At 46.0% G+C, this 57671-nt stretch carries 46 protein-coding genes; 19 read left to right on the top strand and 27 right to left on the bottom strand.

Going from position 1 to position 57671, the window contains the following annotated elements:
- Positions 1-203: 203 nt before the first annotated feature.
- Positions 204-1457, bottom strand: a complete 1254-nt coding sequence (locus ACYVRA_RS10335; protein WP_461252620.1) for an ATP-binding protein — start codon at positions 1455-1457, stop codon at positions 204-206.
- A 757-nt stretch (positions 1458-2214) separates the two neighbouring features.
- Here ACYVRA_RS10335 and ACYVRA_RS10330 point away from each other — a divergent pair.
- Positions 2215-3357 (top strand): tetratricopeptide repeat protein, encoded by a 1143-nt coding sequence (locus ACYVRA_RS10330; protein WP_461252619.1) that lies wholly within the window; start codon positions 2215-2217, stop codon positions 3355-3357.
- A 126-nt stretch (positions 3358-3483) separates the two neighbouring features.
- Here the strand turns inward: ACYVRA_RS10330 and ACYVRA_RS10325 are convergent, their stop codons facing one another.
- The gene (locus tag ACYVRA_RS10325; protein WP_461252618.1) at positions 3484-6960 is read right to left on the bottom strand and encodes an SNF2-related protein; all 3477 of its coding nucleotides are present in this window, start codon (positions 6958-6960) and stop codon (positions 3484-3486) included.
- Positions 6961-7040: 80 nt separating this feature from the next.
- Between ACYVRA_RS10325 and ACYVRA_RS10320 the strand changes: the two genes are divergently transcribed.
- The 3 genes from ACYVRA_RS10320 (at position 7041) to ACYVRA_RS10310 (ending at position 8898) form a co-directional block, all read left to right on the top strand.
- On the top strand, positions 7041-7370 hold the full coding sequence (locus ACYVRA_RS10320; RefSeq protein ID WP_461252617.1) for a BrnT family toxin: 330 nt from the start codon (positions 7041-7043) through the stop codon (positions 7368-7370).
- Positions 7324-7659: a BrnA antitoxin family protein gene (locus tag ACYVRA_RS10315; RefSeq protein ID WP_461252616.1), complete on the top strand. Its 336-nt coding sequence runs from the start codon at positions 7324-7326 to the stop codon at positions 7657-7659. The genes ACYVRA_RS10320 and ACYVRA_RS10315 overlap by 47 nt, the downstream gene beginning before the upstream one ends.
- Before the next feature lie 135 nt (positions 7660-7794).
- Entirely contained in the window at positions 7795-8898 is a 1104-nt protein-coding gene (locus ACYVRA_RS10310) for an ABC transporter ATP-binding protein (RefSeq protein WP_461252615.1), read from the top strand.
- Between the two features lie 240 nt (positions 8899-9138).
- Here the strand turns inward: ACYVRA_RS10310 and ACYVRA_RS10305 are convergent, their stop codons facing one another.
- Together ACYVRA_RS10305 and ACYVRA_RS10300 are read right to left on the bottom strand one after the other, a co-directional pair.
- Positions 9139-10521 carry a helix-turn-helix domain-containing protein gene (locus ACYVRA_RS10305; RefSeq protein WP_461252614.1) on the bottom strand — a complete coding sequence of 461 codons (1383 nt, stop codon included), beginning with the start codon at positions 10519-10521 and terminating at the stop codon, positions 9139-9141.
- A gap of 22 nt (positions 10522-10543) precedes the next feature.
- Positions 10544-11728 carry a helix-turn-helix domain-containing protein gene (locus ACYVRA_RS10300; RefSeq protein ID WP_461252613.1) on the bottom strand — a complete coding sequence of 395 codons (1185 nt, stop codon included), beginning with the start codon at positions 11726-11728 and terminating at the stop codon, positions 10544-10546.
- Between the two features lie 236 nt (positions 11729-11964).
- Here ACYVRA_RS10300 and ACYVRA_RS10295 point away from each other — a divergent pair, with 236 nt between their 5' ends.
- Both ACYVRA_RS10295 and ACYVRA_RS10290 read left to right on the top strand, forming a co-directional pair.
- A complete protein-coding gene (locus ACYVRA_RS10295; protein WP_461252612.1) occupies positions 11965-13893 on the top strand; it encodes a phosphatidylglycerol lysyltransferase in 1929 nt (642 codons plus the stop codon).
- A gap of 104 nt (positions 13894-13997) precedes the next feature.
- The gene (locus tag ACYVRA_RS10290; protein ID WP_461252611.1) at positions 13998-14537 is read left to right on the top strand and encodes a DUF3276 family protein; all 540 of its coding nucleotides are present in this window, start codon (positions 13998-14000) and stop codon (positions 14535-14537) included.
- A 47-nt stretch (positions 14538-14584) separates the two neighbouring features.
- On the opposite strand, the gene ACYVRA_RS10285 is transcribed toward ACYVRA_RS10290, so the two are convergent.
- From ACYVRA_RS10285 to ACYVRA_RS10265, 5 genes are read right to left on the bottom strand one after another with little or no spacing between them, the layout of a single operon-like run.
- Complete coding sequence (locus ACYVRA_RS10285; RefSeq protein WP_461252610.1) at positions 14585-15154, bottom strand: ribonuclease HII; 570 nt, start codon at positions 15152-15154, stop codon at positions 14585-14587.
- 2 nt (positions 15155-15156) lie between these two features.
- Positions 15157-15765 carry a phosphoribosyltransferase gene (locus tag ACYVRA_RS10280; RefSeq protein WP_461252609.1) on the bottom strand — a complete coding sequence of 203 codons (609 nt, stop codon included), beginning with the start codon at positions 15763-15765 and terminating at the stop codon, positions 15157-15159.
- The gene (locus tag ACYVRA_RS10275; RefSeq protein WP_461252608.1) at positions 15758-16333 is read right to left on the bottom strand and encodes a rhomboid family intramembrane serine protease; all 576 of its coding nucleotides are present in this window, start codon (positions 16331-16333) and stop codon (positions 15758-15760) included. The genes ACYVRA_RS10280 and ACYVRA_RS10275 overlap by 8 nt, the downstream gene beginning before the upstream one ends.
- Positions 16330-17097 carry an exodeoxyribonuclease III gene (locus ACYVRA_RS10270; protein WP_461252607.1) on the bottom strand — a complete coding sequence of 256 codons (768 nt, stop codon included), beginning with the start codon at positions 17095-17097 and terminating at the stop codon, positions 16330-16332. Before ACYVRA_RS10270 ends, ACYVRA_RS10275 begins: the two co-directional genes overlap by 4 nt.
- Positions 17098-17111: 14 nt before the next feature.
- Positions 17112-18527, bottom strand: coding sequence for an MATE family efflux transporter (locus tag ACYVRA_RS10265; RefSeq protein WP_461252606.1), 1416 nt, complete (start codon positions 18525-18527; stop codon positions 17112-17114).
- A 64-nt stretch (positions 18528-18591) separates the two neighbouring features.
- On the opposite strand from ACYVRA_RS10265, the gene ACYVRA_RS10260 reads away from it, so the two are divergent.
- Positions 18592-19695 carry a DUF2974 domain-containing protein gene (locus ACYVRA_RS10260; RefSeq protein WP_461252605.1) on the top strand — a complete coding sequence of 368 codons (1104 nt, stop codon included), beginning with the start codon at positions 18592-18594 and terminating at the stop codon, positions 19693-19695.
- Between the two features lie 138 nt (positions 19696-19833).
- Here ACYVRA_RS10260 and cls read toward each other — a convergent pair whose 3' ends face one another.
- From cls to ACYVRA_RS10245, 3 genes are all read right to left on the bottom strand, one after another.
- Positions 19834-21408 (bottom strand): cardiolipin synthase, encoded by a 1575-nt coding sequence (gene cls, locus ACYVRA_RS10255; RefSeq protein WP_461252604.1) that lies wholly within the window; start codon positions 21406-21408, stop codon positions 19834-19836.
- Between the two features lie 263 nt (positions 21409-21671).
- Positions 21672-22340 carry an L-threonylcarbamoyladenylate synthase gene (locus ACYVRA_RS10250; protein WP_461252603.1) on the bottom strand — a complete coding sequence of 223 codons (669 nt, stop codon included), beginning with the start codon at positions 22338-22340 and terminating at the stop codon, positions 21672-21674.
- Positions 22341-22343: 3 nt separating this feature from the next.
- Complete coding sequence (locus tag ACYVRA_RS10245; RefSeq protein ID WP_461252602.1) at positions 22344-22790, bottom strand: hypothetical protein; 447 nt, start codon at positions 22788-22790, stop codon at positions 22344-22346.
- Between the two features lie 226 nt (positions 22791-23016).
- On the opposite strand from ACYVRA_RS10245, the gene ACYVRA_RS10240 reads away from it, so the two are divergent.
- Both ACYVRA_RS10240 and ACYVRA_RS10235 read left to right on the top strand, forming a co-directional pair.
- Positions 23017-23868 (top strand): sigma-70 family RNA polymerase sigma factor, encoded by an 852-nt coding sequence (locus ACYVRA_RS10240; RefSeq protein ID WP_461252601.1) that lies wholly within the window; start codon positions 23017-23019, stop codon positions 23866-23868.
- Positions 23869-23882: 14 nt separating this feature from the next.
- Positions 23883-25757, top strand: a complete 1875-nt coding sequence (locus ACYVRA_RS10235; protein WP_461252600.1) for an RNB domain-containing ribonuclease — start codon at positions 23883-23885, stop codon at positions 25755-25757.
- A gap of 169 nt (positions 25758-25926) precedes the next feature.
- Here ACYVRA_RS10235 and ACYVRA_RS10230 read toward each other — a convergent pair whose 3' ends face one another.
- Positions 25927-26910, bottom strand: coding sequence for an oligopeptide/dipeptide ABC transporter ATP-binding protein (locus ACYVRA_RS10230; protein WP_461252599.1), 984 nt, complete (start codon positions 26908-26910; stop codon positions 25927-25929).
- A 62-nt stretch (positions 26911-26972) separates the two neighbouring features.
- Here ACYVRA_RS10230 and ACYVRA_RS10225 point away from each other — a divergent pair, with 62 nt between their 5' ends.
- Positions 26973-27158 (top strand): hypothetical protein, encoded by a 186-nt coding sequence (locus ACYVRA_RS10225; RefSeq protein ID WP_461252598.1) that lies wholly within the window; start codon positions 26973-26975, stop codon positions 27156-27158.
- A 132-nt stretch (positions 27159-27290) separates the two neighbouring features.
- Here the strand turns inward: ACYVRA_RS10225 and ACYVRA_RS10220 are convergent, their stop codons facing one another.
- The 8 genes from ACYVRA_RS10220 to ACYVRA_RS10185 all read right to left on the bottom strand — a co-directional run bounded on the left by ACYVRA_RS10220 (position 27291) and on the right by ACYVRA_RS10185 (position 44879).
- Complete coding sequence (locus ACYVRA_RS10220) at positions 27291-27422, bottom strand: hypothetical protein (RefSeq protein WP_461252597.1); 132 nt, start codon at positions 27420-27422, stop codon at positions 27291-27293.
- 307 nt (positions 27423-27729) lie between these two features.
- Positions 27730-30753, bottom strand: coding sequence for an Ig-like domain-containing protein (locus ACYVRA_RS10215; protein ID WP_461252596.1), 3024 nt, complete (start codon positions 30751-30753; stop codon positions 27730-27732).
- A gap of 32 nt (positions 30754-30785) precedes the next feature.
- On the bottom strand, positions 30786-34301 hold the full coding sequence (locus ACYVRA_RS10210) for an InlB B-repeat-containing protein (RefSeq protein ID WP_461252595.1): 3516 nt from the start codon (positions 34299-34301) through the stop codon (positions 30786-30788).
- Positions 34298-36475: an InlB B-repeat-containing protein gene (locus ACYVRA_RS10205; protein ID WP_461252594.1), complete on the bottom strand. Its 2178-nt coding sequence runs from the start codon at positions 36473-36475 to the stop codon at positions 34298-34300. Before ACYVRA_RS10205 ends, ACYVRA_RS10210 begins: the two co-directional genes overlap by 4 nt.
- A 15-nt stretch (positions 36476-36490) precedes the next feature.
- Complete coding sequence (locus tag ACYVRA_RS10200; protein WP_461252593.1) at positions 36491-40015, bottom strand: SUMF1/EgtB/PvdO family nonheme iron enzyme; 3525 nt, start codon at positions 40013-40015, stop codon at positions 36491-36493.
- A 13-nt stretch (positions 40016-40028) separates the two neighbouring features.
- Positions 40029-41048 (bottom strand): hypothetical protein, encoded by a 1020-nt coding sequence (locus ACYVRA_RS10195; RefSeq protein ID WP_461252592.1) that lies wholly within the window; start codon positions 41046-41048, stop codon positions 40029-40031.
- A complete protein-coding gene (locus ACYVRA_RS10190) occupies positions 41045-42916 on the bottom strand; it encodes a FecR family protein (RefSeq protein ID WP_461252591.1) in 1872 nt (623 codons plus the stop codon). The genes ACYVRA_RS10195 and ACYVRA_RS10190 overlap by 4 nt, the downstream gene beginning before the upstream one ends.
- Positions 42873-44879, bottom strand: a complete 2007-nt coding sequence (locus tag ACYVRA_RS10185; RefSeq protein ID WP_461252590.1) for an adenylate/guanylate cyclase domain-containing protein — start codon at positions 44877-44879, stop codon at positions 42873-42875. The genes ACYVRA_RS10190 and ACYVRA_RS10185 overlap by 44 nt, the downstream gene beginning before the upstream one ends.
- A gap of 415 nt (positions 44880-45294) precedes the next feature.
- On the opposite strand from ACYVRA_RS10185, the gene ACYVRA_RS10180 reads away from it, so the two are divergent.
- Entirely contained in the window at positions 45295-45945 is a 651-nt protein-coding gene (locus ACYVRA_RS10180; RefSeq protein ID WP_461252589.1) for a hypothetical protein, read from the top strand.
- A 157-nt stretch (positions 45946-46102) separates the two neighbouring features.
- Here the strand turns inward: ACYVRA_RS10180 and ACYVRA_RS10175 are convergent, their stop codons facing one another.
- The 3 genes from ACYVRA_RS10175 to ACYVRA_RS10165 form a co-directional block, all read right to left on the bottom strand.
- A complete protein-coding gene (locus tag ACYVRA_RS10175; RefSeq protein ID WP_461252588.1) occupies positions 46103-46306 on the bottom strand; it encodes a hypothetical protein in 204 nt (67 codons plus the stop codon).
- Between the two features lie 313 nt (positions 46307-46619).
- Positions 46620-46877 carry a hypothetical protein gene (locus tag ACYVRA_RS10170; protein WP_461252587.1) on the bottom strand — a complete coding sequence of 86 codons (258 nt, stop codon included), beginning with the start codon at positions 46875-46877 and terminating at the stop codon, positions 46620-46622.
- A gap of 106 nt (positions 46878-46983) precedes the next feature.
- Entirely contained in the window at positions 46984-47613 is a 630-nt protein-coding gene (locus ACYVRA_RS10165; RefSeq protein WP_461252586.1) for a hypothetical protein, read from the bottom strand.
- 61 nt (positions 47614-47674) lie between these two features.
- Between ACYVRA_RS10165 and ACYVRA_RS10160 the strand changes: the two genes are divergently transcribed.
- The 7 genes from ACYVRA_RS10160 to ACYVRA_RS10130 all read left to right on the top strand — a co-directional run bounded on the left by ACYVRA_RS10160 (position 47675) and on the right by ACYVRA_RS10130 (position 54509).
- On the top strand, positions 47675-48442 hold the full coding sequence (locus tag ACYVRA_RS10160; protein ID WP_461252585.1) for a sensor histidine kinase: 768 nt from the start codon (positions 47675-47677) through the stop codon (positions 48440-48442).
- Between the two features lie 11 nt (positions 48443-48453).
- On the top strand, positions 48454-48789 hold the full coding sequence (locus ACYVRA_RS10155; protein ID WP_461252584.1) for an ATP-binding protein: 336 nt from the start codon (positions 48454-48456) through the stop codon (positions 48787-48789).
- Positions 48786-49400 (top strand): response regulator, encoded by a 615-nt coding sequence (locus ACYVRA_RS10150; protein ID WP_461252583.1) that lies wholly within the window; start codon positions 48786-48788, stop codon positions 49398-49400. The genes ACYVRA_RS10155 and ACYVRA_RS10150 overlap by 4 nt, the downstream gene beginning before the upstream one ends.
- Positions 49401-49520: 120 nt before the next feature.
- The gene (locus tag ACYVRA_RS10145) at positions 49521-49883 is read left to right on the top strand and encodes a hypothetical protein (protein ID WP_461252582.1); all 363 of its coding nucleotides are present in this window, start codon (positions 49521-49523) and stop codon (positions 49881-49883) included.
- An 80-nt stretch (positions 49884-49963) separates the two neighbouring features.
- Positions 49964-52732, top strand: a complete 2769-nt coding sequence (gene secA, locus ACYVRA_RS10140; protein WP_461252581.1) for a preprotein translocase subunit SecA — start codon at positions 49964-49966, stop codon at positions 52730-52732.
- A complete protein-coding gene (locus tag ACYVRA_RS10135; protein WP_461252580.1) occupies positions 52722-54146 on the top strand; it encodes a M30 family metallopeptidase in 1425 nt (474 codons plus the stop codon). The genes secA and ACYVRA_RS10135 overlap by 11 nt, the downstream gene beginning before the upstream one ends.
- A 12-nt stretch (positions 54147-54158) precedes the next feature.
- Positions 54159-54509, top strand: a complete 351-nt coding sequence (locus ACYVRA_RS10130; RefSeq protein ID WP_461252579.1) for a hypothetical protein — start codon at positions 54159-54161, stop codon at positions 54507-54509.
- A gap of 194 nt (positions 54510-54703) precedes the next feature.
- Here ACYVRA_RS10130 and rnhA read toward each other — a convergent pair whose 3' ends face one another.
- From rnhA to argF, 3 genes are read right to left on the bottom strand one after another with little or no spacing between them, the layout of a single operon-like run.
- Entirely contained in the window at positions 54704-55204 is a 501-nt protein-coding gene (gene rnhA, locus ACYVRA_RS10125) for a ribonuclease HI (protein ID WP_461252578.1), read from the bottom strand.
- Entirely contained in the window at positions 55180-55608 is a 429-nt protein-coding gene (locus ACYVRA_RS10120) for a J domain-containing protein (protein ID WP_461252577.1), read from the bottom strand. Before ACYVRA_RS10120 ends, rnhA begins: the two co-directional genes overlap by 25 nt.
- A gap of 11 nt (positions 55609-55619) precedes the next feature.
- A complete protein-coding gene (argF, locus tag ACYVRA_RS10115) occupies positions 55620-56561 on the bottom strand; it encodes an ornithine carbamoyltransferase (RefSeq protein ID WP_461252576.1) in 942 nt (313 codons plus the stop codon).
- A gap of 129 nt (positions 56562-56690) precedes the next feature.
- On the opposite strand from argF, the gene ACYVRA_RS10110 reads away from it, so the two are divergent.
- The coding region (locus tag ACYVRA_RS10110) for a phosphohexomutase domain-containing protein (RefSeq protein ID WP_461252575.1) at positions 56691-57671 on the top strand (981 nt) is incomplete at its 3' end.

Here is a 57671-nt window from a genome sequence, read left to right as displayed (position 1 = left end):
GTTAGCAATTAGCAGTGAGCAGTGAGCAATGAGCAGTGAGTTCACGCATAGCCTTCGGACAATAATCCTTGTCCGTTATCTTATCGTGAAACTCACGCATAAATAACGAACAACAACATTGCTCATTTCTCATTGCTAATTGTTTTCCCCCCTTCGTGATCTTTGTACCTTTGTGTTCTTTGTGTGAGGTCTTTTCGAAAAATTTAAGCCGTTAAAACCGAAAGCGGCACCACGTTCACGCCGTCTTTTCTTCGGGCGGCTAAGCCGTTAGCTGTAATTATTGTCAATGCGGCGGGCGGGCCCATTTTTTCCTGATCGATTTTTTTCGCGAAGGCAAGCAGATTTTTCGCCGCTTCGTCTTGGGCGCCGAATCCCATTTTCACTTCAAACGCCGCCCACTTTCCGTCGGGATACTCGATTATCGCGTCTGCTTCCATGTCTCTTGAATCGCGGTAATGGTAAACTTTTCCGTCATGCAAGCCGGCGTAAATTCTCAAGTCGCGGATGACAAGGGATTCAAATAAAAGGCCGAAATAGTTTAAATCAGAAACCAATTTTTTTGGCGAAATGCCAAGAATTCCCGTGGCGAGAGAAGGATCGGTAAAGTGCCGCTTTGGCGCTTTTCGCAACGTGTCGCTTGAACGAATGTGCGCCCTCCACGCGGGAAGGGGTTCAATTACCATGAGCCTTTCAAGCGCTTCAAGGTATTCGGCGACGGTTTCATTGTTTAATTGAGCCTGATTTCCCGCAGTATCTTTTGCCAGCGAAGAAAGCGACGCTTCTGTGGAAATATTTCTGGCAAGTGACTGCATCAGGCGCAAAAGTTTTTGCGGGTCTCTCCTTTTACCGCCGAACCTGTCAATGTCCACCTCCGCGATAAGCGCGATATAATCTTGCACATAACGCAAAGCGGCCTTGCTCCCCGCGCCGATAATTCCCGGCCAGCCGCCGATTATTATTTTTTCAGCAAGGGATTCCAGACTGAATTCAGCCTGTCCCGATGACGGCGCGCTACCATTCATTATTTTGGCAAGGCTTACCTCTCCGCTAGACCAGCCTTTTTCAAACAGCGACATTGGCCGCATTTTAATGATAGAAAATCGCCCTGCGCCGGAATGCAGCCTTGCCCGTTCTTCGGGATTGGCCGACCCGGTAAGGATAAACTGTCCTTTCTTTTTACGGTCGTCAACCTCACGCCTTACAAAGTTCCATATTTGAGGATATTCCTGCCATTCGTCAATTAACCGCGGGACAGGCCCTTTAAGCACAGATTTAGGGTCCAACTCCATTAAAGAGCGGATTTCCATGTCAGTATCAAGTCGTACAAGACTTTTCGCCGCCTGAACGGCAGTTTCTGTTTTTCCGCAGCTTTTTGGCCCCTGTATCAGAATAGCTCCTGATTCTTTCAATCTGCTTTGCAGTTCAATGTCCGCGAATCGTTTTAAATAATTGTCCATATAACCCCTTTAAATATAACACATCAACCCGAAAAATGTAAGCTTTTCAACCCGAAAAATATAACTTTTCTAACCCGAAAAATATAACTTTTCTAACCCGAAAAATATAACTTTTTTTCCCGAAGAATTTCTCACAAAGAACACTAAGGAAGAGAAGAACACAAAGAGGGATCAGGGGTTTTTGTCCGTTATCTTGTCGTGAAACTCACGCCCGGAAAATATAATTTTTTCAGCCTATTTAACTACACCTGTTTTATCCCCAAATACTAAAACTATTGATTAGGCGGGTACGCAAAGCCCTGTCGGAGGCGCACGGTGTGGATCGCAAAAACGGCCACGCCAAAGCGTGCGTCAATTAATGCCACAGCCGTCTAGCCTCCGGCGGGGTTTTGCGTACCCGCCTGAACAATAAATTTATTTAGGGATAAAAAAAAAGACGATGCGCCTGGACGTCAGGGTATAAACCCTATGCACACCGTCTGATATTTGAGAGGCTTTCCCTCCCGGTGATTTAAGTATCGGCTTAGTATTAATTGGACTTTAGCGGTTTGTATAATGAAGAATAATTCAATTTGTTATAATAAAAAACAAGAATTTTCTCTTGCCATTATTACCAAAAATGCTATAATATTACCTATGATTAATACACTCCCGCCCAACAGCGGCTGGAAAACATAAAAGAAATTTATCAATTTCACCAAAGCCTATTTTTTGGAATAGGTTTGTCAGGCGGGCGTATTATTAAAAGGAGTAAAATATGAAACGAATTTACTTGTTGTTTCTGTTGGCAACTCTTCTGTATGGATGTGCCACTACAAAGAAAAAGCCGACAGAGCCAGATGTTACAAGCCAGCCGGAGGAGCCGGCTAAAGTTGAAGAAACGGCAGAAGTTGCCGCACCGGAAGTTGAAGCGCCCCAAGCAGAAGATCCTCTTCCTGCGTTGAATCGCGGAAAAGAACTCTATGCCCAAGGTAAGTTTGATGAGGCAATAAATGAATTTAATAATACCATTACCATCAATAGCGATCTGGAAGAGGCGTATTTTTACCGGGGGCTTTCGTATTATGGCAAACAGGACTATGACCGGGCCATCGCGGATTATAACGAGGTGATACGGATTAATCCCGAGAATACGATTGTCTATAACAACCGTGGTCTTGCGTACTATGGCAAACAGGACTATGACCGTGCCATTTCGGATTATAATCAAGCGATACAGCTTAACGCTAATAACGCGATTGCCTTTAACAACCGTGGAGTCGCGTATAATGAAAAGAAAGACTATGATCGCGCGATCGCGGACTATAATCAGGCGATACAGCTTGACGCTAATTACGCGGATGCTTATTACAACCGCGGCAACGCGTACTATAACAAACAGGACTACGACAGGTCAATCGCGGACTATAACCAGGCGTTAAAGTTTAATTCCAATGACGCGTCCGCTTATTACAACCGCGGCGTCGCGTATAATGACAAGAAAGACTATGATAGGGCAATAGCAGACTTTAATCAGTCGATACAGCTTGCTCCCAATAATACGGATGCATATATCAACCGGGGCATCGCGTACAAAAACAAACAGGACTATGACCGCGCGATCGCGGACTATAATCAGGCGATACAGCTTAAATCCGATGACGCGGTTACCTATAATAACCGAGGCAACGCGTACAGAAACAAACAGGACTATGATCGCGCGATCGCTGACTATAACCAGGCGATAAAGCTTGACCCAAAATACGCGTCTGCCTATGTAAACCGCGGCATTGTATATGAAGACAATAAAAACGACTTAAACCGGGCAATTGCTGACTATGAAGCGGCGTTAAAAATAAATCCAAATGACGCCAATGTCAAACAGTATCTTGACGCGGCCAAGCAAAAACGGGGGAGATAAAAAGCAGTGAATAGTGAGTAGTGAGCAGTGAGCAATGAATAGTGAGTTTGTTGTTAGCAAGCGTAGCGTGTTGGTTCACGCGCAGATAACGAACAAAAATTCTTTTCATTTCTCACTGCTCACTTCTCACTGATCAAATAGCGCTTTTAATTCATCGTGAGTCATGCGGGCAAGCCAGGACTCGCCGGAACTGACTGTCATGTCGGCTAATTCCTGTTTGCTGGAAATCATTGCGTCTATTTTTTCTTCAAAACTGTTTTTAGTAATAAAGCGGTGGACAAAGACGTTGCGTTTCTGCCCGATGCGGAAGGCGCGGTCTGTCGCCTGATTTTCTACGGCGGGGTTGTACCATAAATCATAATGGATAACGCGGCTTGCGGCGGTCAGATTGAGGCCAAGGCCTCCCGCCCTTAAACTGACAAGCATTATCCGCGCCGCCGCGTCATTTTGAAACTTGTCAACAAGGCTCAAGCGGGTGTTCTGTCCAAGAGCGCCGTGGTAGACAAGCGCCGCCTCGCCCAGTTCTTTTTTGATGATTAATCGCAGGCAGTCAAGAGTCTCCACGTATTGGCTGAAAATTAAAACTTTTTCGCGGTTCGCGAGAATTTCTTCAAGCAGGGTGACAAGAAGCTGCGCCTTGCCTGAAAGTTCCGCTACGGCGGGGCTTTCCTTGTCGAAGACTCGCGGATGATCGCATATCTGTTTTAGAGAGGTGAGCATTTCAAGAATTAACGCTGAGCGTTCTTTGGCCTCGGCATTTTCAGATTTTCGTATGGATTCTGAAACAACGCTCTCGTACAGGGCAGCCTGCTCTTTTTCCAGTACGGCGTATTCATTGGTAACAATTTTTTCTGGCAGGTCTTTGATGATTTTTTTGTCTGTTTTAAGGCGCCTAAGAAGAAAAGGAGAGGTGATCTTTTTTAAGTTTTCCGCCTGCTGCCGGTTCCGCATAACTTCAATGGGTATGCGGTACTGTTCTTTAAATTGAGCGGCGTCTCCAAGATAGCCCGGCAGGATAAAGTCAAAAAGGGAACGTAAGTCTTCAAGACGGTTTTCAACGGGAGTTCCCGAAAGCGCAAGCCGGTATTGGGAACGAAGCTGTTTTATAGTGCGTGAAATGCGGGTGTCAGCGTTTTTCATTAAATGGGCTTCGTCAATAATTAACAGGGAAAAGGCTTCGTTCCTCAATTTTTCCGCGTCGCGCACGGCGGTTTGATAAGTGGTTAGAAATATATCGTGCTTTTTGTCAATAATGCGGCTCTTACCGTGATAGCGGGATACGCGAAGAGAGGGGGAAAAACGCCTCAGTTCCCTTTCCCAGTTGGCAAGGAGGGCGGCGGGCGCCACTACAAGGCATTTGTTTTTTAATAGCCCTTCTTCTTTTAGCCGCAGTATGGAGGCGATAGACTGAACGGTTTTTCCAAGACCCATGTCGTCGGCTAGTATGCAGCCGAAACCGGAAAATAATAGGGAGCATATCCAGTTAAAACCGCGCTTCTGGTACGGCCTTAACTGAGCTTTAAGCGCGTCTGGAATTGAAAATTTTTGTTCGCGGAAAATATTGTTGATTGTTTCCCGCGCGTCGAAGGCAAGAACGGAGTCTCCTGAAAAGTGCGCTTTTAAAAAATCGTTAAACCCAGGCGGCCCGTCTTTTGATTTTTTTAGCAGACGTGAAAATTCCTGCGGGTTCATTTTTACAAAACCGTCTTTAAAACGGACAAGGGCGCGTTTTTGTTTTACGAGCTTTTCAAATTCCTTCATGGACATCACTTCGTCGCCGATTGCTATTTGCCATTCAAATTCCTGCAAGGTGTTTAAATCAAGATAGGTTTTAAGCGATTTTTCCGAGGGACTCCCCTTGATCACCAAACGCGGTTTTAATTCTCTTGCGAGGGCTTTGGGAAGGTTGACTTTTATTCCCAACCGTTCAAGAAGCCCGGCGGCGGAATCTAAAAAAGAGACAAGGCGCTCTTCGGACAGCAGCGTTTGGGAACCGCCTGACTTTTTCATCGACGTTAGATCTTTTATCTCCGGCAGATAATTTGACAGGGCGACTGGAGCGCGTAACGCTTCCAAATCCTTGCATTGCCCAATGGGGATTTTTTTTGTTCCGTCTTCCTGTTCGACAATTACGTCCATGGAGAGGGCGAATTGCAATCTTTCGCCGTCCGCGGCGTTACCTGTCTTTTTTGCGCCTGACTCTTTTACGGTAAGCGCGTATTGATAAGCTGAGAAATCAATATGCAGTACCGACAACCAGCGGTCAATCGCGGTGGGCAGTGACCTTTGGGCGGGAGCGGAAACGTCAATGCGGAACCCCTGAAAAAACAAATTTAAAAGTTCGCGGTATTCTTCGTCATATCCATGTTTGTTAAAATTGCCCCGTACAAACAGAAATTTCCGCCTTACCCATTCGTTTAAAAACGAGCAAGATAAAAGATCAACCGCGCTTTGTCCGCTGATAATCCGCTCTTTTTTTCCGACGGTTTTTACCGTGAACATTCCGCGTTCACGGGAAGCTATTGCTTTTAAAATGCCGGAAACGGGAGGGACTGTTTCAAAAGGCCGCCAGACTATTTTTAAAGTTTCCTCTTCAGCTAACACAAAGGGGATGAAAGCGCCGGCTGATAAAACAAGGTTTAAAAATTTAAAAAGATAAAAAAGAAAAGCATAAGACTCAGTTCCGTCCTCGGCGGAAAATTGTACAAAATAATCAAAGGCTTCGTGCAGGCTATAACGATTTTTCCCGCCGTCAATGTCCTGCGCCTGCAAAAATATTTGCGCGCCCGGTTCAGGCGCGGCACAAAGCGCCGTCCAATGAGAGCGGGAAAAATCGTGTTCCATTTGCGCCAATGTTTTGTCGTCCTGTTCCGCCGATTGCCAGCCGTGGAAACTGCCGCAGTAGTGGTAAAATTCCGCCATGACTTGGGCAAAGTCTATGTCGCAGAACGGCGGAGAAGAGGGAAGCAGGGAACTGATAAGTTCGCCGCAGTGGGGAATTTCCTCAAATTCAAGGGGAGCGTCAGATTCGGCGCTGAGGGCTTGAGTATTTTTCTTTTCAGCGAATGTAATTGTAAAAGGCGGCGCGATTTTATGAACAGCGGCATTCCCGAACCTCTGCGCCAAATCCATGCCCCGCAGCCTGAAAAGCACGTGCGGGTCTGAATCAATTTCTCTCGCGATGATGTAGTACAGCGCCGCCATGTGTTTGCATGGGTCCCCGTAATCGGGACACGAGCAGGAACGCCGCATTTCGCTCCAGCGCCGGGGGATAAGGTTAATGCCCTTTTTTTTTAGTTTTTCCAAAAAGACTTGAGGCAATTCTCCGGCGGCAATGGCGGCAAGCAGTGGAGGATCGTTTTCTATTAATTTATAAACCTGTTCCGCTTCCGCCAGCGGAGGAAAAATTATTTCAACCTTGTAGAAAGGGCTGTAATTGCCTTCGACTTTCGCGCTTGCCCTGCCTTCGATTAATTCAAGGGAAAGCACCCTGCCGGCATTAGCGTACCTTCTGCCGCGGTCGAGCCGTTCCCCCATTTTGTAACTGTCAAGAACATCGATGAACCACGCTCCCCAGGGCGTGACGCCGTAGCGGCTTTTCATGGATAAAGTATATTATTTTTAAGTTTTATTGTCATGAAATTATCTTGACAATAGATACGAAAATGTATTACATTATTTGAGTGGAAGAACGCATTATTGTCTGGGATGAAGCAAAAAACGCCGAGAACAAACAAAAGCATAAAATCGGCTTTGAGGTTGCACAGTATGTGTTCTCCGATCAATTGCGAATATGGCGTTTTGACAGAAGCGAAAATAACACATCAGGCGAAGAACGATGGCAAACTATAGGTAAAGTCGGTAGAACCTTCTTTGTGGTTTATACGGAACAGGAAGAAGGGGATGTAAATATTACACGTATTTTATCTGCGCGGGAAGCAGAAAAACATGAGAGGAGGAGTAATAATGGGTACTATCAAATCGATAATAAAGGTTGGACAAAAAATACCTAAGGAAATCCTGAAACTGGCGAAAGAACAGGTCAGGGAAGCGCGAAAAGCGCCTAAAGTTTATGATCCTGAATGTCCGCCTTCCAAACCGGACGCGCTCGCTGAGTTTGCGGCTATGGCGCGGGATTTACGAAAAAAAAATCGGAATCCTTCTCCAGTAGTCGCGCTTAGAATCAAGCCAGATGTCCTGTTAAAATACAAGGCTCTTGGCAGAGGTTATACCGGCATCATGGCTGATGTTTTAAATTACGCTGCTGACAATCCGGAGATACTTAGTAAAGTACACACATGAGAATTTCTTCCGAATACTGTTATTTTACCTTGACAAAATGGCAATTTGAAGGTATATTGGTTTCAGGCGTTTGGCGGGAATGTTATTTTTGTTGAATGTCTGTAATAAAATAACCCAAAATAGGGAGGCCAGCGTATGGCAAAAGTAGAGTTGAAAAACATTTCTAAAGTGTATGATGGAGGCGTTCGTGCGGTTGATAACGCCAATATCACAGTCGAAGACAAGGAATTTGTCGTTCTTGTAGGACCGTCCGGTTGCGGTAAATCTACCACACTCCGTATGGTCGCCGGTCTTGAGGATATTACCGAAGGGGAACTCCTTATTGACAGCGAAAAAATGAACGATGTTCCGCCCAAGGACAGGAATATCGCGATGGTATTCCAGAATTACGCCCTTTATCCCCATATGTCAGTCTATGAAAACATGGCGTTTGGTTTGAGAATTAAAAAAGTTCCAAAAGCCGAAATTGACAGGCGCGTGCATGAAGCCGCGGTTACCCTTGACATCGAAAAATTCCTTGATCGCAAGCCAAAAGCTCTCTCAGGCGGTCAGAGACAGCGTGTCGCTGTAGGTCGCGCTATTGTCCGTAACCCCAAGGTATTCCTCTTTGACGAGCCTCTTTCCAACCTTGACGCGAAATTGCGCGTACAGATGAGGGCGGAACTTTCTGACCTGCACTTGCGCCTGAACGCGACTATGATCTATGTTACGCACGACCAGGTTGAAGCCATGACGATGGCGAACAAAATCGTTGTAATGAAAGACGGAAAAGTCCAGCAGATTGGCTCTCCTTTATTCCTGTATAATTATCCAATTAACAAGTTTGTAGCCGGATTTATCGGCTCTCCTCCGATGAACTTCCTCAATGTAAAGGTGAAAGAAGACGGCAGTTCCATTGTTTTGGACGAAGGTTCATTCAAAATTAAAGCCGATCCGTCTCATATTGAACATCTTAGAAAATATGTTGGAAAAGAAGTATTTTTTGGCATTCGCCCGGAAGACATGACTTATGTTGAAAAAGAAAGCAGCAACACTATGACCCTAAAAGTAACGGTAGTTGAGCCGTTGGGCGCCGATATCCACTTATGGCTTACGACTGAGACCCAACCGCTTGTAGCCCGTACCGAGCCTAACCACGTTTTCAAAGTAGGAGACACCGCGATATTTACCCCCAGAATGGAAAAAGCCCGTTATTTCGATAAAGAAACCGAGTTGGCGATTATCCCATCTCTAGAGTGAAAATCCCTCTAAGTTAATTAAAACTGTAGATGGCAACATCTACAGTTTTTTTTTGATTTATATCGCCAAAAACTCACACTAAGATCACAAAGAGACAAAGATCACGAAGAAAAGAGAAGAGGGGGTTTTTGTCCGTTATCTTATCGTGAAATCCACGCTTAGCCTTCGGACAAGAACCCCTGATTCCTCTTTGTGATCTTTGTTCCTTCATGCTCTTTGTGAGAGCCTTGGCGAATAAACCTATCTATGCGCTCTACGGAAACTTTCGGAAAAGTTGTTTGCGCTGATGCTTCTGATTATTCCGCCGCCCTGGTTGCGGTATTTTCCGGGGCTTATGCCGGTGTAGGCTTTGAATTTCTTGGAAAACCAACTTTGATCTTCAAAACAGCAACAGGCGGCAATTTCGCTGAGCGACATGTCCGTATCCAACAGCAAATGGCTTGCCTTTTCTACCCTTAACCTGTTCAGGTATTTGGACAGGTTTTCGCCCATTTCTTCCTTGAAAATGGTGCTGAAATAGGGGGGAGAAAGACCGGCTACTGTGGAAATCTCCTTTAGGCTTATCTTTCTGGTGAAATTTTCCAGAATGAAATTTTCCGCTTTTCTGAGAGCCGCGGCGTGCGGGATTCCACGGTAGGAAGAGATAGTCTCCGATACGCGGTCGACTATGTTGTGTAAAATGTCGGTCAGCTCTTCAACGTTTTTCGCTTCCTGTACCATTCTTAGGTTTAGATTGTTAATTTCCATGGAAAGCGCCCCGCTTTTTTCAGGGTTTATTTCCACTCTGGAAATGAGGACTACAAGCTCAATTACCCTTAATTGAACATACTTAAATTGTCCCGGATTGGAAAAAAATAACATCGCGAGCAGTTCATTAAGCATCTTTTTCGCCTCTACGGGATCGCCCTTGCGTAAGGTTGCCATGAACAATTTTTCCTTTTCAATAGGATAACCCGGTTTTTCGGCATTTGCCGGGTATTGCAGTTTTAATGTTTCAATAATCCTGGAAATCGCTTCCTGCTGCTGGGCTCTTCGTTTTATTGTTTCGTGGTAATCTTCGCTTCCGGAAGACAGGGACTCCGTACATAGCTGCATCATCTCCGCCAAAGACTGGACTTTATCCCCGTCCGCTGCCGGAAACGAATTGACGCGCCCCTTAAATTCATCTTTCGATACTTCGTCATTGCACATAACAAAAGTATCATTGGAATTCGAAAAAAAGTCAATGGTTTTTTTGTTTTCCGTAAAAAAACCTGATCCCCTGATAGCCCCTGATAACACTCCCTCGGTATATATAGGGCTTATCCAGAAAAGAACGCCCAGTCCGCATTGATAAATGTGGCATTTACCCTTCCTGCTTGCCTCATTTAGCGCCTCAACATGCATTTCATGGCATGGATATTCGTCTTTTTTGTCTTTATTGGAGCAAAATTTCGAGCAAAATTGGCAAATTTTCGTTTCTGGACAGCGATCAGTCCCAAAAGAAGCCGGAAAATACGGCTTACATTCCTTGTTGTAAATACATATGCTGCTTCCCGTAGCCTGATTGTAATCAAACATGATTTTTTCGGCTTTTTCCGTCAAATTATCGTTATTGATCTGTAAATTTTTATTCTCTTTCATAAAATCACCTATTTTTCCCCGCCTAACCCATGATATTTCCGTCCGCGATTATGCCGCGTTCCCGGTATTTCCCAGGGGTTAATCCTGTAAAATTCTTGAATATTTTTGAGAACCAGCTTTGATCCTCAAAACCGCACGCAAAAGTTATCTCATTTATTGGCAAATTTGTCGTCACCAGCATTCCGGCGGCTTTTTCCACCCTAAGCCGGTTAAGGTAATTTGAGAGGTTTTCCCCCATTTCTTCCTTAAAAATCATGCTTAAATACGGGGCGGAAAGCCCTGACGCGTTTGCTATTTCCTTTAAACTGAGCTTTCTTGTGTAATGTTTCCAAATATAACTTTCAGCCTTTTTTAGCGCCGAAAAATGACGCACCCCGTGAAATGAAAAGATCATGCCAGACATTTTGTCCGTTATAGTGGAAAGGATTTCCTTAATTCCGTCAAACGTCGTACATTCTTCTATTTTTTTCATGCAGCGGTTTGTATTTTCTAAAGATGTATTATCCGTTATATCCTTTGGATCGGACACCGCCCTTGAAAGCAAAACCGCCAATTCCAGGGCTTTAAGGCGGAAAGCTTGAAAATTTCCCCTTACTTCCTGATAAATAATATTTAGCAGTTTGACTAGAATTTTCTGCCCTTCTTCCTTATCTCCTCGGCGAAGACAGGCTAAAAGCATCCGCTCGGTGTCCAACTGACAGGCGTATTTTTCGATATTTTGTTTTTGCTGCGTTGTTGACGAAGTCTCTATATTGTCAGTATTTATTGACACTATGTTCTTTTGGATTGGATTAAAGCGCGACAGGTGATTAGCGCATAAAAGCATGATCTGGGCGAGCGCCTGCACTTTGTCGTTATTTTTTTCCGATTCTTCGATCCCGCCTGAAAAAAGCGCTCCGGCAAGCCTTTCGCCGGAATAAAAAGGGCTGGTCCAAAAAACCAGTTTTTTAAGGCATATATAAATATATGAACCGCCGAACTGCCTTGCCTTATTTACCGCTTCAGTATGAAGATACGCGCATTTTTCTTTTATATCGGCGCGGGCTCTTTGGCTGCAATGGCTGCAAATTAAGTTGTGATCGATTGATTCAGGCTCCATAACGCATGCCCGGCAATTAGAGGCTTTTTCATAATGTTTAACAATCCTGTTTGCTTTTATCAGCAATGGATCTAATTCCCTTCTTTGAATTAAATTCAGTCCTGACATATTTTGTTCTCCTAATAAAACAGATAATCGGTATTAAATACCGCTTATCAATAAATCTAAGATAATGAGTGGAACAAAATACACCCTATATGTAAAAAAGTATCAAAGAAAATTGTCCAGATATTGTCTTTTTTTTTAGTATGTAGAATTATTAACGGGAAATGTTTATACTATTTAGCGTATAGTTAATATTTGGTAAGTATACTGTTTGTATATGGTTAGCGTAAGGTTAGCGTATGATTTATAAAGAAATAAAAGAAACTCTTGATAAAATGATTCTTTCCGCATCAGGGTGGAGGGGCGTATTTGCCGACGGGGAAGAAAGCCGCTCGGATAAAATTTCTAAAGCGCATAATATTATTTGCGCCTGCGCGGCTTTTGTTTTTGCCGAATATTTAAAATGCGGAGGTGATGACCGCTCTCCTATTATTCTTTTCGGTACTGATACCCGCCCCACCGGAAAAGCTATTGCTGACGCGATGCTCCCCGTCCTTTTGGCCTGCGGCTGTGACGCGCAATACGCCGGAATAACCGCAGCGCCTGAAATTATGGCGTGGGCAAAAAGCCTTGACGTTCCGGAGAGTGAAGAGAAGGCAACGCAAGCAAATAACGTAAACGCCGGTTTTATTTACATTTCCGCAAGCCACAATCCAATCGGCCATAACGGGATTAAATTCGGTCTTACGGACGGCGGAGTGCTGGCGGCTGAAGAATCGGCCAAACTTATCGCCGCTTTTCGCGCCTTTCTGGAAAAAGAAGATTGCGTTAAAAAAATTGAAAAACTTTTTTCAGCCGCCGATACCGGACAAATTAAAAAAGTTTTTGCCTGTGAAAAAAACGCGAAAGCGCGGGCTCTAAAAGCGTACTATGACTTTTGCGGCGATGTAGCGTGGGGCGCAAACTTAGGCGCTTGCGACATGGGCGTTTCCGCCGCGATGAAAGACGGTCTTTTAAAAAAGCCACTTGGGATAGTTTGTGATTTTAATGGCAGCGCAAGGACGGTTTCTGTCGATAAAGATTTCTTTACTGCTCTTGGCGTCAAGTTTGAATGTATCAATGACAAACCGGGACAGATTGCACACCGCATTGTGCCTGAGGGGGAGTCTCTTATTCCCTGTTGCAAGTTGCTGGAAGATGCCCATAAGCGCGACAGCTCATTTATTCTTGGATATGTTCCCGACTGCGACGGCGACAGGGGGAACCTTGTTATATGGGACGATACTGAAAATAAGGCGCGCCCTCTTGAAGCGCAGGAAGTATTCGCCCTTGCCTGTACCGCTGAATTTTCCCAACTTGTTTGGACGCGGGAGTTTATTCCCAAAGAACTGTCCTGCTGTTTTACCGGCAGTTATGCGAAAGCTGCCGTAGCTGTTAATGATCCTACTTCCATGCGAATAGACAAAATCGCCAAAGCCTTTGGTATTTCCGTCTTCCGCGCCGAAGTAGGCGAGGCTAACGTAGTCTCTCTTGCCCGTAATCTTAGAGAAGAAGGCTACCTAGTGCGTATTTTAGGCGAAGGTTCGGCAGGCGGTAATATAACCCATCCGTCTGCAGTCCGCGATCCTGTCAGCACCGTCCTTGCCGTCGCTAAAATGCTTTCCATAAGTTCCACGGTTGACAGGAGCGGTCTTTTTGAAATATGGTTGCGTCTTTCCAATCAGACGGAAAAATACCGCGAAGATTTTACGCTTGCGGATATTATCGCGAGTTTGCCGCCGTTTGTGACCACTCCCGTATATAACAAGGACGCGGTTTTGCAGATAAAAACAAAAGATCACGGTGAATTGAAAAACAGGTATCAAGAAGTGTTTTTACGGGAGTGGGATAAGCGAAAAGAACAATTAAAACAGCGTTTTGGTATTTGTAGTTGGGAAGCTATCGCGTACAATGGAACGGCGGAGAAGCGAAATTTGACCCGCTTTGGAGAAGCCGGTAGGGGAGGGTTGAAAATTCTTTTTTTTAACGGAGATGGAACAGGGACGGCGTATATTTGGATGAGAGGTTCCGCCACGGAGCCTGTTTTTCGCGTCATGGCGGACGCTGAGGGAGCCGATGTAGGGGTTGAGAGGTTCTTGCTTGATTGGCAAAGAAAGATGATAATGGAAGCGGCGCCCAATGAAGCACCGCGTGAAGCGGTGTGGATGAATAAAATCAGCACGGCGTAGCGCTAAATAAAAGTTGAAAGGATGAATAATGCGCGACAGCTTTAGCTGGAGCAGTGCGCTCGGGATACAACTAATAAATAGAGATTTTTAATAAGGAGTAAATTATGGGCGTAAGAGGTGAGATTTTTTCTAATAGAGTGATATTGCCTAACAGGACATATTTTTTCAATGTTAAGGAAAATCGCATGGGCGACTTATATCTCAACATTGTGGAGAGCAAGAATCGCGATAACGGAGGCTTTGACAGGCAGTCGGTTATTCTGTTTGCCGATGATTTACAGGCGTTTCTTGGCGGATTTGAAGAATCTTTAAAAGTACTGGAAAAAGCGGTACGTGAGAAAAAACATTCAGGGGTCGCTAAACGCGAAAATAAAACGCAAGATTTCACACAAAGAACACAAAGAGACAAAGATCACAAAGGGGGGAAGAATGGTTATCGTCCGAAAGTTGTACGTGAGTTTCACGATAAGACGGCGGACAAGAATCTTCGTCCGAAGGTTGCGCGTGAGTTTCACGATAAGACGGCGGACAAGAATCTTCGTCCGAGGGCTGCGCGTGAGTTTCACGACAAGACATCGGACAAGCATCTTCGTCCGAGGGCTGTACGTGAGTTTCACGATAAGTCAACGGACAAAAACCCCTGATTCTTCTTTGTGATCTTCTCTTCCTTTGTGGTCTTTGTGAGAAAATTTTACCTAACTTTAAAACTCATACGCTGTATCGGTGATGGACCATGTTTTAATATAGCCTCTTTATGCGCTTTGGTCGGGTAGCCCTTGTGTTTCTCGTAACCGTATTGGGGGTAGAGTAAAGCCATTTCGTCCATGTAACTGTCACGGGCTGTTTTTGCTAGGATTGAGGCGGCCATTACTTCGCGGATTTTCGCGTCGGCTTTTACCATTGGAGTGCATACAATGCCGATGTCGGGGGCGTAGAGGCCGTCTATTATAACGGATAGATTTTCGCTTGAAATATCGCGCTTTTTACGCATTTCTTCAAAGGCGCGCTTCATCGCAAGAAGGCTTGCCTGTAAAATGTTGATGTCGTCAATCTCCGTGTGACTCGCCCAGCCGATTCCCCATGCAAGCGCGCCTTCTAAAATTTGCCGCCGCAGGTCTTCACGTTTGGCGGCGGAGAGTTTTTTTGAATCGTTCAATAAATCGCGCGTTTCGCGCGGAAAGCCTTCGCCCAGTATTACGGCGGCGGCGCAGACTGGGCCGGCAAGAGGGCCGCGCCCCGCCTCGTCAATTCCGCAAACCATTATTAACTCTCTGTAATTATATGAAGAGCGTCCTTTAAACTTGGGTCGCGTGAATAATAATTTTCTTCCAGTTCTTTTTCTTTAAGCCCCATTAATTCATGGCTCATGTAATGAATCCAGTAAATGTCGTCTGTTACCGATACGTCGTGTTTTCTGCACCAATAATCGGGTTGAATCGGAAGCTGTTGCGCTTTATCGTGAAAATATTTGTAATCGTGTACCGCGATTTTAAGATCATTACGCGGGATTCCTTTATCAAGAATGATTTGTGCAAGATGGTTTATTGTTTTGCCCGAATCGAATATATCGTCTATCAAAAGCACTTTGTCCCCAACGCGAAGATAATCGGGCGAATATGTCCAGCCGTCAACTTTTACCTGACCCGATTTAGCCACGTCCGAATAAGAGCGGGCGACCACCGCGGCGTAGTAAACAGGGTGCGCTCCCTTGTGTACGATTTTAAAATACTCGCTGATGATGTTTCCAAGATACGCGCCGCCGCGGAGAGAAACATAGATTACGTCGGGAATGAATCCATCCTTGTAAATATGGTGCGCGAGTTTAATAGCGTTGTCGCGTACCGTGTCAAACTGCATGAATTCTTTATTCATTATACCTCCTTGGAACGCGGAAGAACCCAAAGAAACTTCCGCATAAGCCGCCTATAATATGCGCGAAATGGGAAATATTATCCTTATCCGCGCCTGACCTGTTAAATATTTGCACGCCCAAATATAATATTAGCACAAAAATAAACGTAAGGGGAATTTCCCCTTTTGAAAAATTTGTAAACGAAGACAAAAGAATCATCATAAAAACAACGCCAGACGCGCCCAAAAGATAAGTGTTAAAAAAGAGCGCGTTTAAAATTCCAGTGACGAGCGCGGTAATGAGTATCATAACTAAGAGCGTTTCCGAGCCGTAACGTTCTTCCAGCATTGGTCCGATTAAAAGTATTAAGGTAAAATTGCTTATCAAGTGAGCCCAGTTGGCGTGGCCAATCACATGGGTAAGAAGAGTGACCCAGTTTCTAAAACTGCCGGCGTGAAAATTATTTCTTCCGGGAACCATAAACCAGTTTTCAATAAGATGAGGCATAAACGTGCTTGATAGGAATAAGATGAAAGCGCAAACAAGAGAGAATGACAGTACCGTAGGCGCGTTATATTTAATTCTCATGCAATTTCAATCTCCACAGGACAGTGATCGGAGCCTTCAACTTCCGGCCTTATTATTGATGATTTTACCTTAGGCAGAAAGCCTTTGTCTACACAGTGATAATCAATTCTCCACCCGACGTTTTTCGCGCGCGCCTGCCCCATGTACGACCACCATGTGTAATGATCTTTTTCTCCCGGATGAAAATGGCGGAAAGTGTCGATGTGTCCCGCCGCCAAAAATTTATCCATCCATGCGCGTTCCTCAGGCAGGTAGCCGGCATTTTTTTCATTGGCCTTGGGGCGCGCAAGATCGATGGGAGTGTGCGCGACGTTGAAATCGCCGCAAAGTAAAAAATGGCGCTCTTTTTTTACGATAGAATTGCACAGTTTTAAAATAGCGTCATTAAATTTAAGTTTGTAATCTAGCCGCCTGCCCTCATCCTGCGAATTGGGAAAATACGCCGCTATCAGGGTAAAATCTTTGTAATCGGCGATTAAAACGCGGCCTTCTTCGTCAAATTCCGCTTTTCCTAAAAAACGCACGTCGTCAGGTTTTGTCTTTGTGTAAATCGCCACGCCGGAATAACCTTTCTTTTTCGCGCTTGCCCAATAGGAAGTATAAGTCGTACCGACTGGATTTATAAATATTGGCGAAAGCTGCCCTGGTTCGGCTTTTGTTTCGTTAATGCACACTATGTCGGCGTTTTCTTTTTTTAGCCAATCAAAAAAACCGCGTTTTTCTACGGCGCGGATGCCGTTTACATTCCACGAAATTATTTTCATGCGTTATTGTACTCTTAAATTACTTTTTTTTCTATCCATTTGTTGCTTAGCCACCGTTTGGTGTAGAATATCCCCCGGAAAAGGAAGTCCGCGCCCATAGCCAAATAAACTCCTACGGGTCCAAAACCTAACTTATACGATAAAATATAAGCTGAGCATACCCTTACAAACCACATTGTGCAAATGGCGACAATCATCACATAACGCGCGTCCCCCGCGGCTTTTAGCGCGTTTGGAAGCACGAATGACGGACACCAGAAAAGCGTGGAAGTTACGCAATGAACCCTTAAAAACAATACGCACAGATGGTGCGCTTCTTGTGATAAGTTAAAAATGTTGATTATAGGATTCATAAAGATAAATATAAAAATGTTTATTATTAAATATGTTAAATAAGAGAGTATTACGATTTTTTTTGTATGCCGTTTTACCGCGAGATAGTCCCCGGCCCCGATGCATTGGCCTGTAACGATTAATAGCCCCATGCCAAAGCCGCTTCCCGGCATAAAAGCGAGAGAATTTATCGTTCCCCCGACGGCGTTAGCGGCGATGGCGGCCGTTCCGAATACCGTAAAAATTCTTGTAATCAGTATTTTTCCCACCTGAAACATTGACGATTCAAAGCCGCTTGGTATCCCGATATTGAGAATGCGCTTTATCATGCCGCCTTCAAGTTTTATCTTTGTCAAGCCGCTTAAATTGATAATTTTTGTTCTGTCTTTTACTAAAAGATAAATAAGCACGGCCGCCGCTGCAATGCGCCCTATAAGGGTAGATAATGCCGCGCCCGCCACGCCCCATTTAAACACATAGATAAATAAGGCGTTTCCGCCGACGTTTAAGATATTCATCAGTACTACTATTTTCATCGGGACTTTTGAATCTCCCATGCTTCGAAACATCGCGGCGGCGGCGGTGTACAGCGCGAGGAACGGATATGAAATCGCTATAAACAAAAAATAAATATCCGCCGAGCGCATTACGTCGTCGGCGATGTTTCCAAAAATAGTTTTAAGCATTATCTGGCGCGTGAAAATGGTAAAGAACATTAGAGTTACAGAAATAATTAAACTGATATATATCAATTGCTTTGCGGAATCGCAGGCGTTACCCTCTTCTTTGCGTCCCAGATACTGGCTTGCGACAACTGAGCCGCCCGTTGCTATAGCGTTAAACGCGGTAATAATAAGAAAATTTATGGTTTCAACCAGTGAAATCCCGCCTACCGCGTGTTCGCCGACATAGCTTACCATTACCATGTCGATAATTCCCATCATTACGACAAGGAGCTGTTCGATAATAAGCGGCCAAAAAAGGGTAAAAAGGCGTTTGTTGTTCCAATCCGCGACAGGCAAAACTACAGGCGTATCCATAGGAGAGCTTCTCGCCGCAGGTTCGACGGACGCGGTGGGAAATAGCTTGTCTTCCAATTATTACTCCTTTAAAATTCACTTTTTCTTAACAGTTTATGTTTTTTATGTTATATTAACAAGTATGGCGTGTTTATTTGATTATATTAAATGGCGGGGAGATTTAGATTTTAATGTGTCTCCTTTTAATCCGGTGGATAATATTATTTTTTCCCAACTTTCATATCTTACTCTCGACGGAATTGTTCCGGGGCCTGAAGACAACGAAGGGATTAGCATCGCTCTTGCGGTAAGGGTTTATAATGAAAAATCCAGCCAACCAGGTTTTAAATTGTCTTCGATATTCAAAGAAGATAATGATTTAATCAGGGCTCTTGGCGCGTCAAGACGGTTTGGAAATTGCCAGTTGTTCGGTTTTGTAAATAATGTAAACGAGGATCGTGAAATTCAATTTTCAGCCGTTTGCGTTTACACAAGCGACGATCATTGTTTTGTAGCGTACCGTGGGACTGATTCGTCCATTTTGGGGTGGAAGGAAGATTTTAACATGTGCTTTAAGGACGTTATTCCGTCCCAGCTTGCCGCCGTGGATTATCTTGAAAAAATGGCTCCCAAGATAAACGGCTCCCTGCGCGTCGGCGGACATTCAAAGGGTGGAAATCTGGCGATTTACGCTACTTCCAAATGCGACAGCAAAATTCAAAAGCGCATAACAACAATTTACAGTAACGATTCGCCGGGTTTTAGCAAAGAATTTATTAACAGTAGCGGTTTTAACGCGATTAAAGACAAAATTTGTTTTTATGTTCCGCAGTCGTCAATTATCGGAATGTTTATGGAACACGGCACTGATTACACCGTAATAAAAAGCAATGAAAGCGGCCTTATGCAGCATAATCTTTATTCATGGGACGTGGCATATAACGATCTGGTACCCGCCGAGAAAACAACCGTCGGCAGTAAATTTGTAAATGACACTTTGCGCGAATGGCTCGCCAATCTTGACAACGAAGAGCGTGAAAATTTTATAGAAGCCGTATACCATATCCTGACCGCCGCTGACATTAAATCGCTTTCCGAGCTTGACACCTCATGGTTTTCATTATTAGGCCGCGTATATAAGTCGCAAAGCAACATGGAAGACTCCAAGAAAAAAATTATTTGGCAGACATTAAAAGAACTAGTCCATTCCGCGGGTCGCAATTTAGATACTCTTTTGAAAAAGTGAGCAGTGAGCAATGAGCAGGGAGCAATGAGTAGTGAGAAGTGAGCAGTGAGTGTGGGGAGTAGGGTTATTGTTCGTTATCTGCGCGTGAGGAAACACGCTAAGCTTGCTTGTCACTACTCATTGCTCACTGCTCACTGTTTATAGTAAAGGCGCGAAGATGCGTAATATGTCGGAAATAACGCTCTTAAATTTTTTGTCGGCGCAGTCTTTTAGAGTTATTTCTTGTGAAGAGGGCAGGGTGTTTAAGAAGTCTTCTTTGACAGCGGCTACTGTTTCGCTTGCGTAAATTAATACGCCGCATTCAAAGTGAAGGTATAGGCTTCTGAAATCTAAATTTGTCGTGCCTACGGTCGCCATTCTGTCGTCGCAGACAAACGTTTTTCCGTGGTTAAAACCGCTAGTGTACTCGTAAACTTTAACTCCAGCTTGAATTAGCCTTCGGTAATATGAGCGGGAAGTGATCGCTACAATCCATTTGTCCCAGCGGTGGGGCGTTATTATGCGGATGTCAACGCCGCTTTTTGCGGCAAGTATTAAGGCGGAAAGAAGGTTGTCGTCTACAATCAGGTACGGGGTGTTGATGTAAACGTATTTTTTAGCCTGATTAATTATTTGAATGTATACGTGTTCCCCTACGTTTTCCTTGTCAATGGGACTGTCGGCATAGGGTTGCACATAACCCCACGCTTCAAAACCTTCGGACACTCCTGTTTCCGTGTGTTCGATGATATTGTCTTTCCACGGAAAAAACGACGGATAATCGTCTTTTTCCTTAAACCCTAAATTCCACATCTGCAAGAAAATTAACGTTAAAGACCACGCCCCGTCCCCCTCAATTTTTATCGCGGCGTCTTTCCAGTGGCCAAAACGTTCAACAGCGTTGATGTATTCGTCCGCCAAATTAAGTCCGCCGGTGAAGGCTATTTTACCGTCTATCGAAATAATTTTTCTGTGGTCGCGGTTATTCTGCAATGAAGAAACAATCGGCCTGAAACGGTTAAAAACAAAACATTTAATCCCCTTTTGTTTTAGAGTTTTTGGAAAATCGGGCGGCAGGGTAAAAAAGCAGCCCATGTCATCGTACATTATCCGCACGTCAAGGCCCGCGGCGGCTTTTTTTTCCAGAATATTCAATATTGAATTGAACATTTGCCCTTCTTTTAAAATAAAGAATTCCATAAAAATATATTTTTGCGCTTTTTCAAGGTCTTCAAGCACTCTGTTAAAAAAAGATTCGCCTGAGGGGAAATATTCCTGCCTTGTATTTCCATACACGGGAAAACCGGCGTATTCCTGCAAATAATGGGCCTGAGTTTTAAAATCGGGATAAATGTCGATAAGTTCGTTAAGCCGGTTCCCCGTAAGGTAAAAAGCCTCGTGGCTTTTCGCGATGTTTCCAAAAAGGGATCTTCTGATTTTTCGGGGGTTTGACCAGATATTTAAAACTATATAAAGGATTCCGCCAAAAAGGGGAAGCAGCAAAAATATAAATATCCATGTAAGTTTAAAACCGGCTTTTTCATATTTATTAATTATATTAATACTGACAATAATGCTAAGAATAGAAAGAACCCAATAAGAAAATTTTACATATAAGCCGGTTCCGGCTACAAGGAAAATAAACAGGAGAATCTGCGCGAGAAGGGACAGAATAACAAGAACCCTTCTTCTAAAGACAAATTTTACCGTATACTTTAATTTCTTTTTTATCATCAATATCACTATATATTTTTTTTAAGGAATTCTCAAGAAAAAACTAGTACTCTGTAACAGCTAGATATTTACAAAGAAGACCTCACGCAAAAGCGCAAAGACGCAAAGAACGCAAAGATTGTTGTTTGCAGGATTATTGTTTTTCCATAAAAATTTGTAGTTAAACTAATATATCTTGATCAATAATGGGCTCTCGTACAGGAACTTTGCGCCTTCGCGCCTTTGCGAGAGAAAATTTGAAAATAATGTTTTGTTACAGACTACTAGATTGGCCAATGGCCCGCTCCGTGACGCAGTACTTTTACTTCGTCGGCGCATAAATCAAGAATTGTGGAAAAAATCCGCTCCCGTTCTTCGCCGCCGTCAAGGATAAGATCCAAACCGTCAATTTCGTCAAGTTCCCATCCGCTTTCAAAAAGGTCTTCTTCGGGGATAGGCGGCAGTTCCGTGACAGCTTCTTCGACATGGCGGGCGTTAAAATCTTCACCTCCCGTCATGCTCTTTTTTGCCGTTATTGAATAAAGCGGGGATTTAAGAGTTTCGATCAGGCGGATTGGAACAGGGTAATCGGGAATGCGCACGCCAAGCTCGTGACGGCGGATATCAAGAAATTTTTCCGTTCCCGACAGTGTTTTTAAAATAAATACATAAGGCCCTGGAGAGAGCCTGTTGATCAGCCTGAAGCGGGTATTGTCCAAGCTGACAACTTCCACAAATTGGGAGATGCTTGAGCAAAGGAGCGTGAAGTGCCGTTCGTCTCTTTCACCTGAAAGTTTTCTTAATTTTTTAATAGCGGCGGGAGATTTAATCGAGCAAACAATGCTCCAGCTTGTGTCGGTAGGAAGCGCGACAAGCCCTCCGTTTTCCAGCGTTCTCGCGGCGCGGTTTAGTATTCTGTCGTCAATATTGGAGGGGATAATATATTCAGTCATTTTTTACGGGACCCACATTAACTTGTCGGGGGCTGATTCTTTTAGAAAAATATTGTTATAACGCCCTGAATGTTTAAAAGAAGTTGTTTCTGGAAAATAAGTTTGCATAAAAAACCAGAGCACGTCGGCCATTACATTTGAAGAATCGGTTAAAGCGTAACGGTACCAGATTTCTTTTTCTTCAAGTATTTTTCGCGTTTTTTCATTATCTTTGCATAATTCGGGGTCGGTAAGCCGCCTCAGTTCGCTTCTAAGCCCGCCGTAGTCTGTTTTTCCCACGAAAAATAACCTTAGGCGGTTGTTTTCATCCATCCAGTATATTTCAAAAACTCCGGCAAGGGCCGGAACTTTGGTGATAATTTCATAACGATCGGCCTTGGAAAGAGGTGACCATTCAACGGAATAATAAGCGTCCCCGTTCTTTTCAATTGCCGTAATGCCGTATTTCATAACTCACTTTAACATATTGAGATAACATTTTCTATACATGAATATTTATAATTGTATGAAAAACGATACACTTTGATAAATATTAAGCTCATTAAGAGCCGTCTCTTTCACGTAATTCCTTATCTGGTAAAGAATTACAGCAAAATAATCAAATATTAACCTACTTGGCATGAATCTTGCTATATAGTAAGTGTGTATTTTGTCATTGAATAGACAGGAGGAAAATATGGTTAAAAAGACACAAAAAGCGAATGATAATTTACTTGATACTTATTATAAGCAAATAAAGGTTTTTCCCCTTTTATCGTTTGAAGAAGAATTGGAATTATCAAAACAGATACAGAACGGTAATACCGCCGCGCTTCACGCTCTTGTCAATTCAAACTTGCGTTTAGTTGTAAAGATAGCGGGAATGTACAATATTCCCGGCATTTCAAAAATGGATATGATTCAGGAGGGGAATATCGGGCTTTTAAACGCGGCTAAGAAATACGATTTCCGCAAGAACGTGCGTTTTTCAACATATTCAAGCTGGTGGATAAAACAATTTATCAGCCGTTATATTTCCAGCAGGCGGTATTTTGTCCGTCTGCCACAGCGTAAGGAAGAAACTTTACGAAGGATTCAAACCACATACAGCGTTCTCTGCCAAAGTTTGATGCATCAGCCTAAAAATTCCGAGATTGCGAAAGAGCTTGGCATTTCCGTTCATGTTGTTGATTCTTTCGCGGGTTTCACCGCCGATTCAATGTCTTTTGATCAGGTCATAAGCGATGATGATTCCATCAGCGCGGTTGATGTTCACGAAGATTATACTTATAATCCCGAGCGGGACCTGATGAAAAAAGCGTCAAGAGACGGCGCTCTGCGTATTTTAAGCAAATTAAAAGATAAAGAAAAACACATTATCAGCCACCGCTATCAGCTGAACGGTTGTGAGCGTTGCACATTAAGGGAAATAGGGGATAAACTTGATATTTCTCCCGAAACTGTCCGTCAGATTGAGCAGAAGGCGCTTAGGAAAATAAAAAGCCACGCGAAAGAATTAAGAGACTGCCTATACGTTGAGGCAATTTAATATATAATGATTCAATGATCACTTGCGGCGCGTTGGTTATTTATAAAAACAAACCCGCGATTGTTAAAGACCAAACGGATGGGAAATTTTCCATTTCCCTTCAAAACGGCGAACAGGTAAAGGTTCGCGACAAAGATATTGAATTGATCCATTTGGGGCCTGTAAATAATTTTAATGAAATTGACCGCGGCAGTCAGTCCGTCTCTTCTGTTCGTGAAGCGTGGGAATTGTTATCAGGCGAAGGCGCGTCATTATCATTAAAAGATTTAGCCGGTTTTATTTGCAACGAGTATACTCCGTCTTCCGCCTACGCCGCGTATTGCGCGTTAAAAGACGGTTTGTATTTTAGCGGCACTATTGACGCTGTTACTCCGCGAAGCAAGGGCGAAGTAATTTCCGAAGAATCAAAGAGGGCCGCCGCGCGGCTTGAGTCTGGCGAGCGGACGCAATTTCTGGAGCGGTTAAAAGCGTGCATGAAAAATCCCGCCAACAATAAACTCTTGCCTGAAGACGCGCGTTATCTTCAGGATGTTGAAGCTCTCGCGTTTGGCAAATCAATAAAGAGCAGGACAATGAGGGATTTAAATCTAAGTGAAACGCCTGAAGACGCTCATTTATTGCTCCTCAAAACTGGCTTCTGGACTGGAATGGTGAACCCTCACCCCAGCCGCTTCGGTGTTTCGCTCTGTGGCGCGTCCGTCTGCCCCGCCTCTCCCCCAGAAGAAAGCCGGCGCGACTTATGCCGCCTTGCCGCATTCGCCATTGACAGCCCGTGGAGCAACGACCCAGACGACGCGGTTTCTATCGAAGCCGAAGACGGCAATAGCGTTTTATATGTCCATGTCGCCGACCCCGCCGCCTCAATTTCTTTTGACAGCCCCGAGGAGAAAGAAGCCCGCGACAGGGGCGCTACCCTATACCTTCCCGAAGGCGCCGTCCGCATGTTAGCGCAGGACGCGATTCCCATATTCGCGCTAGGTCTTTCTGAAAAGTCTTTCGCGCTGACATTTAAATTGACAATTGATAAAGACGGCGCTGTTTTAGATACGGAAATATTTCCCTCTGTCGTAAATGTGCGGCGTATGACTTATGAAGAGGCGGACAGGGTAATGGATACGGAGCAGGCCGATTCTGCGGCGTTACGGGAACTTTTTTCCCTGTCGCGGAAGATTTATAACCGCCGCACCGCATATGGCGCGGTTAATATTGATCTTCCCGACGTTCACATAACGGTTGAAAATGAGAAAATTGAAGTTACGCCGATAATCGACTACCGCAGTTCTTTTTTGGTTAAGGAGTGCATGATAGCGGCGGGTGAGGGCGCGGGAAACTGGGCGGCTGGAAAAGGGCTTCCCTTTCCGTATATTAGCCAGGAAGTGGAAATACAGGGAAAAATTTTTGGCGGTTTAGCCGGTTCCATTCAGTTACGCAAGTGCATGAGGCCGCGAACTCTTTCCGTAAAACCGGGACGGCATCAGGGGCTGGGACTGGACACCTACACGCAAGTGACAAGCCCTCTGCGCCGTTACACCGATTTACTTGCCCACATTCAGATAAGGGCATTCCTGCGCGGAAACAAACCACTTTCCTCCGACGACGTTTCGGCGCGACTAGGTTTCAACGAAGCGGCTGTAACCGCGGCCGTTCACGCGGAAAGGGCGTCCGACAATCACTGGAAAATGGTTTATTTATCTGACAAAAAAGATTCAGTCTGGGACGCGGTCGCCACAGAAAACAAAGGCAGCCGCTGGGCTGTAATTATTCCCAAGTTAGCGTTAGAAGCGCAAGTTTCGTTACAGAGGGATGTTGCGCCTAACGACAGGGTAAAGCTAATTTTAAAATCAGCCAATATCGCCAAAGGCGAAGCCGTCTTCACGCAGGCAATTTAAGTTAGCAGTTAGCAGTGAGCAGTTAGCAGTGAGCAATGAGCAATGAGCAATGAGAAGTGTTCTTGTTTGCTATCGGTGCGTAAAGTACCACGCCACGCTTGCTAATAACAACCCTACTCCCCATTCCCTACTCTCTACTCACTGCTCACTGCTCACTGCTCATTGCTCCCTAAGTATAGTTAAAACAACGGATAGAGTGTCCGGCGCTTGCTTGGGTTAATTCGGGGTGTTCGCGTAAGCATCTTTCGCTTGCCTTTGGGCATCTGGGAGCGAAAGAACAGGATGCGCCGGTAATTTGCGACGTGACTGAAGGAGTGGCTTTATTTGCGTTCTCCGTCTCGGTGGCAATAGGGATTCCGGCGGCGGAGGAGAATAAAAGTTTTGTGTAGGGATTTAAAGCGTCACGGTACAGGTTCGCGGCGGGGGCTTCTTCCATCAACTCGCCTTTGTACATTACGCCGATTCTATCGCAGAAATAACACGCTACTTTTAAATCGTGGGCTATGAATAAAAAGGACATGTTTCTCTTTTTTCTGATGTCGAGTAACAGATTGAGAATCTGCCCCTGGATTGACACGTCAAGGGCGGAAACTACTTCATCGCAGATTAAAACTTCAGGCTCCATTAAAAGCGCGCGGGCGATGGAAATTCTTTGCCGCTGGCCGCCCGAAAACTCCGACGGGCGTTTTTCTAAGTCGGCTGCCTGTAGGCCTACCTCTTCCAAAATGGCGGCGGCTTTTTCTCGGAGTTCCTTCTCGCTGACGCCTCTCTTTTTTAGCGGTCTGCGGCAACCGGAAACTAAAACTTCATAAACGCTCATCCTCGGGTTAAGCGATCTTGCCGGGTCTTGAAAAACATAGCGTACTTTTTCTCTGTATTGCCTTAACGCCTCTTTTTTTAAACTGGCTATTGAAACTGGGTCGTCTCCTTCATAATGCAGAATCTCCCCTGAATCGGCTTCGTACATCCGCACTAACATTCGCGCCGTAGTCGTCTTTCCGCAACCGGATTCGCCGACAAGCCCGTAAGATTCGTTTTTATCGATATAAAACGAGATGTCATTTACGGCGTTTACAAAACGTCCGTAACGGGCAAAGAATCCCGCTTCAAGATTAAAGCGTTTGTGTAAATGTGAAACTTTTAATATTGGCATGGGCTGTCTCTATCTCCTTGTAAGTTAGTGAATAGTATATAGTATATAGCGGGTAGTGGATAGTGAGCACGCGCGATAGTGCCAATCAGCCTCCAATCTGTATAAACATCTACGGTTTTACCGTTAGCGGTTACGCCGATAAAGGTAACAGGGTTATCAGTTACACCGCTTCCGCTTTTGCAGCCGCCATCATCGCCGCCAATGCTAAAGTGCGGAGCGATAAGCCGTTCATAAGTGCCTTTTTATAAGGAAGTTGTTCAGAAACTGAAGTTTCCGAACAACTTTAATGATGATTTTAAATTCACTGTTGCCACTGTCATCGTTAGCTATAACCCCCTTGAATAGTTGGAACAAGTCCAGCACTATAGCTTTTTTTTCTCCTATGGCGTTTCCGCCGGAGCCGCGGGCGCGGGTGCCGGAGCAGGTTGTGCCGGAGTAGCGGGTTTTTGTTGGGCAAAAGCCGCCCCCATAATTACGCAAGTCAATACCATTATGCAAAAAATCTTTTTCATATAAAACTCCTTTTTGTTTTATTATTGGAATTTTAAAGTTTTTGTCATGAGTGTTTTACGCACAAGTTTTTATGGAAGAAAAAATCTCTGCGCCTCCGCGAGAGACTTTTCTTAATTCTTCTCAGAGCCGCCGCTTGACAAGCTGTCAGGTTATTCTCTAATAAATCTCCGCTTTCTCTACCCGCTATCCCCATACACCGCTCGGTAGCGTATATATGTCGCATAACGACACTACCGGAATTAGGTAACAGTTACCTTTGCGCGACCAGATGATTAGTGTGCCGAACGTGGTGTCCGATACGGCTGTCTATTTTCCGTCTGCGGGCTTCACCGTAACAGCACACTCTGCCGTCTTATTGCCGTCCTCTGTGGTAACTGTAATTGTCGCGGTTCCGGCGGCTACGGCGGTAACAGTGCCGTTGTTTATGGTTGCCACACCTCCATTGCTGGTACTCCATGTTACATTTTTATTTGTAGCGTTATCAGGCGTTATGGCGGGAGTAAGAATAGCCGTGTCATCTACGGTCAAAGTAAGAGCGGTTTGGGAAAGTGTTACGTCAGTAACGGCGCTATAGTAAAAAATATCCGCCGTTTTCTGCGATCCGCTTATGACAAAGCCCGGTCTTGCCACTGCCACGTTTAAGGTTCCGCTTGATGTAAAGCCGCTGATTTGCAATGTGTACGGGTTGGAACCTGAGAGCGTCCCCTTGATCACGCCGGACACGCCGCTTAATGTGATGTTGTCTGCGGTAAGACCGCTAATCGGCTTGTCAAAAGTAAGCGTCAACTGCGTAGTGGACTGAGTTGTCGAGCCGTCGGCGGTAACGCTGTCTAAGGCGAGCGACGGTAAAGTATCGTTTGTCGTATTAATTGCATCTGTTCCATAAGCGCCACCGTAGTTGGCTGTACCGCCGGCTTTATAGAGAGACGCGCCGCTGGAAGCCGTGTTTGCAAGCCCTGTCCCTGCGGATGAACCGTAAATAGTACCGCCTGACATGGTGAATGTTCCGCCGGCTAAATACACGCCGCCGCCGTTACCGCTGTTATTTCTAAAACCGGTAATGGTAACATTGTTATTCATGGCAAAAGTTCCGCCGTTAACAAACACGCCCTGGCGATTTGACGCGGCGGAGCCGTTCCCATTAAGGGTAAGGCTTCCGCCCGTTCCGTCCAAATTCAATGAAGCGCCTGAATTAACGGTAAACATGCGGTAAGCCCCGGCGGAAGCGGTAATAGTGACGGCCGATTCAACAGCCAGCGTTATGTGTTTGTTGTTTATGATATAGCCGGTATTGGCCGTCATTCCCGGTTCGGGTACGGTAATATTCCGCATAATGGTTATTTCTGTGGGGTTGCTCGCGTTCCCCGCCGAAGCGGCTTCTATTGCCGCATTAAGTGTTAGGAACTCTGTCAAACCGATCATCGCTACTGGTACGTTATTCACAACCAGTTTCCCGATATCTGTTCCGGAGTCTTCGATTAAATATCCGACCGGCGCGCTGTTGACAGAGTCGGGGGCGTTGATTGCCTGAGTTGCGCCGCTTGTAATAAAATTCCCCGTCTTGAATTTTCCCACGTCCGCCGTTGTCAGGGCGTAACCTGAACCTGCTACGGCTTGCAGTACATGTTTGTTTAACCATTTTTGGGGGACATCGGTTATGGAAGCGACATCCGCATATAGGTTAATGCTGTTTACGCCGCCGGTCAACGCGGGACCAATGCCGATAACGGCGTTCTTTGTATCGGTTGCCTTTAAGGTGACAACGCCAATTTGAGCGCCGCCCGACAAGGTAAGGGAGCCTTCCTCTGTTATAAAAACATCGCCTTGTCCAGATGAAACGGTGTTTCCGCTGACATTGCCGCCGTTTGCGGTAAAGGTTCCGTCCACATACACCACCCCGTTAGGTGAACTTGTGGTATGCCCGGTGATTTTGGAACCGTTCTCCATGATCAAGGCTCCTGCTGTTACAGAAACCAGCGAAGTCGTGCCGTTTGAAATACCGAACAGGGTAATGTTATTCCCGAGAGTAAGACTTGCCCCGTTTATTGTAAAGAGAGGCGAATTTGCGGACGCGCCCATTATCATTCGTTCTCCCGTTCCAATGCTTTTAATTGTTAAATGGCAATTGGCCGGCAGGGTCCAACTGCCGATGTTTACGCTTGTTTTAGTAGAATCATACGCGCCTATAAGCAGAGTGTAATCTTCAGGAGTTTCAATAACATGGTTAATGGCTTTGATAATGTCGTTGGCCCCTTCCTTATCGGAAACGTCAACGAGTTTATCAGCAATCCAATGGGCGGTAAGGGTCATATCTCCGGCTACCTTATCATTGCCGAAGTCCCATTTTTTACCCATAAAATACCAGTCGATAAATGTACAATTTGCTGGCGGTGTCGGCTGGTACAGGCCAGCCGGAATGGGTTTGAGGTAATTCGGCGCACCAGGGTCGTTTATTGTTTGATCAAAAAATCCAACACCAGTCAAAGGCTGCGTTTTCCCGTCATTGTAATCAAAGGTAACCGCATATTTCATTTTGCTAAAATGCTCGTCTTTGAATTCAAACTCAAAAGAACTTTCCAGATATTGATATACGTGCAGTATCTCACTATAGGTGAGCTTCTGCGCGTTTTCACGCTCCAGTTCAAAAACAACAGTGTAATAACCGGAGTTAAGGTCAGCGGAACCGGTAAATGCCAACGCTTCTGTAAGGTCAAATTCCACAGGAGCAGGCGCCGTCCCGGTTAAAGGGTCTGCCGGAACAATGGTCATAGATGCGGAACTAAGACCGGCGGGGAATGTAATCTTCCACTTGAACGTACCTTTTTTATTTTCGGTAATGAGCGTTATTAGAGTTACGGTATATGCTTTTATATCACCATCGGCAATAGTGATCCCCCCGACAGTACCGTCGCCTTCAAGCCGCCCCTGTGCCGCGAGTTTAGTTTTATCCGCGTCCTCCCATGCGTTTACCAGCAGATCATATTCTCCCGCAGGTACCGTAATTGTATAGGACGAACCGGTATTGTCAGATGAAACTACTAAGGCGAGCCCCACCGCAGGATCGGTATCAATGGTTCCGGGTTCATAGAAATAAAACGTAAACGCTTTAAATTGGTCCAAGTCCGAACCGGGAAGAATAGTCCTGCCGTTTACCCCGCCGATAACAAGCGTTACTTGACCTGTTCCGTCCGGCGTTTGTGGCGACAATGAATTAAAAGGATCATGGCAAGCGAAGAAAATTACAAAAGTGAATAGAACCATGATCATACGGAAGAATACCGCGCTCAAGCCGGTTGTGTTTTTCTTCATAACTAATTTTTCGTTTCTCATATTTCTTTCCTCGTTTCTCATAACGCCATTTCTCATAACGGCGGCCTTGTGTTGACGGTACTGAATACAATTCCGAAAGTACCCAAATAATAAGTATCCTTATCATAAGGCTCTACATAGATATAAAACGTACCGGTCGAACTGGCGGTAAATGATTGGGGACTATTCCAATTACCATCAATTTCTGTAAAAATTCTTGAACCACTATCATAATAGCCGCTAATCTGAACATCCCCTTTTTTACTGCCGTTGCCGTCCCAATCGTCATTACACCAGATATAGTATCTTGTTCCGGAAATAACATCAAAAGAATACCACTTGTTGGGATTTGCATTGGTAAGGTTGCCATTCTCCCATGTACCTTCGGTAAGCGGAGTAGCGTTGGGAGGGGAATTATGAGCGCCGCTTGGCCTTGTGTTACCGGCACTATACACAATTTCAAAAGTTCCGTAATTAGAACTTGACGCGCTTTGCGGGCGTACCAGAATGGTAACTGTGCCGGTCATTTCGGCGTTAAATGATTTTGGCGTACTCCATGCGGTATCGGTATTAGGTATGGCTTCCTTTTTATTACTGTTGTACCAGACGGTCACATCGACATCCGCCGGCGTATTGCCATTAATGGAATTAAAAAATGAATTTGAATTATTTTTATCATTCCACCAGAGGTAATAGTTAGTCCCGCCTGTAACTTCAAACGAATACCAATACCGGGGGGTAGTACTGCTTAATGTATCCAGTTCCCATACATCTGGGGAAAGATGCTTTGGCGTGATATTGGTTAAAGGAAGAGTATTGTTGACAGGTCTTGTGTTTCCGGTACTACTGTACACGATTCCATAAGTACCCAAGCTTGAAGAAGAATAAGGCTTCACCTGAATATAAATTTTTCCGCTCGATGAAGCGGGAATTGACAGGGGAGAACCCCATGAGTAATCTTTCTCAAGAGCAATTATTTTACCGTTATCGTAAATAATGCTAACGTAAACATCTGCCGTTTTAGTACCGTCGCCATAACCATAATCACGTTCATTCCACCAAACGTAGTAAGTTGTTCCTGAAACAACGTTAAATGAATACCAATCCTGTTGGCTTGTTGCGGTAAGCTCACCGTCAGACCAGTTGTTATCAGTTAAACCGATAACAGTAGTATTTGTTATAAACGCCACAGTATCGCCGGTACTGCTGGCCTTGTCGTCGTATCCGGCTGCGCTTAGGGATAAAGAATATATTCCGGTGCTTGTGGGCGTATATATTGAAGTAGTTGCGCCGGAAATAGCTTCTGAATCTTTTTCCCATGAATATTTAATGGCTACATTATTGGTGTCAGGCTCGGTTCCCGTATAACCGGCAGTGAGCGTAGTACCCGATTCTACCTTACCGGAAGGATTAATGTTTATTTTCCCTGTCAGGGTACTAGAAGAAACAGAACGTCTATCGCTGGTTTTACTGGGGTAACCTGGGGCGCTTACGGTTACGGAGTAGTATCCTGAACTAAGCGGCGTATATGTCGCGGAAGTCGCTCCGGTAATTGTGGTGCTTGAACCTGTAGAAGTTGAAGAAGATAACCATTGGTAGCTGACCATCTGGTTTCCGCTGTAAACGGCGTAAAGTTTATTATATGTAGTAGCACCGCTGGTGGGGTTTACGGTTATGTTTCCCAACTGCGGCAGGGTGCCGCTGGTACTGGAAATATTCTCGGTGCCATAACGCCCGCCGTATTTGGCCGTTCCGCTGGAGGCTACATAAATAGCAGCAGTATTAGTAGACGCTTCATTTCTCAACGATTGTGGCACGTCATTGCCATTGCCGTAGATAGTCCCGCCGCTCATTGTAAAACTTGAAGTGGCACCGATTACGCACACGCCGCCGCCGGGATAACCGGAATTAGTGGTATTCCTGAAACCGGCAATAGTAACATTATCTTTAACGGCGACTGTTCCGTTGTTAACATGAATACCCCGCCGGTTCGCGATGGAAGCCAAGTAGCCGCCGCTAAGGGTAAGGCTTCCGTTTGAGCCGTCCAATGCAAGGGACCCGCCTGGATAAACCTCAAACAGGGCAAAGCCTCCGGCGGAGGCGTTAATACTCAATTTGCAGTCGGTTTCAACGGTAAGCGTTATGTTCTTGCCGTTATCTATGTTATAACCGTTTGTTTTTATTCCCGTTTCGGGCGTGGTAACGTCGGATAAAAGGGTTATTACCGTTTCAGTGCCGTCATCGGCGGCGGCTTCTATGGCAGCGTAAAGGGTGGCGTATAACGTTGGTCCGATCCTCGCCGCCGGCAGCCGTACCCAGATGATAACGAGCGTGCTGTACAAGACGCCGTCTTTTTTCGCTTGCGCGGTAATAAATTTAGGGCCGCTTACATTTTCAAAAATCGATGGTACCAGAGGAACAGTATCGCCGGTTCCCTGATATTCGTTATTGTAATACCAATTAATCTCATCAAAAGCGTCGGCATTGGTTACCTCAAGATTTGCCGTAGTAAGCTTATCCGTGTTATTAGTAATAATTATACCGGAATCAATTACCGTGTTATTGTCGGTGATTGCAAATTGAAAAGTAAACTTCCCGGCCGTCTGCCAGTTGGCATAGAGGGTAATATTTTCGATAACAGTATCGTTAAAGTCCCATTTTTTGGAATCGTCCCAAGTTCCGCCTGTTGGTACGTCAGTTGTGTACCAGCCGCCAAAGACATAGCCGGGGTAGGTTGGGTCAGTTGGTTTGTTTATCTTTGCGTCGATGTCGCAAGTTTGAAGTCCGTTGTCCAATCCGTTATTGTAAACAAATGTAACGAGATAATTTTTAATATTAAAATCCGCATCAGAGAACGTAAAGGTAAAATTACTTTCCAGATTTTGATATATATGCAGTACGTCCCTGCGTTCAATTTTCTGCGTCGTATCGTCCTTGATCAAAGTTGTCAACACATTGTAGTAGCCTGAAATTAACGCACGTGAATCACTTTTTTGAATAACGGGCGTACCACCGATGAAGTACAAGGTCTGCACAGGGGTTCCGTTTGGACCAAGGGGCGTTATGGTCATGAAGGCTTTGGTTATGTTTGCGGAGAATGAAATATTCCAACTGAACGTTCCCGTGTTTGCGGTAATCACCTTCAGGCTTACGGCGCCGATATTGTTTTTACCTTCTTCAATTTCAATGTTGTTGAGTTCCCCATACGCCACAGGCAGAACTCCTCCCGCGTTCATATAGGCGGTTACGTGCAAATTATATTTTCCGGCATTAAGAAGGATAGGGACCGTGCCAAGAGTGTCGTTGGTACGCGTTTCTGTAACGGACGCGCCTCCTTCGGGGATAAATTCAAGCGCATATTCCGCAAAATTATTTTTAGTAACAGAAGGAAGAATAGTACGCCCGTTTATGTCGGAGATGACCAGCGTAAATAAACCTTTTCCCGCCGGGATTTCAGGCGTCTTCTGCTCCGGTGAATTAACTGTGTCCTGACAGGAGGACAAAATTAAAAAAGAAAAGAGAAACAAGAAAAGGGAAAAAAGAACCGGGAGAAATTTTATTTTCTTCATTTTACCACCTCAAATGTAATAGTTCTGCCGTACGGCACGTCGTTTTTCCTTACTTCAAGCGTTATATAGTGCTTCCCTACCATGAAATCCTTCGAATTCAGTTCAATTGACGAACCGGTTTCGGAAATGCCGTATGTCTGTATAAACCAAGTTATGCTGTCGTATTGGGACGGGTTTTCCACGGAAACGGTAGTTGTTCTGTTAGCACCCGTACGGGAAATTACCGGTATGGAAATAGTCGGCGCCTGTTCGATCTCTTCAAATGTCAATGTAAGACCGTATGTGAACAACCGTTTCGCGTACAGTGTGATGCTTCCGGTAACGGTATCGGAATTAAAATTCCATTTGTTGACATACGCTTCTTTATACCAGCCGTCGTAAATATAGCCGGTTGGGTCAGGAGGTTCAGTCGCCTTGCCGCCTGATAGCACGTTCTGTACAAGTACCGTCCTGCCGTCGTCAATCTTGAAGGTAACGTTGTGGAATGTAATTGAGGTGGCGCTGATTTTTGCCGTACCGGCGTTATAGTTAACATTTGCCTTTGAGCGGGCAAAAAAGTAATACGTTGTATCAAGAGAAAGGCCGCTAAATGTCGTTCCGTCCTGCCAGCCGCTTTCCGGGGTTGCGGTTGTCGTGTTTTTGGCGTACTCAACGGTTTGACCGCTGGCTGGCTGGCTTAAAGGAGTAACAATAACACTGAGCGAAGAAGCGTCCGGGGCAACAATGGGCGTACCAACATCCGCGCCGTGGGCTTTATAGACGGTAACATAAACAGACCGTATCACTTTCTCGCCGTTCCAGCCGTTTATGCTGGTATAATCGTAATTAGACGCGTCATACGGGGTAAAATCCACAAGATACCCGATGTTGTTTACCGGGGGAACGGTTGCGCCGTCTTGCCATGCGAAATAACCGTAAAGAGTACTGCCGCCTTTCAATTCTGATTGTGAGAGCTTATCGCCGTAGGTTATTGCCTCCGCCGTCGGGAAGCTAATGGCCGGCGTCGCCTTGTTGACGGTCAGATCGGCGGTATTTACATGATGACCGCCTATCGACACCGTAACAGGTTTATTGTCGTGCGCCGTGTGGGAAAGCGTATCGCCGTCCGCCGGATCAGAGGAAATAGTCTTACTTTCAAAATCGGCAAGATCGACAATTTCGGTTGTATCGTCTTCTAAAGTCAATTTCACGGAAAGACCTGACAGATCAAGCGTATCGCCGTGGGTGTATGCCAATGTTGAAGGTTGCGTCTCGAGCGATATTGCTTTAATCGCCTTTGCGAGCGTTTGCGCGAATGTGTATGAGATTGTGACGGATGTATCTGTTCTTCCCGATATTGCGGCGGTATAACCGTTAATTTCAGCCGTAAGCGACTCCGCAAATTTACTGTCTGTTTTTGCCGTAACCGTAACCGCCGCCATGTAACGCGTGCCGCCTAAGAACGGATTGTGAGCAGGCGACCATGAGACCGCGCTTAATGTGTAACTGTCGCCGCTTTCGGCGCTTGCGCTTATAGCGGCGGTCGTATCCGGCGTTTCGCCTTTACCGGGGCCGGTTACCTCAATGGCGATGTTGTAGATAAGTTTTACCCATTTCGCATACAGGGTGATATTTCCCGTAACGGGAGTGTTAAAGTCATAGACTTTCGTTAAGTCGGAATCCGAATACCAATCGTCAAAACTAAAACCGGTTTTTTCCGGATCGTCCGGACGTGTCGCGCAGGCGCCTCCTTCCACTCTCTGGCTTGCCGGCGTATTGCCGCCGTTACTTTCAAAGATTACGTCATAATAGGCGGGAATTACCGGCGGGCCGTTGTAAACTATGTTTACCAAAAAATCCTGAGTATAATCTTTTCCTTCCGCTTTGCCTTCCGTTATTACCGCCGTTATTGTAACCGTTCCGACCGCCGCAGCGTTTAATATGTTTCCGCTTAAGCTCGCCTCTGTTGTTCCGGCATCTTTAACAGACCAAACAATATCTTTGTAACTCGCAAAAGCGGGTCTGACTGTTCCTGTAAGGACAAGGGGAGTCTCCACTTCGCCGGTTTCCGGCACGCCTTCAATAGACACTACCCGGTAATAATACGGATCGTGCCCGCAGTTTGCCATTATCAACAGCACGGCAAATAAGAGGTATGGTCGCCAGCGGATTTTTTTCATTGGATTTTTATTCATTCTTTCTTCCTTCCCCTACGGAACTACCACCGGATTTTGCGTACCCGCTGGGAAGCCCTTCAGTATAGGCAGCCTGCCGTCCGCTATATCCCATATAGCCGGGTCAAAGAGCGCCGTATCGATCCACCATGAGGCGCTGTGCCATTCGGTCTGGGTGATGTCCAGACCGTTACTGTTGGTTTTTGTACCGTCTGAGACCACGCTGCCGTTTACCAGCATGTCGGCGCGGGCGTAGTTGTTCTGCATCCCGCCAGCTCCCCCAACCACCCGTCCGGCACCAGCGCCTGGGACTGTAATTATATTACTCAGAGCTACACAGTTCTTCGTAGTACTGCTGCCGTTCCTTCCTGATATGCCGCCGGAATAAGCTCCGGCAATAAAATTTGTTGTATTGAAATTCATTTCGCCTGTTGAATAGCAATTCTCCACCGTAGCGTTATTAAAGTTATATCCCACCACACCGCCGGCATGATATATCCTACTGGTAACATTCCCCGTGGAATAACAGTTACGTACTATGGCTCCGGCACCTTGGTTCCCCCCCGCAATTCCGCCGACCACCTCACTACCGGAAACGTTAGCTGATGAAAAACAGTATTGTACTATGCCGCCATTGCCACTTGTTATGCCGCCATTTCCATTAACACTGCCTGAAACGGAGCAGTATTGTATTGTACCGCCTTTGTTCTGGTTCACTATACCGGCACCATTAACTGAAATATTAACCATCCTGACATTTGTAATGAGCGCGCTATTGTTGATATATTCAAATAAACCGGCGTTGGCCGTCGTGGTTAGATTTTCGATTTTCTTACCGCCGCCGTCGTATGTGCCGCTGAAGGGGTCGGTTTCGCTGGTTGGAACCGGCGTCCATTTTGCGATGGAGGAGAGGTCGATGTCGGCGGTCTGTCGGTAGTACGCGCTCAAAGTCCAGCCGTCTGTTCCGGTGCCGACCTTCTGTAAATCCGCAATTGTTGCAACTTGGAAGGGGCTGCTTGACGTGCCCATTGCTACTATAGCAATAGAAAACACCTTTGTTCTGTTTCCCTCTATGTTAGTTGCCTTAACGGTGAAATTAATTGTTCCCGCAGTTGTCGGCGTTCCTGAAATTACCCCTTCTGCAGAAAGCGTCAAGCCGTCGGGCAGCGTGCCTGTTTCAACGATCCACGTGATCGGCTCGGTTCCCGTTGCCGTTAAGGTTTGGCTGTAATCCGTTCCCGTCGTACCGTCCGGCAATGAAGTTGTGGTTATTGCGGGGGCTGTGCCGTTGCCGCCGCCGTCTTTGTTGGGGCGGACAAGCCGGAAGCCGATACCGTCAGATCCGAAGTTAGGGGTAAATAAGATGAAGACACGGAACGCGGAACGCAGGTGCTTGGCCTCACCGCTCCAGACTCCGCCGCGCATTACGCGGAGATTCCCCGATGACGCGCCCGTTGGGTCGGTCTGCGCGTCGCTTGAGTAACTTCCGTACCAGTCCCAACACCAATCATATACGTTCCCATGCATATCATACAAACCCCAATCATTGACAGGCTTCAATCCCACCTTATGCGTCTTATCCCCGCTGTTAACTTCATACCATCCTGTATTGTCGGTAATAGTATCCCCAGTGTTATACGCCGTCGTCGTCCCCGCCCGGCACGCGTATTCCCACTGCGCTTCGGTCGGTAAACGATACCCGGTAGAATTGGGAACAATTACTACGGCGTTCCATGTCGCGTTATTGCCCGTTGGCACCGTCCCCCATACCACAGGATCGGTACTTCCGATAATACTGTATGCGGGAGTTAATCCTTCCATAACGCTCAATTTGTTGCAGAATACCAACGCGTTATACCAACTTACCGTCTCAACAGGCAATTTGCCTGGCGTTCCGCTTTCCCCCGGTACGGCAGACGTGAAATTGCTCGGATTGTTCCCAATCACCGCCTGATACTGGTCCTGCGTTACCTGATATTTGCTCATGGAAAACCCGCTCAATGTTACCGTATGTTGCGGGCGTTCGGCTTCTCCTGATTCCGGTTCGGTATCAGGACTGCCCATGATAAATGTTCCGGCGGGTATCGTTAACATGTTATTTGCAATTTCTTGAATTACGGCCGTAGAAACCCATCTGGCATAAACGGTGATATTTGCGGTTACAGGGGTGTTAAAATTGTAAGGAATAACCAGAGCGGAATCCTGATACCAGTAATCAAAAGCATAACCGCTTCTTGCGGGACTCGCCGGAAGGCTCGCGGTACTCCCTGCTCCAATTGTCTGGCTGGAAACACTGCCGCCGCCATTGCTGTTAAATGTTACCGTAACGGCGACTGGAGTTCTTATACCAGCGCTCACGTTTGCCGTTCCCGCTTCGTAGCTGGTATTGGACGCCGATCGGGCGTAGACATAGTACGTCGTGTCGGAATCCAGTCCGTTAAATGTCATACTGCTCTGATATGGTGATAAACCCGTTCCGTCATCCGCCTTGCTGATTGCGTATTCTATGCTTTGTCCGGTATTCGATTGCAAAGTTGCAGTATTAACGGTAATACTGTCGATTATGGGCGAACCGCTTACGATAGGCTGGGTAACGCCTGAGCCTTCTGCTTTGTCAACTGTCAAATTATTGGTATTTACATAATGACTTCCTATCGAAACCTTAACAGGTTGGTTGTTATACGTTGCGCGGGAAAGCGTACTGCCGTTTGCGGGACTTTCTGAAATAAAGTCGCCAAAATCTTTAAGGGCAAAAATATCTGTTGAATCGTCATCGTAGGTCAGTATTGCTGAAAGCCCGGACAGATCCAGCTTTTCGCCGTGAATATATGTCGTTTTCGTCGGCTGTGAATAGATCGCTATATTTTTAACCGCTCTTGCAAGCGTTGGCGCGAACGTGTACGACAGGGTAACCGTCGTTCCAGTGTTGTTACTGATACTTGCGTCGTTACTGTTGATAGTCGCGGCGGTCAATCCGGTGAACGTATATCCTTCATTCGCCGTCAGCGTAACCATCGCCGTATATTCGGTAAGTCCCTTGAACGGGTTGTCATCAGGAGACCAAGAAACTTCTCCGATTGCGTACTTATCGCCTTCTTCGGGTCTGGGGCTTGCGGCAGTATCAGGCACGTCGCTTTTGGCGGGACCTGTTACGATAATGCCAACCTCGGTGACAGGTTCTGCCTTTTCCGTATCGTCTTCAACTATGTTAATTAAAAAATCCTGAGTATAGTCTTTTCCTTCCGCTATGCCGTCTTTTATTACCGCCCTAATTATAACTTTTCCGACTGCCTCGGCGTTTAAAATATTTCCGCTTATGCTAGCTTCCGTGGTTCCTGCGTCTGTGACGGACCAAGTAATATTTTTATTACTAGCGAAAGCGGGTCTGATTGTTCCCGTAAGGGCAAGAGGAGTTCCCGCCGTACCGGTTTCCGGCACGCCTTCAATAAACACTACTTCTATATGAAACGGATCCGTACCGCAGCCCGCCATCGCTAAAAATAACACCGCAAATAACAGCCATAAACGCCCAGTAATTTTGGATAAGGATTTAATACTCATTTTCTCCCCCATACTAAAATTTCCATCCTGCTCCGATCTGCGGGCGCAGAAAGCCCGAATTGCCGTATCCGTCTATTAAATGGGCAAACCCAATGCCCGCTTCTACGTACAGCCGTTTCCAAGCAAACCAAAGAAAAGACGCCTCAATATTTATTTGGGGTATTAATCCTCCGGTTGTGTAAGAATAATCTTCGACGTTTATTTCGCCCACTTGAAAGGCAAGAGCGAATCCCGCCCTTAGAGTAACAGCCATCTTAGGGTTGGGAAGCTTCTTTTGCGCGACAATATTAAAACCTATTACCCCTGTTTGTATGCTGATTTCATCGCCGCCCATAGAATTGTTAAGTGCGTACCATGACATTGAAAGTTCAATGCCGGGGCTGAACCATCGCAGTTTATTGTAGAGAGCGCCGAAACGGACAGACGCGCCGGCGGCGTAAAATTCACTTCCGAAAATTTCCCGTAGTCTTCCGTAGAGGGGGATTAACGGCAACCATGCGGCGCCCGCGTACAAATTAATAAGTTTTGCGGTTTCGCCTCCCACTGTTATTTTTGAATCATCAGGATTATTAATAACAATCTCATTAACTCCCGGCACTATCTGTTCATTATCATAAGGATGAAGGACGTAACTTCCGTCATCCGCTTTTTGCACTTCGACCGAAACGATTGGGATGGCTTTTATTTCGACGTTTACCCATTCCGACGCAGTGCCGGGCTGTTCAAGGTAATCGTAGGGGATTATGCGGTAACGGTATTTTCCCACAGGAAGGGAAACCTGAAGACCTGGCTTTTCGGTAAATTCCCGTATGTGCGTTTTGTATTTGTCGCCTTCGTTTTTTTCTATAACAACTTCATATTTAAGGGCATATTCGTCCCCTATCCACTCAATCTTTTGCACATAACGCTGTTCGACGACATAACGTCCGTCATCGCCGCTGCCGCTTTGCGATTGCTGCGCTTGCGCCCGCAGGGGTTGGTTAAATAAAAACAACGCTATTAAAAAAACAAAAAGTAAAATTCTGTTTGTCATTGTTTTACCTCTTGCCCTTTAATTATCTTTACGGGTCCCACTTCGGGAATGTCCACGACAAAACGGCTTTCCGCCGGATCGCCGCGCCTATCAATCACATTGTCCTTCCCCACATTGACGGCTTCCACTCTCCAGATAAAATTCCCGCGCCCCAGCGTTTTTATTTCCGTTGCCCATGAAGTGCGATTCTCCGGCCCCATCTGCGTAACCTGCCGCCGTCCAGTTGCGGTCTCCTGATAAATAGTGAACAGGTAGGCGTTAGCCCCCGGCACCGACGACCATTTAAAATTGATGTCCCCCTTTTTTGCCTCATCTATGCCGATATGGTATCCTTCCGTCGGCTGGCGGTCTTGCGGAGATGGCAGACGGGAAACTTGTTCCGGCGCGGGAGCCGGCACATACACTATTTGCGGTTCCGGCGCGGGAGCCGGCATGTACACTATTTGCGGTTCAGGCGCTGGAGCAGGAACATATACAATCTTTGGTTCCGGCGCGGGAGCCGGCACATATACAATCTTTATCTCCGGCGCGGGAGTTGGCACAGCCCCCGGCTGTGAAGCAGACGCAGGCTGCAGTTCTTCTATTTGAGCTAAAACTTGGGGCGTTTGCGGTTCCTCGCTTTTAACAATACGAAAAGCTGACGGGCGCGGGGCGGTAACGCCGTCGGAATTTTCGCCGGTTTGAGAAAACACCGGCGTTACCCGCCAGTACCAGATTCCTTCTCCAAGACTTGAATCAGAAAAAGATACGGCAGTCGTCTGCTTCCTTATAATGGGATTTCTGAATTCGGGAGAAACGTCCACTTCCAAAATGTAATGCGAAACGTCTTCAATCTGCGACCACTGGAAATATAGTTTTGGCAGTTCGGCCTCGTAAAAAAACTGCCTGTTTCTCGCGGGGCTTAACAGCTCAATGCCTTTTGCGTCCGTTATGGTAAAACGACCAGAATCCAAAACTGCGTCGTTAAAAGTCAGCCGCCAGTTCCAAAGGCCCGCGTTCAGAGCCGCCCGCGCCGCATCGTTAAGCCCGTTAAACGCGCGGACGTTACGGCTGAAAGACTGATCTTCCGCTATTTCAAGGCGCAACGTTTCATCAGGTTGAAGATTTATTCTGTTCCATGAAAAACCGACGTTAAGCGGCTCAGTTGTACTTTTGCGGTAAAGCGCGTTTGGTTTGGGTTGAATGACAAAGACCGAAGGCGCGGAGCGGATCGCGCCGCCCGAGTCCATCGCTATCGCCGCTCCCGAGTCAAGCTCGCGCTCGGCAAGTTCGCCGTCTTGGTTTTCTTCCGCGATTACCGCGGAGCCTTCGCTGATTTGCAGGGCCATGCCGTTATCCGTGGCGGCGGCGTTAAGGGCGGTTCCCGGTTTGGCTTTTACCTGCCGTCCCATAATATTTAAAGCGACGTCATTCCCTTCGGAAGCGGTAACAAGCCCGATGCTGCCCGACGTAAGCTCAATTTGAAACTGCCCTGTTTCTTTGTCGTAACGCAGGCGCAAAAGAGTATTTTCATTCAAAGCGATATCATTTCCGCCCACGTGAAGGCCGGCTTCGGAATTGTCCCCCACCCGGATCACGTCATTGGAATACACGGGCGATTCTTTAATCAATCTGTCCCATATTACCCTGTCCGACATCCGGCGCTGGACGGTATTTCTTTTTATCGTGACGCTCCCTATGGGAGTTTTGTTCTTGTCGTTGAGCGTTTGAAACAAATCCTCCCAAAACAGGTTAACGCTGAAGACCGCCCCCGAAAGGCAGAGCAGGGTGACAAGAAAATCCGAGGGCCGAAATTTGCCGTCTGGCTTTTTATTGGCGCTCATTTCATTTGCCGCCGATCTTGTATTTAAGCTCTTCGGCGTTGACATCCGCCTTTGAAATATCCGGCGCTTTAATTCCCAAACATTTCCGCGCTTCGGCAAGGGTCATTGGGTCACAAGCGTCGGGGGTTTTATTCAACGCGGTAAAATTAAAATTTACGACGGCGAAGAGCCGCACCGGTTTTTCTTTTCCTTTAACCGTTACGGGCGGCATTTCCTCGGTGATAAAATATTTTTTTACCAGATTCCACGTGTTCTCGGTGATAAGGATGTCGGTGCCGAGCGGCTTGTTAAGCGCCTCGACGCGGGACGCAAGATTGACGGGATCGCCTATAACGGTGTATTCCATGCGAAGGTCGGAGCCTATCTGCCCCGCTGTAACAATGCCCGTGTTAATGCCGCAGCCTATGCGGATAGGCGGCGCCCCCATGTTTTCCTCTTTTCGGTTTTTGTTCATTTTAATAAGCATTTCCCTCATCATCAGCGCCGCCTTAACGCAGTTAAACGCGTCTTCCTGCGGACTACCCGCCGTAGTGGCGGTTCCCCAATGCGCCATTACCGCGTCGCCGATAAATTTGTCGATAATGCCGTTTGTTTTTTCAACGCAGTAGACCATGCTTGATAAATATTCGTTAAGCCAAAAAACGATGCGGTCGGAAGCTTCGCTGCCGAAAGCCTTTACAAAGTTTTCAGATTTTTCTGTAAAGCCCCGTATATCCGAAAAAAAGATCGTTGCGTGCTTGGACAAGCCGCCCGGTTTAATCTGACCGCGCATGGCCTGGACCGCGATGTCGCGGTTTGTGAACTTGCCGAAAATATTTAACGCCGAACACATCTTTCCAAAACTGGCAGTTAACAATCCTATTTCATCGCCGCTTGCAGGCGTAAGTTCGACATTAAAAATGCCGCCTTCGATGGAACGCGCCGCTCCGGCAAGAGTTTTCAGCGGCACGGAAATGCTCTTGGCGAAAAACCAGACGCACAATATCGAGAGGCACAATATCGCGGCTGTCAGATAGAGGTTGCGCCGCGTGGTCGCGTTTATGCCTTCAAAAACTTTGTCGTATTCGATTGTAGTGATTACGACGCTTCCCGCCGTATTCAGCCGGGTATACGCGAGATAGTGGCGTACTTTTTTGCCTGCGCTTCGCGTATTGTTTTTTCTGATTTTTTCCCGCAGGCGGGAAAATAGCGAAGAAGGCGAATCATTTTGCGTTAGCTGAACATCAAGTTCGACTAACATCTGTTTGTTACCGTCGGGGCTGTTAAATATTTGCTTGATAATTTCCTGTTTGGACAGGTTAACTTGAGTTTTTACCCTTTCTATATCGGCGTCCGCGATAACGTCGCCGTCCTCGTTTATGAGGAAAGACGCGTTAACGCCCATGCCGAAACTTTCGTTAAGGTTTTCGGTTGAGAACAGGACGCACCCGCTTCCTATCCGTATTGGGAAAAACATCGCGGTAAGATACGTCGAACCTTGCGCTTTGTTAAACAGCGGCGAGGCGTTGATAAGAACCGTCTGCCCCAGCGCGGCGTTTTCAAGCATTTTAACGCTGCTGGCGCGGAAATCGTCCGCCAGCTTTGTATCAATTCCCCGTGAAAGAAAAAATTGCCCGTTGGCGAATACCCTGTTTGTCCACGCCGCCGGTTCGGCTGAAGCGTAAAAAATAGCGGCGATCTGCGGGTTCTGCGCGAAGAAATAATCCGCTTCTTCCTGTAACGCCTCTCCCCGCTTCGCTAGAGCCGCCGCGCGGTAGAACGCCAGGGAGAGCAGGCGCATTTTTTCCAGCGTCTGTTCAGTTTCTGCTGCCGCGCGCCGGTTCACCTCGAAGTTATTTTCTTCCGCTGATACTTTAAGGTCTTCCCGCACCAGCCACGACACCAGCGCGGTTATTGAACCTAAGGAGACCAACACGATTATCGAGATAATGGTTATCAGTTTTGCCCCGATGGGAAAACGTACCCTAAAACCTTTGCGCCTTTCTATGATTTTTTTGTCCTTGTTCATTCTATAAAATCCGCCCTTTTATGGTAAATTTTCCATTTTCTCTATTAATTTTAAGAATTGTTAGATAATTTTTCATGCGTGGTTCCACTTAGTTTTGAGGAAAAAATGCAAAAAAAGTGAGAAAAGGGGTGGAAAGGGAGATTTTACATCAAATGCGTGGGATGTCCAAAAAGAATTTTAAACCACGGAGTACACGGAGTTTTTGTACGAAAATCTTTTCTTCCTCCATGTAACTCCGTGCCCTCCGTGGTTATATTCTTACTTAATTGGACAGCCCCGCGGTTAATTTATTTTTTTATCCCCAGCGCGATCCCGTATCCGGCGAAAGCCGTTATAAAATGAAATCATAGGAGGTACTGTTACGTTTACCTTGCCAACAGTCAAACTTTCGTATATATTTAAAACAGAGAGAAAAATGCCGACTAAAACACCAGTAAAAAAGCCGCTTAAAAAACCCATAAAAAAAGTACCCAAAAAGGTTACATGGGACGAAATACAGGAAGGTTTCAAAGAACTTCATGAACTTCAAAAAAAGACCCAGAAAACCCAAGACGAAGCATGGGCGGCAATACGAGAAACCCAACAATCCCTTAAAGAATCCGATTTAAGAACCGAAAAGGCCATAAAAGAAACCCAAAAAAACATAGGCGGTCTTAACAACACATTAGGCTCAATGGTAGAACGCATAATGACCCCCGCCCTTCCCCAAAAATTCAAATCTCTCGGCTTTTCGTTTGATAAAATCACAACTGTACAATGGGCGGCACAAGGCAATATCTACGCCGAATTAGACGGACTACTGGAAAACGGCACACAGGCAATGGTGGTAGAAGTAAAAACCACCCTCGAAATAGAGGACGTAAACGACCATATAAAACGCATGGAAAAAGTACGCAAGTATGCCGATGGCCACGGCGATAAGAGGGAATTTTTAGGGGCGATAGCCGCAATGGTAATGAAGCCCAAGCCAAGAGATTACGCCTTAAATCAAGGTTTTTTTCTTATTGAGCCGTCAGGCGATGATGTCAAGGTTATCAAGCCGGAAGGAAAACCAAAAGTTTGGTAATTACAAAAGATACGTTATCGGTAGCGTATAAATGTCACATAACGGCACTACCAAAAAGTGGTGTCAGTTGCAATTGCGCCTACCCAGGTAGTGCCGCCAATTTCTTGACGACACTACTGAAAAGCGGGGTCACAGTTGCGTTCGCAATTATTCTTACTTAACTAACATTACTACAACCGTAATTACCACAATTGCCGTTGCACCTGTTCGAGCAATTTTTTGTACCAGTGTCGCACTCATTACCCATAAACATATCAAAATTACAGCCGCCATTGCATTTTTGCGAGCAGCTTGCCAGCACGAGTCCGCCGGCCAACATCAGGGCTAGCAAGCCCAAAATCAATAATTTGCTTTTCTTCATGGAAAAGCCTCCTTAACTGTTACCCTTGCCTGCCAAAGTGTAATGCCGTTGGCGGCGGGTAAGGATTCTTATTAACCGTATTTAACAAATGCGTATAATAATTTTAAGAATAGTTAGATAGATTTGTCATGCGTGGTTCCACTTAGTTTTGAGGAAAATTTGTAAAAAAAGGGGGGGGAAAGGGCTGTTTTAGCCTGTTCGTGCCGCAAATTGTTGCCAAATCAGGAGAATTCGAGTATCTGCTACTGGTGCGCCGCCTATGATTGAAGAAGACCTCTCGCAGAGGCGTTGGATCTCAACCGAGCCGCATCCTCTATTCTTTAGCGGCTGATCCTTCTCGTTGTTTTTTTCCTTCGATCAGCCAAAATTTGACTACTGTGCCGTTGCCTTTTTTGGCGATATACTCGTCATAAAACGGCTGTCTTGACTCTCTGTCTATTGTTGTATCGAATATGACATTTGAAAGAAAATTAAGCCTATCATTTCTGTTTTGCCTGACTGTAACGAACACAGCCAGAGCCAATCCCAAAACACCGGTTATCGCCCCAACTGTTGCTAATATACCTTCCATTTCGCCCTCCTGTCCCGTAAAAGTGAATTTAATTATAGCATACCTAGGAGCGGCTTGCAAGGAATAAAAAACCTACGCTCACTCCGTTCGCTACGGTGCAGTGCGGTCAAATTATTCTTTTTATCCCCAGCGCAATCCCATACCCTGCGAAAGCCGTTATAAGGCGGTCGATTATGTTGACGGGAATCCGTGACAGTATTTCCGCCAGAACCGCAGGAATATTTTTGCCGAACATGGTGGCGGTTAAATCCGCCGTAGACCACTGTTTTACCGAAAGGTTGGGGTCTATGCTTTGAATAAAAGAGGCAATGACGCCGCCTAAAACGCTTATGACAAGGCAGAGGCAAAATGAAAGAAGGATAAGGACGATCATCAGATTTATCGCTTCCGCCAAACGGCGGCTTGAGGGTTTTTGGCTTGTTTCAGGCGGTCTATTGGACAGGCTTAACTCGCGTGGGAAAAAGCGGATAAAGAGCCACGTTACCAGAGCGGTAGCCATGTTGCAGATAGCAAACAGATAGCCTTCCCAACCTGAAAAATAGATCGTAGACTCGATTATGTTGGTTAGCGCCCCGGTCAATAAACCCCAAAAAAGCCCGCCCGCCAGAGTGAGGCTTACTGTCAGAATGGTGTCCAGATAGAGGGGAAGCCCGGCCCGTCTTGCGAGTGCGTGAATGGCGATATTCAAAAATGCCCCCGCAAGACAAAGAACCGACAATGTAACCGTTTTACGCATGCCTCATTGTATCATAATTTTACAAATTGAAAAATAGCATAAAATACTTTACAGTAAAGACATGCCGTTAGAATTCGCTGAAAGCGCCGCAGCCTTACCGGGCGAACTTGGAATGTATATCCGTCTGGTGTGGCTCTTTGTGTTTATCATTACCGTCCTCATGCTCTGCCTTTGTTATCTTTTTATTTCCATGCGCCGCGCCGACGAGCGAGAAGCCCAAAGCCGCGCCTTTTCACATTTGGCGGTTGAAGGTCTGGAAGCGGAACGGCGGCGGGTTTCCCGCGAACTCCACGATACGGTCCTTCCGCTGGTCAGGGACGATGAAGTGTCCGCCCTTATCCGATCCATCTGCATGGAATTGATGCCGCCCGATTTTACCCGTCTTTCCCTTAACGATTCACTTTCGGAACTTTGCCTGCAATTTATCAAGCGCACCGGAATTGAGTGCGCCTGTTCGATAGAGGACGGTCTTTCTTTTTCTGCTTACAGGCCGGAAGACCAACTGCACATATACCGCATGGTTCAGGAATCTTTTACAAATATAGAAAAACATTCCAAGGCGGGGAGGGCGGTACTGGTCGTCCGGCGTACAGCGGAACATATTTTGATTTGCGTTTCCGATGACGGTATCGGTATACGCAATGTCCCCGGTATTTTTACTGCGGGCGGCGGTTTGGGCATAAGGAGTATTCGCCAACGGGCGGCTATTATGGGAGCAAAGATTGATTTTATCAGCGAAAGCGGCAACGGCCTTATGGTAAGAATTGAATTATACCCCCCCCCCCCCCCCCCCGTCACCCCGCCCCCCATCCCACCTCCTATCTCATGAAAAACCGCCGCATGCAACTGCAGAAGCCCGACGGTGGACGATCGCACGGCGGGGGCGGCAGTGGCACGACGCAATCGAGGGGGGCGGGGAGGGCGGTACTGGTCGTCCGGCGTACAGCGGAACATATTTTGATTTGCGTTTCCGATGACGGTATCGGTATACGCAATGTCCCCGGTATTTTTACTGCGGGCGGCGGTTTGGGCATAAGGAGTATTCGCCAACGGGCGGCTATTATGGGAGCAAAGATTGATTTTATCAGCGAAAGCGGCAACGGCCTTATGGTAAGAATTGAATTATCCCCCCCCCCCCCCCCCGTGCACCCCGCAATTTATGGAGGCTATAATTGACTGAAAAACCGCGCATTGTTATTGTAGAAGACCATCCGGTTATGCGAGAGGGACTTGCGTCTTATTTTAACGGAACAGGCCGCTGGCATGTAATGGGTACCGCATCTACTCTTGCGGGGGCCAAAGAATTACTGTCCGGCGTTCAAGCGGATATCGCATTACTCGACATTCAACTTGAAGACGGCTGGGGTCTTGACGTTATCCCCTGGTATGCTCAGCATACCAAGCTTAAAGATAAATCATCTCCCGTTATGGCGGTATATTCCAGTTTTGACGATTACGCCCATGTAAGCGCCGCCCTTGGCATGGGCGTGAAGGCTTATGTCTGCAAACGCCGCAGCGAGCGTGAATTGGAAGAAGCCCTGCAAAAAGCCCTAAGCGGCGCCGTCTACGTTGACGAAGCGGCGCAGGCGAAACTGCACAATGTAACCGATCTTATAAGCCTGCTTACAAGGCGCGAAATAGAAATAGTGAACCTTGTAAAAGACGGCCTTTCCAACAAACAGATAGCCGCCCGTCTCGGCATAAGCTACCGCACGGTAGAAAGCATCCTCCACTGCGTGTACGAAAAAACCGGCATTAACGCACGATTGGAATTGCAGAAACTGTAATATAAATCGCGAAGACCTCATGCAGGGGCGCAGAGGATAGAGAAAGCGAAATGCTATCCACTAAAATAAATTGACGAAACTCTTTAAAACAGTTATATTATAAAAATAGGAGGTACAAATATGAGTAAATTCATGGTAAACCTGACAGCTATCAACCCAAAGGAAGAACACCGTTGTACGCCGCCTATTGAGGTAATGGTCGATACGGGGTCAGAATTGTCATGGTTGCCAAAGCGGTCGTTATTGGATGTAGGAATAACCCCTCGTGGAAAAAAACATTTCTCAACTGCCACTAATCAAATTGTCGAACGTGACATTGGCTACGCCATACTCACCGCCGAAGGATATTCCACGATTGACGCGGTAGTATTCGCGGAAGACAGTGATATGATGCTTTTAGGCGTGCGGACGCTTGAAGGCTTTAGCGTAATGGTAGACAACATCGGCCACCGTTTTGTCGCCACCACTTCTCTTGCGTGTTAATTAGTGAATAGTATATACTACCCACTAACAACTAATACAAACATCTAGTCAAACACGCGTTTTTAAGATAAAATATACTTATGTTCGATAAATTCATTAAGGCGCTTTTTGGTTCTCAAAATGAGCGGGACTTAAAGGCCCTTATGCCGATACTTCAAAGCGTAAACGCGAAAGAAAGCTGGGCGAAGTCACTCAGTGCGGAGGATTTTCCGCTTCAAACTGACATTTTCCGCGAGCGCTATAAAAAAGGCGAATCCCTAGACAGCATTTTGCCCGAAGCTTTCGCGCTGGCAAGGGAAGCGGGACTGCGTACTTTGGGGGAACGCGCCTATGATACGCAGATTCTCGGCTCCATTGTCCTGCATCTGGGAAAAATCGCCGAGTTAAAAACAGGAGAAGGCAAAACTTTGATGGTCGTCGCCGCGGCGTATCTTAACGCGATACCCGGCGACGGGATTCATGTCGTTACCGTAAACGATTATCTCGCAAGCCGCGACGCGGAGTGGATGATGCCTATTTTTAGTTATCTCGGCATCAGCGTCGGCACGATTCTTTCACACATGGACAATGAGCAGCGCAAGGAAAATTACAGGCGCGACGTTACTTACGGCACAAACAATGAATTTGGTTTTGATTACTTGCGCGACAATATGCACCGCGATATGGAAAGCAGAGTCCAGCGGGGGCATAATTTTTGCATAGTTGACGAAATCGATTCAATCTTAATTGACGAGGCGCGCACGCCGTTGATTATTTCTGGCGCGGCGGAAGACGACACCTATAAATTTGCCGAAGTTGATAAAATGGTAGGCAGTCTTCGTGAAGTTGAAAAAAAAGAAAATGGCGAGTATCCCGATGAGACTCAAGGCGAGACGGTTAAAGGCGATTATAAGTTAAACGAAAAAAATAAAAGCGTTTCTTTTTCCAATCAGGGGCAGGCTACTATCGAGGAATTGCTGAAAAAACGCGGCCTTATTCAAGGGGCGATAGTAGACGAAGAAAATTTTGAGTACATTCACTATTTTACGCAGAGTTTAAAAGCGCATAAACTTTTTCATATCGACGTTGATTATGTCGTGCAAGACGGGCAGGTTCAGATAGTCGATGAATTCACGGGGCGCATATTGCACGGCAGGCGTTATTCTGACGGGCTTCATCAGGCTATTGAAGCTAAGGAACGGATTAAAATCGCCCAGCGCAACAGGACTCTGGCTACTATCACTTTTCAGAATTATTTCAGGCTGTACAAAAAAATCTCCGGCATGACGGGAACGGCGGATACTGAGGCTGTGGAGTTTGACAAAATTTACAAGCTTTCCGTCGTTGTCGTTCCCACCAACAAGCCTGTCGTCCGTAATGACGAGAACGATTTAGTCTACCTTGCCGAATCCGATAAATACAAAGCGTTATGCGATGAAATAGCCGAGGCTAATAAAAAAGGCCAGCCCATGCTTGTAGGAACGGTCTCCATAGAAAAGTCCGAGAAAATTTCTTCCCTGCTGACCCGCAGGGGGGTGCGGCATGAAGTGTTAAACGCAAAAAATCACGCGCGGGAAGCTCTTATCATTTCGGAAGCGGGAGCGAAAGGTTCCGTTACTATAGCGACTAACATGGCGGGGCGCGGGACTGACATTAAATTGGGGGGGAATCCCGAACATCGCGCGAGAAGACGCGCCGGAACAAACGCTACGGAAGAACAGTACGCGGCGATTTACAAAGACGAATTGGAAAAATGGAAAAAAGATTATGAAGAAGTGAAATCCCTCGGCGGGCTTTATGTAATTGGAACCGAACGACATGAAAGCAGGCGTATCGATAACCAGCTTCGAGGTCGTTCGGGGCGGCAGGGGGATCCAGGGAAGAGCAAATTCTTCATTTCTATGGACGACGAGCTAATGCGCTTATTCGGCGGGGAGCGCATGAAAAACATCATGTCAAAAATCGGGATGTCGGGCGGAGACGCCATTAACCACCCGATGTTGAATAAAAGCATAGAAAACGCCCAGAAAAAAGTAGAGGAGCGCAACTTTGAAATCCGCAAGCACCTTTTGGATTATGACGATGTAATGAACCAACAGCGTAAATTTATTTATGAGCAGCGCGACGAGATACTTGTTGACAATGATTTAAAGAAACGCGTAAACGACGCGACGGCGGATATTATCGGCGACTATATTGACGAGTTTAACCAATCCGCGAGAAACGATCAAAACGAAGCGTATAAAGATTTAATCGAAAAGCTTCGCGCGAAATTCGGCTATACGCTTGTTCTTGATTCCGCGAGCAAAGAATATAAAAATCCCGAAATATTGGAAAAGCGGATAATTGCCGATCTTGAACAGGATTTGATTAACAAAGAAAACCTTATCGGACATGATTACCTTAATTTAATAATCCGTGACAATTATTTAAGCGTGATAGACCGCAAGTGGCTTGATCACCTTGAAAACATGGAAGCGTTACGCGAAGCCGTGTACCTGCGCCATTACGCGCAAAAAAATCCGCTGACGGAATACAAAGTAGAAGGTTTTCAGATTTTTGAAGAAATGATCGAAGACATAAGGCAGGAAATAGCTTCCCGCCTTCACCTGATACGCATTCAAATCGCGGAAGGGGGGCCGCGAAGACCGGTAAGCCGTTCAATCGGCGCGAACCAGTCGGCAAGCCACAGCAGCATGGGTTCTTTCGCGGGCGCGAGACAAGGCTCTTCCGCTTCAACCGGCTCTCCTATGGACAAGGCAAGCCGTCCTGACGGCGCGACCGTAGTGCGAAGCCATCCAAAGGTTGGCCGTAACGATCCTTGCCCATGCGGCAGCGGCAAGAAGTACAAGATGTGCCATGGCAGGTAAAAATTTCGCGTCACGGACGCTGTTAATAATTTTTATCGCTTTTCTGTTTTTATCCTGTGACGGCTTATTTATAATAAATGATAATTTATCAGGTAATTTTTGGGCTAACAATAAGACGACAGGTAAAGATTATAATGTAAAAGCCGAGTTGCTTTTTGAAGGCGTTCATTGCAAGGTATGGGCGGAAACAGGCGGCGGCGTCAGTAAAACGCAGGCGAAATATATTGCCGACAAATATGACAAAAAAATCTATGGGCTTATGATAAGCGCCTTTAGCATTGAAAATCCAGAATATGATAACAGAAAAATCTCTGATATTATGGCTCTTGCGGATTATATAGGCGATAGTGACGGCAAACTCTGTATTCTTCTTTTGGATATAAAAGATGATTATCAACCCGGCAAAAATGAATCTTATATCGCCGGTTATTTTTGGAATGGTAATTTTTATAGTTCCGCAAAAGTACCAGGATCAAATCAACGCGATATGATCTATATAGATACTAATCCCGGAATGAGAAATATTGAAAATATTTTTACCACTCTTGCTCATGAAATGCAGCATATGATGAACTTTGTTACAAGAGTAGAAAGAAATTCAGATGAACTTATGGACACATGGATTGACGAAGGGCTTTCATCCGCAGCGGAATATATTGTTAGCGGGCAACATTCATTAGACAGGATAGACTGGTATAATAAAAATGGCGACAGCAGTATTAATGTTAAGGGATTAATTGATCAAGGCAATAATTTCTTTGTTTGGGGTAACCATACGACGGATAGAAATCCATATCCAATATTGGATGATTACGCGACAGTTTACCTTTTTTTCCAATGGCTTAGGATTCAAAAAGGAATAAGCGTATACCGTAATATTATTTCCTCAAATTATTGCGATTATCGTGCGGTGGCAGAGGCGATGGGCGAAGACTGGGATACTTTGCTTAAAAACTGGATGGCGGCTAACTATATAAATAACAGTACCGGGACTTACGGTTATAAAGGCGATATTTCAATTATCGCCCATACGGCGCCCGCTGGAAAAACTCAAGTCGTCCTTTATCCGGGAGAAGGCGTTTACAGTTTGACGGACGCGGGTGACGCGATACCGCCTCAAGGCGCGAATATTAGATATGCCGGACTTGATAAGGCTGCCGTAACAGTGAGTGACAGCGCTGTCTTTGCCGCTGGAGCGTTGCTTACCTATAATATAAATACCGAATTGGCCGGTTTGGGCAGCGCCGCGGAAACAGGAACAACAACCGGTAAAGCGGCAAGAGTAAACATAACGCCCATGGGCAGGTCTGCGGCTCCTTCGTACGGCGGTCCTTACCGTATAGGGGCGGGCGACATACATCCCCAAAACGGACAAAAAAGAGATTTTACTTCGTGGAATTTTCAAGATAAATAAGAGGAGCCGCTATTGTTAAACGCGAGACGGTATTTATTTTTTTATGTTTTTCTGCTAACGTTTGCCCCAATTGTTTTTTCATTGGGAGGAAAGGAAAAAAACAAAGAGCCGTTAGCTGTCATTCAGGTAACCGGAATAGTTAGGCTTACAGGAAACGCCAATTTCCCCGAATTAATTATATCCGATTCTGAAAAGTCATGGGTTGTAGTAAAAGAGGAAATGGATAAATTGCATGACCTTCAGTACAGGACGGTAACTGTAGAAGGAGAGGAAACTGTTACGGAATTATATTTTGCGAACGGTCTAAGCGCTGGTTTGCGCAGAGAATTGCGGAATATTAAGTTAATCGCGATTCTGCAATAGTAAGGCGCAGAGAAGAATTGAAGAAGAACCTCTCGCAAAGGCGCAGAGGCGCAAAGTTATTGTTTGTAGGATCGTCGTTTTTACATCAAGATATGTAGTCAGACTTATATATCTTGCTCAACAATGAGCTACCGGACGAAAACTTTGCGCCTTTGCGCCTTGGCGAGTAAAATTTGGGAATAAAGTTTTAGATGTTACTGATTAATAGCTTCCCGTGTCATCAAATCGCACATTTCATTGTATTCATTGCCGGCGTGCCCTTTGACCCACTCCCACTTTAGGGGAAACTCGCTTGAAAGTGAATCCAGTTCTATCCACAAATCCTGATTTTTTACCGGTTTTTTATCGGCGGTTTTCCAAGCGTTGCGTTTCCAATTGCGTATCCATTCAGTAATTCCCTTCTGCACGTATTGTGAGTCCGTTATTACCGCCGCCTGGCGCGGGACATCCGTCATCGTTTTAAGGGCGCGTAACGCCATGATGACCGCGGTTAATTCCATCCTGTTGTTGGTCGTCTCTTTTTCCGCGCCTTTCTCTTTGGCGATTACCTGCTCTCCCTGAAAAGTCTGCCGCACCATGACATAAGCCCACCCTCCGGGACCAGGGTTGCCCAAGCATCCGCCGTCAGTATAAATTTTAAAAGACGCGTCTGTCATTTTACCGCCTGTCTTTACAGATTCGCCGTTTGGCGCCATTTTTCTATCCTGTCCCACGCCGCGTTTATCTTCGCTGACTTTTCCGTAGCCTTTTTGTAATTGCCTTCGTGCCCTACGTGACGGTCGGGGTGGTGGAGTTTTAATAAATTTTTATACGCTGTTTTGCAGGTTTCGTTATCCGCGCCGAATTGGACTCCCAGCAAATCAAAATCAGGGCGTAATTCTTCTGGCGGCAGTTTTACGCCGGAAGGCCTTGCCGTCTGCCGATCTGTATTCGCTTCTTTTTCAAAACGGTACTCTTTACGGTTCAGGTAATCGTCCAATTCTTCGTAAGCCGCGTCGTAATCGGGATCGCCTGTCGATCTAAACCGCCCCGCTGTCTCATCGCTAAAGTCGTTGAAGTAACTGTTAATGATAGTTCCTAACCTGTCAAAAATGCCCATGCTCTCCGCCGTTATTTTATCAAAGTTGCGAGCATCACCGCTTTTATTGTGTGTTTGCGGTTTTCCGCCTGATCCCACGCCCTGCTTTGTTTTCCGTCAATCACGTCGGCTGTAACTTCTTCGCCCTTAACCGCAGGCAGGCAATGAAGAAAAATAACGTCGCTTTTGCCCGTCATATCCATCAATTTTTGGTTTACCTGATACGGGCTTAAAAGTCTTACCCTCTCCGCCTTTTGATCTTCCTCGCCCATCGAAGTCCATACGTCGGTGTACAAAGCGTCCGCGTTCTTTACCGCTCCTAAATCGGGGGTTACAGTTATAACCGCGCCCGACGTTTTAGCGAGCGCATTGCACTTTTGCAAAAGTTCGCTGTCGGCGTTTAATTGCGGCGGCGTTATTACCGTAAAATTTGTCCCCAATTTGGCGCAGATTATCATCAACGATCTTGCCACATTATTGCGCCCGTCGCCCACATAGCAAAGAGTCAGTCCCTTTAAAGCGCCAAAATTTTCCTGCAAGGTTAAAAAATCCGCCAAAGCCTGAGTAGGGTGATCAATGTCGGTCAGTCCGTTATAAACTGGAACCTGTGAATATTTCGCCAGTATTTCGGCGGTTTCCTGTTTAAAACCGCGGAATTGAATCGCGCTGAACATTCTGCCAAGGACGCGGGCTGTATCTTCCAGCGCCTCTTTTACTCCAAGGTGGATGTCCGCGGAGGAGAGGAATACGGGGTGTCCGCCTTCTTCGCCAAAAGCGGTCTCAAAGGCGCATCTTGTGCGGGTGGAACGTTTTTCAAAGAGCAAGGCGAGAGTTTTTCCCTCAAAACGCCTGAATTTCTTCCCTTTTTTTGCCTCCATTTTAACTTTCATGGAAAGCTTCAATAAATACTCAATTTCCTGCTGGGTATAATCCAAAAGTGTAAGAAATGACCTTCCAAATAACGATACAGACACGCTAAACCTCCTTAGTGAAAATTCACCCACAGGGGTGAAAACACTGTATAAAGATCGACTATTTTTTTTCATTATAGTATAATATGATATGTTTAGTAAGCCATAAACAAAGAAAAAGGAGCGAAAAGGATGAATCAAGATATTATTGAAAGGGCGAAAGATTATATTTCCAGAGAAAAAGACGCGTCTTTTAAACAGGAAGTTGAAAAACTTTTAAACGACGGCGGGGAAGCCGCGCAGAAGGAGCTTGAGGACCGTTTCTACCAGCATCTGGAATTCGGCACGGGCGGCCTTCGCGGGGTTATCGGCGGCGGCTATAACCGCATGAATACCCTCGTGGTAAAAAGCGCGACACAGGGGCTTGCCACCTACATTATTAAAACATTCCCCCAGAAAGCCGCAAAGGGTGAGTTAAAAGCGGTAATCGCCTTTGACAGCCGCCACTATTCGGCGGAGTTTTCGCTTGCCTGCGCCCTGATATTTGGGGCTAACGGCATAAAGACTTATCTCTTTTCATCACTGCGTCCCACGCCGGAGTTGTCATTCGCTATTCGCCATCTTCACTGTGATACGGGCATAGTCGTAACCGCGAGCCACAACCCGCCGCAGTACAACGGCTATAAAGCGTATTGGAACGACGGCTCTCAGGTTATTCCTCCGCATGACGTGGGTATTATAGAAGAAGTAAACAATGTTAAGGATATAAAAGAAATTTCAAAACAGGAAGCTCTGGACAAGGGGCTTCTGGAAATAATTGACAAAGAGGTTGACGACGCGTATCAGGCGATGGTCAAGTCGCGCCTTTTCAGGCCTGCGCTTATTAAAGAAAAAGCTGGTGAAGTAAAAATTGTTTACACCCCTTTGCATGGCACGGGCGCGATGCACGTAGAGAGAGTTTTGGGAGACCTTGGATTAAAAGTGATTACAGTTCCCGAACAGCGGGAAGGAAACGGCGATTTCCCCACAGTGGCGTTCCCCAATCCAGAAGAAGCCGCCGCGCTGGACATGGCGATTAAACTCGGTACCAAAGAAAAAGCCGACGTAGTAATGGCTACCGACCCCGACGCCGACCGATTCGGCATTGCCGTACCTAATAAACAGGGCGGCTTT

It is taken from the genome of Treponema sp. R8-4-B8, from assembly GCF_054786175.1.
This window is presented reverse-complemented; position numbering and strand designations above follow the sequence as displayed.

What these genes read in the sequence shown, in the direction of transcription:
- ACYVRA_RS10335 (WP_461252620.1), bottom strand. Translation starts at nt 1,457, where the DNA reads ATGGACAATTATTTAAAACGATTCGCGGACATTGAACTGCAAAGCAGA.
- ACYVRA_RS10330 (WP_461252619.1), top strand. Translation starts at nt 2,215, where the DNA reads ATGAAACGAATTTACTTGTTGTTTCTGTTGGCAACTCTTCTGTATGGA.
- ACYVRA_RS10325 (WP_461252618.1), bottom strand. Translation starts at nt 6,960, where the DNA reads ATGAAAAGCCGCTACGGCGTCACGCCCTGGGGAGCGTGGTTCATCGAT.
- ACYVRA_RS10315 (WP_461252616.1), top strand. Translation starts at nt 7,324, where the DNA reads ATGGGTACTATCAAATCGATAATAAAGGTTGGACAAAAAATACCTAAG.
- ACYVRA_RS10310 (WP_461252615.1), top strand. Translation starts at nt 7,795, where the DNA reads ATGGCAAAAGTAGAGTTGAAAAACATTTCTAAAGTGTATGATGGAGGC.
- ACYVRA_RS10305 (WP_461252614.1), bottom strand. Translation starts at nt 10,521, where the DNA reads ATGAAAGAGAATAAAAATTTACAGATCAATAACGATAATTTGACGGAA.
- ACYVRA_RS10300 (WP_461252613.1), bottom strand. Translation starts at nt 11,728, where the DNA reads ATGTCAGGACTGAATTTAATTCAAAGAAGGGAATTAGATCCATTGCTG.
- ACYVRA_RS10295 (WP_461252612.1), top strand. Translation starts at nt 11,965, where the DNA reads ATGATTTATAAAGAAATAAAAGAAACTCTTGATAAAATGATTCTTTCC.
- ACYVRA_RS10290 (WP_461252611.1), top strand. Translation starts at nt 13,998, where the DNA reads ATGGGCGTAAGAGGTGAGATTTTTTCTAATAGAGTGATATTGCCTAAC.
- ACYVRA_RS10285 (WP_461252610.1), bottom strand. Translation starts at nt 15,154, where the DNA reads ATGGTTTGCGGAATTGACGAGGCGGGGCGCGGCCCTCTTGCCGGCCCA.
- ACYVRA_RS10280 (WP_461252609.1), bottom strand. Translation starts at nt 15,765, where the DNA reads ATGAATAAAGAATTCATGCAGTTTGACACGGTACGCGACAACGCTATT.
- ACYVRA_RS10275 (WP_461252608.1), bottom strand. Translation starts at nt 16,333, where the DNA reads ATGAGAATTAAATATAACGCGCCTACGGTACTGTCATTCTCTCTTGTT.
- ACYVRA_RS10270 (WP_461252607.1), bottom strand. Translation starts at nt 17,097, where the DNA reads ATGAAAATAATTTCGTGGAATGTAAACGGCATCCGCGCCGTAGAAAAA.
- ACYVRA_RS10260 (WP_461252605.1), top strand. Translation starts at nt 18,592, where the DNA reads ATGGCGTGTTTATTTGATTATATTAAATGGCGGGGAGATTTAGATTTT.
- cls (WP_461252604.1), bottom strand. Translation starts at nt 21,408, where the DNA reads ATGATAAAAAAGAAATTAAAGTATACGGTAAAATTTGTCTTTAGAAGA.
- ACYVRA_RS10250 (WP_461252603.1), bottom strand. Translation starts at nt 22,340, where the DNA reads ATGACTGAATATATTATCCCCTCCAATATTGACGACAGAATACTAAAC.
- ACYVRA_RS10245 (WP_461252602.1), bottom strand. Translation starts at nt 22,790, where the DNA reads ATGAAATACGGCATTACGGCAATTGAAAAGAACGGGGACGCTTATTAT.
- ACYVRA_RS10240 (WP_461252601.1), top strand. Translation starts at nt 23,017, where the DNA reads ATGGTTAAAAAGACACAAAAAGCGAATGATAATTTACTTGATACTTAT.
- ACYVRA_RS10235 (WP_461252600.1), top strand. Translation starts at nt 23,883, where the DNA reads ATGATCACTTGCGGCGCGTTGGTTATTTATAAAAACAAACCCGCGATT.
- ACYVRA_RS10230 (WP_461252599.1), bottom strand. Translation starts at nt 26,910, where the DNA reads ATGCCAATATTAAAAGTTTCACATTTACACAAACGCTTTAATCTTGAA.
- ACYVRA_RS10220 (WP_461252597.1), bottom strand. Translation starts at nt 27,422, where the DNA reads ATGAAAAAGATTTTTTGCATAATGGTATTGACTTGCGTAATTATGGGG.
- ACYVRA_RS10215 (WP_461252596.1), bottom strand. Translation starts at nt 30,753, where the DNA reads ATGAGAAACGAAAAATTAGTTATGAAGAAAAACACAACCGGCTTGAGC.
- ACYVRA_RS10210 (WP_461252595.1), bottom strand. Translation starts at nt 34,301, where the DNA reads ATGAAGAAAATAAAATTTCTCCCGGTTCTTTTTTCCCTTTTCTTGTTT.
- ACYVRA_RS10205 (WP_461252594.1), bottom strand. Translation starts at nt 36,475, where the DNA reads ATGAATAAAAATCCAATGAAAAAAATCCGCTGGCGACCATACCTCTTA.
- ACYVRA_RS10200 (WP_461252593.1), bottom strand. Translation starts at nt 40,015, where the DNA reads ATGAGTATTAAATCCTTATCCAAAATTACTGGGCGTTTATGGCTGTTA.
- ACYVRA_RS10195 (WP_461252592.1), bottom strand. Translation starts at nt 41,048, where the DNA reads ATGACAAACAGAATTTTACTTTTTGTTTTTTTAATAGCGTTGTTTTTA.
- ACYVRA_RS10190 (WP_461252591.1), bottom strand. Translation starts at nt 42,916, where the DNA reads ATGTCAACGCCGAAGAGCTTAAATACAAGATCGGCGGCAAATGAAATG.
- ACYVRA_RS10185 (WP_461252590.1), bottom strand. Translation starts at nt 44,879, where the DNA reads ATGAACAAGGACAAAAAAATCATAGAAAGGCGCAAAGGTTTTAGGGTA.
- ACYVRA_RS10180 (WP_461252589.1), top strand. Translation starts at nt 45,295, where the DNA reads ATGCCGACTAAAACACCAGTAAAAAAGCCGCTTAAAAAACCCATAAAA.
- ACYVRA_RS10175 (WP_461252588.1), bottom strand. Translation starts at nt 46,306, where the DNA reads ATGAAGAAAAGCAAATTATTGATTTTGGGCTTGCTAGCCCTGATGTTG.
- ACYVRA_RS10170 (WP_461252587.1), bottom strand. Translation starts at nt 46,877, where the DNA reads ATGGAAGGTATATTAGCAACAGTTGGGGCGATAACCGGTGTTTTGGGA.
- ACYVRA_RS10165 (WP_461252586.1), bottom strand. Translation starts at nt 47,613, where the DNA reads ATGCGTAAAACGGTTACATTGTCGGTTCTTTGTCTTGCGGGGGCATTT.
- ACYVRA_RS10160 (WP_461252585.1), top strand. Translation starts at nt 47,675, where the DNA reads ATGCCGTTAGAATTCGCTGAAAGCGCCGCAGCCTTACCGGGCGAACTT.
- ACYVRA_RS10155 (WP_461252584.1), top strand. Translation starts at nt 48,454, where the DNA reads ATGCAACTGCAGAAGCCCGACGGTGGACGATCGCACGGCGGGGGCGGC.
- ACYVRA_RS10145 (WP_461252582.1), top strand. Translation starts at nt 49,521, where the DNA reads ATGAGTAAATTCATGGTAAACCTGACAGCTATCAACCCAAAGGAAGAA.
- secA (WP_461252581.1), top strand. Translation starts at nt 49,964, where the DNA reads ATGTTCGATAAATTCATTAAGGCGCTTTTTGGTTCTCAAAATGAGCGG.
- ACYVRA_RS10135 (WP_461252580.1), top strand. Translation starts at nt 52,722, where the DNA reads ATGGCAGGTAAAAATTTCGCGTCACGGACGCTGTTAATAATTTTTATC.
- rnhA (WP_461252578.1), bottom strand. Translation starts at nt 55,204, where the DNA reads ATGGCGCCAAACGGCGAATCTGTAAAGACAGGCGGTAAAATGACAGAC.
- ACYVRA_RS10120 (WP_461252577.1), bottom strand. Translation starts at nt 55,608, where the DNA reads ATGGGCATTTTTGACAGGTTAGGAACTATCATTAACAGTTACTTCAAC.